At 65.8% G+C, this 54,788-nt stretch carries 50 protein-coding genes, 2 tRNA genes, 1 other RNA gene, 1 pseudogene and 2 riboswitches; of the genes and pseudogenes, 27 read left to right on the top strand and 27 right to left on the bottom strand.

Translation table 11 applies throughout. The features are described from left to right. Positions 1–276, top strand: a 276-nt coding sequence (locus AACH00_RS19270) for an ABC transporter substrate-binding protein (protein WP_341400805.1), incomplete at its 5' end; no start/stop codon positions are given. An 84-nt stretch (positions 277–360) separates the two neighbouring features. Here the strand turns inward: AACH00_RS19270 and AACH00_RS19265 are convergent. The 4 genes from AACH00_RS19265 to gcvT all read right to left on the bottom strand — a co-directional run bounded on the left by AACH00_RS19265 (position 361) and on the right by gcvT (position 6,490). After that, positions 361–1,752: an L-serine ammonia-lyase gene (locus AACH00_RS19265; RefSeq protein ID WP_341400804.1), complete on the bottom strand. Its 1,392-nt coding sequence runs from the start codon at positions 1,750–1,752 to the stop codon at positions 361–363. 122 nt (positions 1,753–1,874) lie between these two features. Next, positions 1,875–4,766, bottom strand: coding sequence for an aminomethyl-transferring glycine dehydrogenase (gene gcvP, locus AACH00_RS19260; RefSeq protein ID WP_341400803.1), 2,892 nt, complete (start codon positions 4,764–4,766; stop codon positions 1,875–1,877). Between the two features lie 120 nt (positions 4,767–4,886). Beyond that, the gene (gene gcvH / locus AACH00_RS19255) at positions 4,887–5,261 is read right to left on the bottom strand and encodes a glycine cleavage system protein GcvH (RefSeq protein ID WP_300472239.1); all 375 of its coding nucleotides are present in this window, start codon (positions 5,259–5,261) and stop codon (positions 4,887–4,889) included. A gap of 74 nt (positions 5,262–5,335) precedes the next feature. Then, positions 5,336–6,490, bottom strand: a complete 1,155-nt coding sequence (gene gcvT, locus AACH00_RS19250) for a glycine cleavage system aminomethyltransferase GcvT (RefSeq protein WP_341400802.1) — start codon at positions 6,488–6,490, stop codon at positions 5,336–5,338. Positions 6,491–6,537: 47 nt separating this feature from the next. After that, a riboswitch (glycine riboswitch) is annotated at positions 6,538–6,650 on the bottom strand. A 16-nt stretch (positions 6,651–6,666) separates the two neighbouring features. Next, positions 6,667–6,758: riboswitch (glycine riboswitch) on the bottom strand. Positions 6,759–6,973: 215 nt separating this feature from the next. Here gcvT and AACH00_RS19245 point away from each other — a divergent pair. Continuing rightward, on the top strand, positions 6,974–7,510 hold the full coding sequence (locus tag AACH00_RS19245; protein WP_341400801.1) for a peptidylprolyl isomerase: 537 nt from the start codon (positions 6,974–6,976) through the stop codon (positions 7,508–7,510). 109 nt (positions 7,511–7,619) lie between these two features. On the opposite strand, the gene ffs is transcribed toward AACH00_RS19245, so the two are convergent. The 3 genes from ffs to AACH00_RS19230 all read right to left on the bottom strand — a co-directional run bounded on the left by ffs (position 7,620) and on the right by AACH00_RS19230 (position 9,940). Then, positions 7,620–7,716: signal recognition particle sRNA small type (gene ffs / locus AACH00_RS19240), an RNA gene on the bottom strand. 26 nt (positions 7,717–7,742) lie between these two features. Next, a complete protein-coding gene (locus AACH00_RS19235) occupies positions 7,743–8,324 on the bottom strand; it encodes a Crp/Fnr family transcriptional regulator (RefSeq protein ID WP_341400800.1) in 582 nt (193 codons plus the stop codon). A gap of 488 nt (positions 8,325–8,812) precedes the next feature. Next, the gene (locus AACH00_RS19230) at positions 8,813–9,940 is read right to left on the bottom strand and encodes an AIR synthase-related protein (protein WP_341400799.1); all 1,128 of its coding nucleotides are present in this window, start codon (positions 9,938–9,940) and stop codon (positions 8,813–8,815) included. A gap of 71 nt (positions 9,941–10,011) precedes the next feature. On the opposite strand from AACH00_RS19230, the gene dnaX reads away from it, so the two are divergent. The 3 genes from dnaX to recR are packed head-to-tail and all read left to right on the top strand — an operon-like array spanning position 10,012 to position 13,109. Further along, positions 10,012–12,141, top strand: a complete 2,130-nt coding sequence (gene dnaX / locus AACH00_RS19225) for a DNA polymerase III subunit gamma/tau (RefSeq protein WP_341400798.1) — start codon at positions 10,012–10,014, stop codon at positions 12,139–12,141. Between the two features lie 42 nt (positions 12,142–12,183). Beyond that, positions 12,184–12,510 carry a YbaB/EbfC family nucleoid-associated protein gene (locus AACH00_RS19220; protein WP_341400797.1) on the top strand — a complete coding sequence of 109 codons (327 nt, stop codon included), beginning with the start codon at positions 12,184–12,186 and terminating at the stop codon, positions 12,508–12,510. An 11-nt stretch (positions 12,511–12,521) separates the two neighbouring features. Then, positions 12,522–13,109 (top strand): recombination mediator RecR, encoded by a 588-nt coding sequence (recR, locus tag AACH00_RS19215; protein ID WP_341400796.1) that lies wholly within the window; start codon positions 12,522–12,524, stop codon positions 13,107–13,109. 72 nt (positions 13,110–13,181) lie between these two features. On the opposite strand, the gene AACH00_RS19210 is transcribed toward recR, so the two are convergent. After that, a complete protein-coding gene (locus AACH00_RS19210; protein ID WP_341400795.1) occupies positions 13,182–14,897 on the bottom strand; it encodes a transglycosylase SLT domain-containing protein in 1,716 nt (571 codons plus the stop codon). Continuing rightward, positions 14,894–15,667 carry a hydroxyacylglutathione hydrolase gene (gloB, locus tag AACH00_RS19205; RefSeq protein ID WP_341400794.1) on the bottom strand — a complete coding sequence of 258 codons (774 nt, stop codon included), beginning with the start codon at positions 15,665–15,667 and terminating at the stop codon, positions 14,894–14,896. The genes AACH00_RS19210 and gloB overlap by 4 nt, the downstream gene beginning before the upstream one ends. 37 nt (positions 15,668–15,704) lie before the next feature. Here gloB and AACH00_RS19200 point away from each other — a divergent pair, with 37 nt between their 5' ends. Together AACH00_RS19200 and rnhA are read left to right on the top strand one after the other, a co-directional pair. Further along, complete coding sequence (locus AACH00_RS19200; RefSeq protein WP_341400793.1) at positions 15,705–16,502, top strand: class I SAM-dependent methyltransferase; 798 nt, start codon at positions 15,705–15,707, stop codon at positions 16,500–16,502. Further along, entirely contained in the window at positions 16,499–16,936 is a 438-nt protein-coding gene (gene rnhA / locus AACH00_RS19195; protein WP_341400792.1) for a ribonuclease HI, read from the top strand. Before AACH00_RS19200 ends, rnhA begins: the two co-directional genes overlap by 4 nt. 15 nt (positions 16,937–16,951) lie before the next feature. On the opposite strand, the gene moaA is transcribed toward rnhA, so the two are convergent. The 5 genes from moaA to AACH00_RS19170 form a co-directional block, all read right to left on the bottom strand. Further along, a complete protein-coding gene (gene moaA, locus AACH00_RS19190) occupies positions 16,952–18,076 on the bottom strand; it encodes a GTP 3',8-cyclase MoaA (protein WP_341400791.1) in 1,125 nt (374 codons plus the stop codon). A gap of 63 nt (positions 18,077–18,139) precedes the next feature. Next, a complete protein-coding gene (locus AACH00_RS19185) occupies positions 18,140–18,628 on the bottom strand; it encodes a C40 family peptidase (RefSeq protein WP_341400790.1) in 489 nt (162 codons plus the stop codon). 226 nt (positions 18,629–18,854) lie between these two features. After that, positions 18,855–20,525, bottom strand: coding sequence for a PhoH family protein (locus AACH00_RS19180; RefSeq protein WP_341400789.1), 1,671 nt, complete (start codon positions 20,523–20,525; stop codon positions 18,855–18,857). A 236-nt stretch (positions 20,526–20,761) separates the two neighbouring features. Further along, on the bottom strand, positions 20,762–21,238 hold the full coding sequence (locus AACH00_RS19175; RefSeq protein ID WP_341400788.1) for a peroxiredoxin: 477 nt from the start codon (positions 21,236–21,238) through the stop codon (positions 20,762–20,764). A 96-nt stretch (positions 21,239–21,334) separates the two neighbouring features. Beyond that, on the bottom strand, positions 21,335–21,739 hold the full coding sequence (locus tag AACH00_RS19170) for an Mth938-like domain-containing protein (RefSeq protein WP_341400787.1): 405 nt from the start codon (positions 21,737–21,739) through the stop codon (positions 21,335–21,337). Between the two features lie 150 nt (positions 21,740–21,889). Here AACH00_RS19170 and AACH00_RS19165 point away from each other — a divergent pair, with 150 nt between their 5' ends. The 11 genes from AACH00_RS19165 (at position 21,890) to nadB (ending at position 35,027) form a co-directional block, all read left to right on the top strand. Then, positions 21,890–23,116 (top strand): pyridoxal phosphate-dependent aminotransferase, encoded by a 1,227-nt coding sequence (locus AACH00_RS19165; RefSeq protein ID WP_341400786.1) that lies wholly within the window; start codon positions 21,890–21,892, stop codon positions 23,114–23,116. Positions 23,117–23,150: 34 nt separating this feature from the next. After that, positions 23,151–24,461, top strand: a complete 1,311-nt coding sequence (locus AACH00_RS19160; RefSeq protein WP_341400809.1) for a homoserine dehydrogenase — start codon at positions 23,151–23,153, stop codon at positions 24,459–24,461. Then, a complete protein-coding gene (gene thrC, locus AACH00_RS19155; RefSeq protein ID WP_341400785.1) occupies positions 24,458–25,870 on the top strand; it encodes a threonine synthase in 1,413 nt (470 codons plus the stop codon). Before AACH00_RS19160 ends, thrC begins: the two co-directional genes overlap by 4 nt. Positions 25,871–25,902: 32 nt before the next feature. After that, a complete protein-coding gene (locus AACH00_RS19150; protein ID WP_341400784.1) occupies positions 25,903–27,192 on the top strand; it encodes a molybdopterin molybdotransferase MoeA in 1,290 nt (429 codons plus the stop codon). Positions 27,193–27,197: 5 nt separating this feature from the next. Further along, complete coding sequence (locus tag AACH00_RS19145; protein WP_341400783.1) at positions 27,198–27,452, top strand: MoaD/ThiS family protein; 255 nt, start codon at positions 27,198–27,200, stop codon at positions 27,450–27,452. Between the two features lie 10 nt (positions 27,453–27,462). Then, complete coding sequence (moaE, locus tag AACH00_RS19140) at positions 27,463–27,948, top strand: molybdopterin synthase catalytic subunit MoaE (RefSeq protein WP_341400782.1); 486 nt, start codon at positions 27,463–27,465, stop codon at positions 27,946–27,948. After that, positions 27,945–28,337, top strand: coding sequence for a CrcB family protein (locus tag AACH00_RS19135; RefSeq protein WP_341400781.1), 393 nt, complete (start codon positions 27,945–27,947; stop codon positions 28,335–28,337). The genes moaE and AACH00_RS19135 overlap by 4 nt, the downstream gene beginning before the upstream one ends. A gap of 60 nt (positions 28,338–28,397) precedes the next feature. Beyond that, entirely contained in the window at positions 28,398–28,880 is a 483-nt protein-coding gene (locus tag AACH00_RS19130) for a flavin reductase family protein (protein ID WP_341400780.1), read from the top strand. A gap of 118 nt (positions 28,881–28,998) precedes the next feature. Next, positions 28,999–31,602 carry an ATP-dependent chaperone ClpB gene (gene clpB, locus AACH00_RS19125; protein WP_341400779.1) on the top strand — a complete coding sequence of 868 codons (2,604 nt, stop codon included), beginning with the start codon at positions 28,999–29,001 and terminating at the stop codon, positions 31,600–31,602. Positions 31,603–31,810: 208 nt separating this feature from the next. Beyond that, positions 31,811–33,325: a hypothetical protein gene (locus AACH00_RS19120; RefSeq protein WP_341400778.1), complete on the top strand. Its 1,515-nt coding sequence runs from the start codon at positions 31,811–31,813 to the stop codon at positions 33,323–33,325. Between the two features lie 79 nt (positions 33,326–33,404). Beyond that, positions 33,405–35,027 carry an L-aspartate oxidase gene (nadB, locus tag AACH00_RS19115; RefSeq protein ID WP_341400777.1) on the top strand — a complete coding sequence of 541 codons (1,623 nt, stop codon included), beginning with the start codon at positions 33,405–33,407 and terminating at the stop codon, positions 35,025–35,027. A gap of 20 nt (positions 35,028–35,047) precedes the next feature. On the opposite strand, the gene AACH00_RS19110 is transcribed toward nadB, so the two are convergent. The 3 genes from AACH00_RS19110 to nadA all read right to left on the bottom strand — a co-directional run bounded on the left by AACH00_RS19110 (position 35,048) and on the right by nadA (position 37,432). Further along, positions 35,048–35,332, bottom strand: coding sequence for a late competence development ComFB family protein (locus AACH00_RS19110; RefSeq protein WP_341400776.1), 285 nt, complete (start codon positions 35,330–35,332; stop codon positions 35,048–35,050). Positions 35,333–35,439: 107 nt separating this feature from the next. After that, positions 35,440–36,312: a carboxylating nicotinate-nucleotide diphosphorylase gene (gene nadC / locus AACH00_RS19105; RefSeq protein ID WP_341400775.1), complete on the bottom strand. Its 873-nt coding sequence runs from the start codon at positions 36,310–36,312 to the stop codon at positions 35,440–35,442. A gap of 7 nt (positions 36,313–36,319) precedes the next feature. Next, positions 36,320–37,432, bottom strand: a complete 1,113-nt coding sequence (gene nadA, locus AACH00_RS19100; protein WP_341400774.1) for a quinolinate synthase NadA — start codon at positions 37,430–37,432, stop codon at positions 36,320–36,322. Between the two features lie 121 nt (positions 37,433–37,553). Here nadA and AACH00_RS19095 point away from each other — a divergent pair, with 121 nt between their 5' ends. From AACH00_RS19095 to AACH00_RS19085, 3 genes are all read left to right on the top strand, one after another. Further along, positions 37,554–38,789, top strand: a complete 1,236-nt coding sequence (locus AACH00_RS19095; protein ID WP_341400773.1) for an MFS transporter — start codon at positions 37,554–37,556, stop codon at positions 38,787–38,789. Positions 38,790–38,837: 48 nt separating this feature from the next. After that, positions 38,838–39,341 (top strand): ribonuclease E activity regulator RraA, encoded by a 504-nt coding sequence (gene rraA, locus AACH00_RS19090; protein ID WP_341400808.1) that lies wholly within the window; start codon positions 38,838–38,840, stop codon positions 39,339–39,341. Between the two features lie 26 nt (positions 39,342–39,367). Further along, positions 39,368–39,444, top strand: a tRNA-Pro gene (locus tag AACH00_RS19085). Between the two features lie 186 nt (positions 39,445–39,630). Here AACH00_RS19085 and AACH00_RS19080 read toward each other — a convergent pair. Beyond that, positions 39,631–39,707, bottom strand: a tRNA-Arg gene (locus AACH00_RS19080). 203 nt (positions 39,708–39,910) lie between these two features. Here AACH00_RS19080 and AACH00_RS19075 point away from each other — a divergent pair. After that, the gene (locus AACH00_RS19075; protein WP_341400772.1) at positions 39,911–40,636 is read left to right on the top strand and encodes a hypothetical protein; all 726 of its coding nucleotides are present in this window, start codon (positions 39,911–39,913) and stop codon (positions 40,634–40,636) included. Between the two features lie 18 nt (positions 40,637–40,654). Here the strand turns inward: AACH00_RS19075 and AACH00_RS19070 are convergent, their stop codons facing one another. The 3 genes from AACH00_RS19070 to AACH00_RS19060 all read right to left on the bottom strand — a co-directional run bounded on the left by AACH00_RS19070 (position 40,655) and on the right by AACH00_RS19060 (position 43,796). Then, positions 40,655–41,878 carry an acyl-CoA dehydrogenase family protein gene (locus AACH00_RS19070; protein ID WP_341400771.1) on the bottom strand — a complete coding sequence of 408 codons (1,224 nt, stop codon included), beginning with the start codon at positions 41,876–41,878 and terminating at the stop codon, positions 40,655–40,657. 93 nt (positions 41,879–41,971) lie between these two features. Continuing rightward, positions 41,972–43,048, bottom strand: coding sequence for a phosphotransferase (locus AACH00_RS19065; RefSeq protein WP_423221966.1), 1,077 nt, complete (start codon positions 43,046–43,048; stop codon positions 41,972–41,974). A 43-nt stretch (positions 43,049–43,091) separates the two neighbouring features. Continuing rightward, on the bottom strand, positions 43,092–43,796 hold the full coding sequence (locus AACH00_RS19060) for a Crp/Fnr family transcriptional regulator (protein ID WP_341400769.1): 705 nt from the start codon (positions 43,794–43,796) through the stop codon (positions 43,092–43,094). A gap of 108 nt (positions 43,797–43,904) precedes the next feature. Here AACH00_RS19060 and AACH00_RS19055 point away from each other — a divergent pair, with 108 nt between their 5' ends. Next, on the top strand, positions 43,905–44,666 hold the full coding sequence (locus AACH00_RS19055) for a class II aldolase/adducin family protein (protein WP_341400807.1): 762 nt from the start codon (positions 43,905–43,907) through the stop codon (positions 44,664–44,666). 33 nt (positions 44,667–44,699) lie between these two features. Here AACH00_RS19055 and AACH00_RS19050 read toward each other — a convergent pair whose 3' ends face one another. Continuing rightward, complete coding sequence (locus tag AACH00_RS19050; protein WP_341400806.1) at positions 44,700–45,479, bottom strand: oxepin-CoA hydrolase, alternative type; 780 nt, start codon at positions 45,477–45,479, stop codon at positions 44,700–44,702. Between the two features lie 311 nt (positions 45,480–45,790). On the opposite strand from AACH00_RS19050, the gene AACH00_RS19045 reads away from it, so the two are divergent. After that, complete coding sequence (locus tag AACH00_RS19045; protein WP_341400768.1) at positions 45,791–47,626, top strand: type IV pilus assembly protein FimV; 1,836 nt, start codon at positions 45,791–45,793, stop codon at positions 47,624–47,626. A 32-nt stretch (positions 47,627–47,658) separates the two neighbouring features. Here the strand turns inward: AACH00_RS19045 and AACH00_RS19040 are convergent, their stop codons facing one another. The 5 genes from AACH00_RS19040 to lptF are packed head-to-tail and all read right to left on the bottom strand — an operon-like array spanning position 47,659 to position 52,357. Next, entirely contained in the window at positions 47,659–48,822 is a 1,164-nt protein-coding gene (locus AACH00_RS19040; protein WP_341400767.1) for a pyridoxal phosphate-dependent aminotransferase, read from the bottom strand. Continuing rightward, positions 48,812–49,756, bottom strand: a complete 945-nt coding sequence (locus AACH00_RS19035) for a CysB family HTH-type transcriptional regulator (protein ID WP_341400766.1) — start codon at positions 49,754–49,756, stop codon at positions 48,812–48,814. Before AACH00_RS19035 ends, AACH00_RS19040 begins: the two co-directional genes overlap by 11 nt. Further along, positions 49,753–50,139, bottom strand: a complete 387-nt coding sequence (locus AACH00_RS19030) for a sirohydrochlorin chelatase (protein ID WP_341400765.1) — start codon at positions 50,137–50,139, stop codon at positions 49,753–49,755. The genes AACH00_RS19035 and AACH00_RS19030 overlap by 4 nt, the downstream gene beginning before the upstream one ends. A gap of 8 nt (positions 50,140–50,147) precedes the next feature. After that, on the bottom strand, positions 50,148–51,260 hold the full coding sequence (gene lptG, locus AACH00_RS19025) for an LPS export ABC transporter permease LptG (protein WP_341400764.1): 1,113 nt from the start codon (positions 51,258–51,260) through the stop codon (positions 50,148–50,150). Beyond that, positions 51,257–52,357, bottom strand: a complete 1,101-nt coding sequence (gene lptF / locus AACH00_RS19020) for an LPS export ABC transporter permease LptF (protein ID WP_341400763.1) — start codon at positions 52,355–52,357, stop codon at positions 51,257–51,259. The genes lptG and lptF overlap by 4 nt, the downstream gene beginning before the upstream one ends. Positions 52,358–52,386: 29 nt before the next feature. On the opposite strand from lptF, the gene AACH00_RS19015 reads away from it, so the two are divergent. The 3 genes and pseudogenes from AACH00_RS19015 to AACH00_RS19005 all read left to right on the top strand — a co-directional run. Further along, entirely contained in the window at positions 52,387–53,847 is a 1,461-nt protein-coding gene (locus AACH00_RS19015) for a leucyl aminopeptidase (protein WP_341400762.1), read from the top strand. Positions 53,848–53,864: 17 nt separating this feature from the next. Then, positions 53,865–54,305: a DNA polymerase III subunit chi gene (locus tag AACH00_RS19010; RefSeq protein ID WP_341400761.1), complete on the top strand. Its 441-nt coding sequence runs from the start codon at positions 53,865–53,867 to the stop codon at positions 54,303–54,305. A gap of 321 nt (positions 54,306–54,626) precedes the next feature. Beyond that, positions 54,627–54,788, top strand: a pseudogene (locus AACH00_RS19005) (branched-chain amino acid ABC transporter substrate-binding protein); the annotation flags it as partial.

Genomic DNA, 54,788 nt, shown 5'->3' with positions numbered 1-54,788 from the left:
GAGAAGTTCAAGACGGACTTCAAGAAGAAGTTCAATGCTGACGTGCAGATCTACGCACCGTACGTGTACGACGCGACGATGGTGCTGGTGGACGCGATGGTGAAGGCCGGCTCGGCTGATCCGGCGAAGTACCTGCCGGTGCTGGCGAAGACGAACGGCTACAAGGGCGTGACCGGCACGATCGCGTTCGACGAAAAGGGTGACGTGAAGAACGGCGCCCTGACCCTGTTCACCTACAAGGGTGGCAACCGCGAGCAGATCGCGGTCGTGCGCTGATCTCGGACTCCAAGGGTTGATTGACAGGGGCTGCCGAAAGGCAGCCCCTTTTTTCATGCCCGGCCGCTCAGGCGCGGCCTGTCGTCAGCATTCGACGATGTTCACCGCCAGGCCACCGCGCGCGGTTTCCTTGTACTTGGTCTTCATGTCGGCGCCGGTTTCGCGCATGGTCTTGATGACCTTGTCCAGGCTCACGTGGTGAACGCCGTCGCCGCGCAGCGCCATCCGGGCCGCGTTTATCGCCTTCACCGACGCGATGGCGTTGCGCTCGATGCACGGAATCTGCACCAGCCCGCCCACCGGGTCGCAGGTCAGCCCGAGGTGGTGCTCCATGCCGATCTCGGCCGCGTTTTCCACCTGTTCCGGCGTGCCGCCTGACACAGCAGCCAGGGCTGCAGCGGCCATCGAGCAGGCCACGCCCACTTCGCCCTGACACCCGACCTCGGCACCCGAGATGCTGGCGTTCTCCTTGTAGAGAATGCCGATGGCCGCAGCGGTGAGCAGGAAGTCGATCACGCCCTGTTCGTTCGCACCGGGGATGAAGCGGTGGTAGTAGTGCAGCACGGCCGGCAAGATGCCTGCCGCACCGTTGGTGGGCGCTGTCACCACACGGCCGCCGGCTGCGTTTTCCTCGTTCACGGCCAGCGCGTACAGATTCACCCAGTCCATCACCTGCAGCGGGTCGCGCAGGGCGGCTTCGGGATTGGCGGTGAGTGACGCATGCAGCGCGGCGGCACGCCGACGCACCTTGAAGCCACCCGGCAAGATGCCTTCGGTCTTGCAGCCACGGCTGACGCAGGCCTGCATCACGTCCCAGATGCGCAGCAGGCCGGAGCGGATGTCTTCCGCCGTGCGCCAGTGCAGCTCGTTGCGCCACATCACCTGCGCAATGCTCAGGCCATGGGCCTGGCATTGCGCCAGCAATTGCGCACCGGTGGTGAAGGGCAAGGGCAGCACGGTGGCGTCTGGGGCGATCACCTTCTGGCGTGAACCGTCGGCTGCCACTTCGTCACTCACCACGAAGCCACCGCCCACCGAGTAATAGATGCGGCTGTCGATCTCCTGCCCCTGCGCGTCGAAGGCCGCCAGCTTCATGCCATTGGCATGGAAGGGCAGGGTTTCGCGGCGCATGAACAGCAGGTCTTCCTTCTCGATGAAGCTCACTGCGTGATGCCCTGCCACCAGCAGCTGATGTTCGGTGCGGATGGCCGCCAGCAGCTCAGGCACCTTCTCCACATCCACCGTGTCGGGCTCATGCCCGGCCAGGCCGAGCAGCACGGCGGTGTCGCTGCCGTGGCCCTTGCCAGTCGCACCGAGTGAGCCATACAGCCAGCAGCGCACACGCGCGGTGCTGGCCAGATGGCCGCTGGCGACCAGGCGGTTGACGAACAGACGCGCAGCCCGCATCGGCCCGACCGTGTGCGAGCTGCTGGGCCCGATGCCGATCTTGAACAGGTCAAACACTGAAACGGCCATGGTGCGAGGTCTCCGGATCGAGGGTGCCCGGCGAAGTGTGTGCCGGTGATGTGAACGGGGCCGCATGCAGCGGCCCCGGGAGTTGGCTGGGCCCCGCAGCTTGTCCGGGGCGTTTCAGCGCGTCAGTCAGCCAGTTCGCTGATGGGCAGGCAGCTGCAGAACAGGTTGCGGTCACCGTAGACGTTGTCGACACGGCCCACCGGCGACCAGTACTTGTTGCGGCGCAGCGCGGGCAGCGGGTAGGCAGCCTGCTCGCGGCTGTAGGCGTGTGCCCAGTCGCTGCTCAGCAGGCTCTCGGCCGTGTGCGGTGCGTTCTTCAGCGGGTTGTCCTCGCGCGGCCACACGCCGTTTTCCACCTGGCGAATCTCTTCGCGGATGGCGATCATCGCGTCGCAGAAGCGGTCGAGTTCTGCCAGCGGCTCGCTTTCGGTCGGCTCGACCATCAGCGTGCCGGCCACCGGGAACGACAGCGTCGGTGCGTGGAAGCCGTAGTCGATCAGGCGCTTGGCCACGTCCTCGGCGCCAATGCCCGATGCCTCCTTCAGCGGACGCAGGTCCAGGATGCATTCGTGGGCCACACCGCCGCCCTTGATGCCGGCCTTGCCGCCGCTGTAGTGGATGTCGTAGTGGTCAGCCAGTCGTGCAGCCACATAGTTGGCGCTGAGGATGGCCACTTCGGTGGCGGCCTTCAGGCCTTCGGCACCCATCATGCGTACGTACATCCAGCTGATCGGCAGCACGGCCGCGTTGCCCAGCGGCGCGGCAGACACGGCACCCACGCCACCGGCGCGCACCTGGCCCGCCGTGGCATGGCCCGGCAGGAAGGGCACGAGGTCTTCGACCACGCAGACCGGACCGACGCCCGGGCCGCCACCGCCGTGAGGGATGCAGAAGGTCTTGTGCAGGTTCAGGTGGCTCACGTCGCCGCCAAACTCACCCGGCGCGGCCACGCCGACCAGCGCGTTCATGTTGGCGCCGTCGACATACACGCGGCCACCGTGCTGGTGCACGAGCGCGCACAGCTCCTTCACCCGTGGCTCGAACACGCCGAAGGTGGACGGGTAGGTGATCATCACCGCCGCCAGTTTGTCGGTGTGTTGTTCGCACTTGGCGCGCAGGTCGTCGAGGTCAACGTTGCCGCCGGCGTCACACTTCACCACCACCACCTGCATGCCCACCATCTGGGCCGAGGCCGGGTTGGTGCCGTGGGCACTTTCCGGGATCAGGCAGATGGTGCGCTGCTCGTCGCCGCGCGACAGGTGCCAGCCGCGGATCGCCAGCAAGCCGGCGTACTCACCCTGCGAGCCGGCATTCGGCTGCAGGCTGATGCCGGCGTAACCGGTGGCCTGGCACAGCCAGGCGGTCAGCTGGTCATTCAGCAACTGGTAACCCGCCAATTGCTCAGCCGGCGCAAACGGGTGCAGGTGGGCAAACTCCGGCCAGGTGATGGGCAGCATCTCGCTGGTGGCGTTCAGCTTCATCGTGCACGAACCCAGCGGGATCATCGTGCGGTCCAGCGCCAGGTCCTTGTCCGACAGCTTGCGGATGTAGCGCAGCATTTCGGTTTCGGAGTGGTGGCTGTTGAACACCGGGTGGCTCAGGAAGCCGCTTTGGCGCTGCAGACCTTCCGGCAGGCGCAGGGCTACGCCAGCTTCCCATTCAGACACTTCCGGCACGGTCTGGCCTTCGGTGCTGAACCACAGCAGCAGGTCGGCTAGGTCGGCGCGGGTGGTGGTTTCGTCGAGCGTCACACCCAGCACTGTGTCAGAGACGCGGCGCAGGTTGGCGCCGCTGGCCACGGCACGGGCGGCGATTTCGTCGGTGCGGGCACCGGTGCGGATGCTCAGCGTGTCGAAGGCGGTCGTGTTCAGGACCTCGTGGCCCAGGCGCGCCAGGCCTTCGGCCAGCACGGCCGTGAAGCTGGCCACGCGACGGGCGATGCGGGTCAGGCCGGTCGGGCCGTGATAGACCGCGTACATGCTGGCCATGACGGCCAGCAGCACCTGCGCCGTGCAGATGTTGGAGGTGGCCTTTTCACGGCGGATGTGCTGCTCGCGGGTTTGCAGCGCCAGGCGGTAAGCAGGGTTGCCGTGGGCGTCCACGCTCACGCCCACCAGACGGCCGGGCAGCGAGCGCTTGAATTCGTCCTTGCAGGCCAGGTAGGCGGCGTGCGGGCCACCGGCGCCCATCGGCACACCGAAGCGCTGGGTGTTGCCCAGCACAATGTCTGCGCCCCATTCACCCGGGGGCGTCAGCAGGGTCAGGGCCAGCAGATCAGCGGCCACGATGACGGCGGCCTGCTTGGCATGCACGGCGTCGGTCAGTGCGCGCAGATCCGGGATGTGGCCGGTGCTGGCCGGGTACTGCGCCAGCACAGCGAAACAGTCGTGCTCAGCGACCAGCTGCTGCAGCTCGCCCACCACCACGCTCAGGCCGAGCGGCTCGGCGCGGGTGCGCACCACTTCGATGGTCTGCGGGTGGCAATCGGCCGACACCAGGATCACCTGGCTCTTGGACTTCACGCTGCGCTTGGCCAGGGTCATGGCTTCGGCTGCGGCGGTGGCCTCGTCGAGCATCGAGGCATTGGCCATCGCCATGCCCGTCAGGTCGGTGACCATGGTCTGGAAGTTCACCAGGGCTTCCATGCGGCCCTGCGAGATCTCGGCCTGGTACGGCGTGTAGGCCGTGTACCAAGCAGGGTTCTCGAGGATGTTGCGCAGGATGACGCCCGGCGTGTGGGTGCCGTGGTAGCCCTGGCCGATGAAGCTCTTGAGCACCTGGTTCTGCTGCGCAATGCCGCGCAATTCAGCCAGCGCCTGCGCTTCGCTGACGGCCGCCGGCAAGCGCATCGCTTCCGGGCGACGGATGCTCTCCGGCACGATGGTGCTGATGAGCGCCTCACGCGATGCAGCGCCGATCACGCTGAGCATGCGGGCTTCATCGTCAGCCCAGGGGCCGATGTGACGGGCGGTGAATTCGCTGGCGTTTTCCAGCGCGGCAAGGGTGTGTGTCATGGCAGTGCGGCGAAAGCGGCAGATGTGTTCAAACGCCCGGTGGCCCGATGCGGCAAGGCATGGCAACAGGGCAGGGGCAACAGGGAGTTTCAGGGGCCGCAGGTGAGTGCGGCCAACCCATCACAGGGTCTTGAGCAGCGCGTCGTACGCGGTGGCGTCCATCAGGCCGTCCAGCTCGGCGGGGTTCGCCAGCTTGACCTTGAAGAACCAGCCAGCGGCCAGCGGGTCGGTGTTGGCCAGCGACGGATCGTCACGCAGCGCGTCGTTCACGGCCACGACTTCACCGTCGACCGGCATGTAGACATCGGCAGCGGCCTTGACCGATTCGACGACGCCGGCGATGTCGCCCTTGGCGTAGGTCTTGCCCACTTCCGGCAGGTCCACGAACACCACATCGCCCAGGGCGTCCTGGGCGTGCACGGTGATGCCCACCACGGCGGCTGCGCTGTCAGCGGCGTTGATCCATTCGTGGTCGGCGGTGTACTTGATCGACATGTCGGGGCTCCTGGAGCTTTTCAGGGTCAGAGGAAAGGAAATGGGAAGGAAATCGGGGCGACGCGCTCAGCCGCTCAGCCGCGGTAATAGCGGTTCGGCGTGAACGGCATGGCGGTGACGGTCATCGGCAGGCGCTTGCCGCGCACTTCGGCGAAGACCTGGGTGCCCACGGCGGCATGATCCACCGGCAGGTAAGCCATGGCAATCGGCGTGTTGACGGTCGGGCCGAGCGTGCCGCTGGTGACGGTGCCCAGGCGGGTGCCGTCGGCCGAGACGATCGCTGCGCCTTCACGCACCGGGGCGCGCTCGGCGCCCACCAGGCCCACGCGCTTGCGGGCAGCACCAGCCGCCAGTTGCGCGTCGATGACGGCTGCACCGGGGTAGCCGCCAGCACGGGCGCCACCGGTGCGGCGCACCTTCTGGATGGCCCAGGTCAGCGCGGCTTCCACTGGCGTCGTGGTGGTGTCGATGTCATGGCCGTACAGGCACAGGCCGGCTTCCAGGCGCAGCGTGTCGCGCGCACCCAGGCCAGCAGGCTTGACTTCCGGCTCGGCGAGCAATGCACGCGCCAAGGCTTCGGCCTGGTCCTGGTGCACGGAGATCTCGAAGCCGTCTTCGCCGGTGTAGCCCGAGCGGGTGACGAAGCAATCGGCACCGGCCAGCGTGAACACGCCGCCGGTCATGAAGGTCAGGCTGGCCACGGCCGGGTTGAGGCGGCTCAAAGCGGTCACGGCCTGCGGCCCTTGCAGGGCCAGCAGCGCGCGCTCAGGCATGGGAATCACCTCGCACAGGTGGCCGATGTGCTGCTTGAGATGGGCAATGTCAGCGTCCTTGCAGCCAGCATTCACCACCACGAACAGGTCACCAAACGCGGCGGCAGCGTCGGCCTGCGGGCGGGTGATCATCAGGTCGTCCAGCAACGTGCCTTGCTCGCTGGTGAACAACGCGTAACGCTGCTTGCCAGCCGGCAGGTCGATCACGTCAACGGGCACCAGCGTTTCCAGCGCAGCGCCGGAGCCAGCGCCCACCAGGCGCAGCTGGCCCATGTGCGACACGTCGAAAAGCGCGGCCGCATCACGACACTGGCGGTGTTCGGCCATCAGACCGGCGGGGTACTGCACCGGCATGGCGTAGCCGGCGAACGGCACCATGCGTGCGCCCAGTTCCAGGTGCAGCGCGTGCAGCGGCGTGTGGTGCAGGGAAGTTTGATCTGGGGCGGCAGCGGACATGTGGAGCTTTCGAGGGCAGTTCTGACTTAACCACGCAATGGTTGAGAAGTGCCCCCGCTGTCCGCTTTACCTGAGAGATTGACAGTGCCGTGGATGACGGACACCGCTTGCCCCTTCGGTGGACAAGCTCGACGGCTTGTCTCTCTCCAGTGAGGAACGTCTTGCTTGTTACGGCAAGCCGCTTGTCAGTCCTTTTGCCTGAGCGTTCGAGGGGTGAACCTCTGCGCCTTCGGCGGCCCCGGATGGAGCTCTCTCCTGACAAGACGGCAGTGTACCCGAGCCGCATCGCCGCCATCGCGCGCCAGCCGCTTCGGGTGCAGAATTTGATGCTTGCCTGGGCTGCTGACGCGCCCGCACAGATCATGAACGGACCCTTGAATGCCTCCACGCCTATTGCTCAACGCCCTTGCGGCGACCATCGTTTTCGCTGTGTGTCCGATGAGTCATGCCGCAAGGGCAGCAACACCCGCTGAGGCAGCACCCGTGCGGGTCAAGCTGACAACCACAGCCGGTGACATCGTGGTGCAACTCGAATCGAGCCGGGCACCGCTGTCGTCGGCGGATTTCCTGCGCTATGTGACGACTGGCCTGTACCAGCAGCAGGCTGGCTTCTACCGCGTCGTGCGGGAGGACAACGACCGAGGCTCACCGCCCATCCAGGTCATCCAGGGCGGTTTGCTGGACGAGAACCGGGAGTTGCCGCCGGTGACGCATGAGCCCACGTCAATGACTGGCTTGAAGCACCTTGACGGCAGCCTGTCGCTGGCGCGCGGCGCGCCGGGCACTGGTGGCGGGGCTGCGTTCTTCATCTGCGTCGGCGATCAACCCGGGCTGGATGCAGGTGCCGCGCGCAACCCAGATCGACAGGGATTCGCCGTGTTCGGCCGTGTCGTGAGCGGGATGGATGTGGTGCGCCGCATTCATGCCAGCGTCACCGACCCGGAGCAGGGCGAGGCGTATGTCCGCGGCCAGATGCTGAAGGAGCCGGTGCGCATCACTCGGGCCGCAGTGGTCGATTGACCCCATCGCTTGCGGCCACGCCAATAAAAAGGCCTCCAGAGCAGAACTCATGGAGGCCGTTGGGTGCCCGGAGAGGGCTCCGGATTGGTTGATCAATCCGGTGAATGAGGTTGACGAGCCTGATCTCGGCACTGGTTGCAACAGTTAGGGCTGCTTGGTTCCCCACCTGACCCAGTTGGCTGCGCTTCCATGCGAGGAGGCCCGTCAGCATTGATTGTAGGCGATGGCAGCGTCATTCCGGCGGGCGGGCATTCAACTCTTTATTTGGCAGCAACAGACGCACGCCGCCGTCGTCGCGCAGTTCCAGCTTGCCCTGCGTAGCCAGCTCCAGCACGACCCGGCTGACCATCTCGCGCGAGGCGCCCACCATGCGTGCCAGCTCATGGCGCGAGACCCGCTCTCGCACGATGCGAGAGCCGATCTGTTCGGGCTCCGACATGTCGTGCAGCGCCCGCATCACACGGCCGGGTACATCTTTCAGGGCGAGCGAATTGATCTGGCGGTGTGCACGGCGCAAACGCTTGACCAGGGTGCGCATCAACATCCACGACAGCACCGGGCGATCAGGCAAGGTGCGTGCAAGCACCGCACCGGGCAATTCCAGCACGTCGCAGTTGGTTTCGCAGCGTACGCTGGCAGAGTGCGGCTGGTTGTCGATCAGGCACATCTCGCCGGCATGGTCGCCGGTGCGCAGCACATCCAGAATGACTTCGCGGCCACGGTTGTCGGTGCGCAGCACGTGGGCCTTGCCTTGCAGCAGGATGTAGAGCGAATGGCCATGCTGGCCCTGTTCAAGAATGTATTCCCCGCGCATGTATCGGCGCTTGAAGCTTTGCGCGGCGAGTTCCTGGGCTTGCTCGATCGGTAGCGCCGCAAGCAGCGGAATGTTGAGTAGCAGGCCTGGGCCCAAAGGCTGAGGCGGTCGGTTGGGTTCTTCGTGCAGGTGATCGGGCAGGGGCATCGGGCAACCAGAGGCATGTGGTGGCAGAAAACTTGCCGTCCTGCTGGCAAGTGCGTGGCGCTGCGCGGGGCAGCCATGCCTTTTCTTTAACGGGTGACCATGCTAGGTCGCTGCAATCGATTGACAAACAGCCGTTCGTCGGGTGCCCCTTGCCGCAACTCATTGCTGCGCAAATGTGTCTCTCCCGTGACACATGAACGCGCAGATTTCCATGAAAAAAGCCACCCTAGGCGTTTGCCCGGGTGGCTTTTGGGTGGGTTTTAAGCTCCGTTGAGCTGCGTTGCGCTCAGTGTGGGCTCAGTGTGGGCTCAATGTGGCTTCAGTGCAGCGTCGGCGCGTACTCAGCGCAGTTGCAGGTCGTCATTGCCGAAGGTGACATTGATCGGCTCGATCACCACCTGCTTCGGGCCTGCTTCGACCACGCCGGCAATCACCGCATCCACGCCCAGCGCCTTCGAGATCTCGACGGTGCGTGCAGCGTCCTCGGCCTTGACGAACAGGGCAAAACCGGCGCCCATGTTCAGCGTGGAGTAGGCCTCGCGGTCGTCGTGGTGGGCGTGCTTCTGGATGAAGCTCAGCACCGGCGGCACGGCCGGCACGGTGTGAATGCGGTAGGTGAGGGTGCTTGGGTGCCGCAGCAGCTTGCGCCAGCCGTGGCCGGTGATGTTGGCGCAGTAGTGCATCGACACGCCAGCCTTGGCCAGCGCTTCGGTGACCGGGCTGTACAACGTGGTCGGGGCCAGCAGGGCCTCGCCGTAATTCAGGCCGGGCGCCACTTCGGTCAGATAGCCTTCCGGCAGACGCTCGAGCAGCTTGCGGGCCAGGCTCAGGCCGTTGGCATGGATGCCGCTGGACGACAGCAGCACGATGACGTCGCCTTCAGCGAGCTCATCGCCGACGCTCAGGCGCGACTTCGGGCTGATGATGCCGGTGCAGGAGGCTGCCAGGTCGATGCGCCCGCTTTCCACAATACCCGCCAGGGCCGGCGTTTCGCCGCCGCCCCAAGCCACGCCGCAGGTGTCGCAGGCTGCTTTCCAGCCCGCCACCAGGGCTTGCGCCCGCTGGGCGTCGCCGAACCAGTCGCTGCCACCGGCAGCCCAGTAGGCCTGCACCACCAGCGGCGTGGCGCCGACGGTGATCAGGTCATTCACGGCCATGGCAATGGTGTCCTGGGCGATGCCGGCGTAGTAGCTCTTGCCCGTCAGGGCGTGCATCTCGTCGGCCACCAGGGCCTTGGAGCCGAGGCATTCAACGATGCTGGCGAGGTAAAACGGGCCCACGTCCACGACGTAGGCGGATTCGCCGCGCGAGGCCTTCACCTCGGTGAAGCCGTGGGCGGTGAGGTGGCCGGCGGTGGCTGCGGCAGCGCGCTGTGCGGCCACCTTCAGCGGATCGATCAGGTCGTAGTTCACGCCGGCCTGTTCATAGCTCAGGGTGGCGCCGGTGGAGTCGTGGGCAGAAGCAGTCATGGGGCGGGATTATCCTTCAGCCACGCGCCTCGGGGGCAATTCCGGCATCTTCAGACCCGTAGAATGACCGCATGAGTTATGTCGTCCTGGCCCGCAAGTACCGGCCTCGCAGCTTCGAAGAGATGGTGGGGCAGGACCACGTCGTGCGGGCCTTGACCCACGCGCTCGAGCAGCAGCGGCTGCACCACGCCTACCTGTTCACTGGCACGCGGGGCATTGGCAAGACCACCGTGTCGCGCATTCTTGCGAAGAGCCTGAATTGCACCGGGCCCGACGGCCAGGGCGGCATCACCGCGCGCCCCTGCGGCGTCTGCAGCGCCTGCCGCGAAATTGATGCCGACCGCTACATCGACTATGTGGAACTGGACGCCGCGTCCAACCGCAGCATCGACGAGATTCGCGAGTTGATCGAGCGGGCGGCCTACAAGCCGTCCGTGGGTCGTTTCAAGGTCTTCATGATCGACGAAGCGCACCAGCTCACGAAGGACGCGTTCAACGCTTTGCTGAAGACGCTGGAAGAACCGCCGGACTACCTGAAGTTCGTGCTGGCCACCACCGACCCGGAAAAGATGCTGCCAACGGTGCTGAGCCGCTGCCTGCAGTTCAACCTGCGTCCGATGGCGCCGCAGACGGTGGCCGAGCACCTGGCCCGCGTACTGGAAGCGGAACAGGTGCAGGCGGATGCTGGCGCGCTGCGTCAGCTCTCGCGGGCAGCACGGGGTTCGATGCGCGATGCGCTGTCGTTGACCGACCAGGCGATCGCCTTTGGCGGCGGCCAGCTGGAAGAGTCGGCCGTGCGCGCCATGCTCGGCGCCGTGGATCGGCGCCATGCCGAGCGGCTGGTGCAATCGCTGTCGGAGCGTGACGGGCGTGCCGTCATCGATGAATGCGAGGCGCTGCGAGCACAAGGCCTGTCAGCCGCCGGTACGCTCGATGAGATGGCGCGTCTGCTTCAGCAGATGGCGGTGGCGCAGGCGGTGGCCAATGGCCTGGACGAGACCGACCCGGACACCGAAGCGGCGCGTCGCCTGCACAGTGCGCTGGCCCCTGATGAAACACAACTGCTTTACAGCATCTGCCTGCAAGGCCGTGCTGAGCTGAGCTTGGCGCCTGATGAATACGCCGGGCTGGTGATGACCTTGCTGCGCTTCATGGCGTTCCCTGCCATGTCGGCTGATGCTGCGCCACCCGTCGGTTCCGGCGGCCGAACGGCGGCAGCGCCCTTGCTGGCCAAGCGGGCTGAGCACCGGTCGGTGGCCGTGCCCACGTCGGCAGCACCGGCCGCACGTCCGCAGGCAGCAGCGCCCGTCACACAGGCCGCCGCTCGACCCGTCTCCAGCGCGTCACCGGCCTCCGTGCCGGTGGCCGCTCCGCGTGCAGCATCGCCCGTGGCCCCGCCTGAGGTGCCAACGGCTGCGCCAAGCGCTGCTGCGCCGAACACCGCGCCAGCCAATCTGCCCGAGGCTGCGCCAACGATCGCGCCAGCAGCTCAGCCTGCGATGTCGCGCCCCGTGGCCGCACCGCCCGTCATGGCCGCTCCTGCGCCAGCCCCCGTGGTGGCCGCGCGCCCGCAGCCTTCCGCGCCGGCTCGTGCTTCGGCACCTGATGACGGCCCGCCGCCCTGGATGGACGAGGCTCCGTTTGAAGCGGATGTGCTGCCGGTTGCCGCCAGCGCTGCGAGCCAGCGCATTGAACGGCCGGTGGAGCCCGAGGCAGAGCCCGAGCACTTCGCGCCTGCCGCGCCCGTTGAACGCCGTGCCGCCGCCGCCGACCGGCTGGCCGCGATCGAAGTGATGCGCACGCCGCTTGGGGACCGCTGGGCGGCGTTGACGACCCAGTTGACTGGCAGCGGCGCCATTGCCGCCCTGGCGCGCGAGCTGGCCATGCAGGCCGAGTTGATCGCCATCGAGGCACAAGGCGGCGCCGAGGTGTGGCAGTTGCGTGTCGAGCGCGAGACGCTGCGCTCCACCGGGCTGGTCGACAAGCTCCAGACGGCCGTTCGTGGCGTGCTGGGCGCGGCCGTGTCGCTGGCGGTCAGCCCTGGCGTGGCCCAGGATTCACCGGCCCGCCGCGACGCGGAATTCGCCGCGCGTCGACAATTCGACGCTGAGCAAACCATTCAGCAAGACCCGCTCGTGCGGGCCATGCTGTCGCAATTCAACACGGCGCGCATCGTCTCCGGCTCCATCAAGCCGGTCTGATGCCCCCGTGGACGTACCTCCAAACACCAAAAGGACAAGCACATGATGAAGGGTCAACTGGCCGGCCTGATGAAGCAGGCCCAAGCCATGCAGGACAACATGAAGAAGGCCCAGGCGGAGCTGGCCAACATCGAGGTGGAAGGCCAATCGGGCGCTGGCCTCGTCAAGGTTGTGATGACCTGCAAGAACGATGTGCGCCGGGTCACCATCGACCCTAGCTTGCTGGCCGACGACAAGGACATGCTGGAAGACCTGGTGGCTGCCGCCGTGAACGACGCGGTGCGTCGGGCCGAGGCCCTGAGCCAGGAAAAGATGAGCAAGATCACCGCTGGCATGCCGCTGCCCCCCGGCATGAAGATGCCGTTCTGAGCACGCCCAAGGTGCCCGACACCTCGCTCGAGACATTGATCGAGGCCTTGCGCAAGCTGCCGGGCGTCGGGGCCAAGTCGGCCCAGCGCATGGCCTTTCACCTGCTGCAGCACGACCGCCCGGGCGCGCTGCAGCTGTCTCGCGCGCTGGACACGGCCGTCACTTCGGTGCGGCATTGCGCGCGGTGCAACACGTTCACCGAAGAGCCCATCTGCGGCATCTGCCTGGACCCGGCCCGCGACGCGCACCAGCTGTGCGTGGTGGAGACGCCTGCAGATCAAGCCACGCTGGAGCGCACCGGCAGCTACCGCGGGCTCTACTACGTGCTGATGGGCCGGATGAGTCCGCTCGACGGCATCGGCGCCCGAGAGGTGGGTGCCTCCAACCTGCTGGACCGTGCGCTCGACGGCGTGGTGTCCGAGGTCATCCTGGCCACCAGCTTCACCGCTGAAGGTGAGGCAACCTCGCACGTGCTGTCCGAGGCCCTCAAGCTGCGCGGCATCCGCGTGACGCGCCTCGCACGGGGTGTGCCGGCGGGCAGCGAGCTGGAGTACGTCGATCTGTCGACCATCGCGCACGCGCTGGTGGATCGGCGCTGATCACGCCGTCGACCGGCTCAGGTGGTCGGCGGCGGCAGGTGCGCCCTCAGACGCACCTGCCGCTTTCAAGCATCAGTGATCTGCCAGGCGGATGGCCGCGCGGTTGCGCGGCGCCGGCGTCTTGGCAGCACCACTGGTGCGCGCAGGTGCCGCCTTGACCGTTGGCTTGGCAATGGCCACCGCAGTGGCCTTGCCCTTGCCGTTCGCAGCCGGCTTTGCCGCAGCGGGCGCAGGTCGGGCCGCAGCCACCTTGGTGGCATTCGGCACAAACACGACGATTGCGCTGCCGGCCTTGAACGTGCCGTTGGGCGCCACCTTGTTCCAGCTGGCCACCTGGGCCGGCGTGGTTCGATAGCGCTTGGCGATCGAGGCGACCGTCTCACCCTTCTTGCCAGCCTTCAGCGTGACCTTCTTCAGCGGAGGAACATCCGGCGCCAGGGCGATGGAGGCATGGTCAGCCACGTGTTCAGAAACGTCAGCGGTGCGGGTAGCGCTGCGCGGCACCAGCAAGGTGGAGCCCGCCTTCACCAGCATCTTCGGCGGAATGCGGTTGACGTCGCGCAGCTGCGCTTCGCTCATGCCAACTTCCTTGGCCGCCTCGGCTGGACGCAGGGTTTTGGGGGCCACCCAGGCCGTCCAGGTGGCCAGCTGTCCGCGGTGGTTGCGCAGCTTTTCAACGAAGCTCGCCGCGTTCTCGTACGGCAGCAGCACCTGCTCGGTGCCGGCCGCCAGGATGACGGGCTTGTTCATCTGCGGGTTCAGCGACTTGAACTCATCGAGCGACACGCCGGCCAGCTTGGCGGCGAGGTCCACGTCGATGTCGCGCTCGATCGGCACGCTCAGGAAATACGGGTGGTTCTTCAGCGCGGGCAGCTCCAGCTTGTACTGGTCCGGCTGCATCACGATGTTCTTCACCGCCTGGAGCTTGGGCACGTACTGCCGGGTCTCGTCGGGCATCTTCAGGCTGGCGTAATCGGTGGGAAGGCCGGCCTTCTGGTTGCGGGTGATGGCGCGCTGCACATTGCCCTGGCCCCAGTTGTAGGCGGCCAGTGCCAGGTGCCAGTCACCAAACATGTCGTGCAGCCGGTCGAGGTAGTCCAGCGCTGCGCGGGTGGACGCCAGCACGTTGCGCCGGTCGTCGCGGAAGACGTTCTGCGTCAGTGAGTAGTCTTTGCCCGTCGATGGAATGAACTGCCACATGCCCGAGGCCTTGGCGGTAGACATGGCCTGCGGGTTGAACGCGCTTTCGATGAAGGGCAGCAACGCCAGCTCGGTAGGCATGTTGCGCTTCTCGATCTCCTGCACCACATGGAACAGGTAGCGGCCGCCGCGCTCGGTCATGCGTTTGACGTAGTCGGGCCGGGTGGCGTAGTACTGCTCGAAGCGCCGCACGTAGTCGTCGTCAAGGTCAGACATCGTGAAGCCACGGCGCACACGCACCCACAGGTCGCGGTTGGCCGTCTTGTCGTCGAGGTTGACGGGTTGGTCCGGGTTCAGAGGGTCGATGGGGGCGGTCACCATCGTCTCGTCCTGCGAGCCGGCCACGGCTTGCGTGGTCGTGGCCAGAACGGGCGGCTGGGCCACGGGAGCTGCTTCTGCCGGAGCCGCAGCGGCATCCAGCAGCAGCTGCGTGCCAGGCGCGCGCGCCACCTGGCGGGCTGCACCGGTGCCAGCGGGCGATGTCGCTTGCATCGGTGGCAGCGGCGTGGAGGCGCAACCCGACAGCAGCGTTGCGGCGGCCAGTGCAAATGCGCCCAGGCGGAAGGTGGAGCGGAGGATGTCGGTCATCGGTAGGAGTTTTTCCATTCGCGCAAGGCGGCAAACACGTCGTCGCCTTGTCGGCTGGCAGCACCGCGCCCAAGCGCAGCGTTGATCAGGGCCGGCTGGTCACAGCGCAGGAACGGGTTGATCTGAAGTTCCAGCCCGAGGCTGGAGGGCAGGGTGGGCAGGCCTTGGGCCCGCACCTGGGTGCACTGCTGAACGTAGCTGGCCAGTGCGGCGTTGTCAGGGTCTACCTCGCTGGCGAAGCGCAGGTTGGACAGTGTGTATTCGTGGGCGCAGCATATCTGCGTGTTGGCAGGCAGCGCAGCCAGCACTTGCAACGAGGCGTTCATCTGCGCGGGCGTGCCTTCGAACACGCGGCCGCAACCACCTGAAAACAGGGTGTCGCCGCAGAACAAGCGGGCTGGCCCGCCAGCGGGCATGGCCATCAGGTAGGCCAGGTGGCCGAGGGTGTGGCCGGGCACTGGCAACACCGAGATGTCATGGCCTGCCCACGTCAACCGTTCGCCACCTGCCACCACGGTGACCGGGGCCGGCAGCTTAGCTTCGGCGGGGGCGAACAAGGGGCCCTGCAGGCGGGGCAGCAGCGACGCAACCCCACCGATGTGATCGGCATGGTGATGCGTCACTAGAATGGCCGTGAGGGCCAGTCCTTGCTGGTCAAGCCAGTGTTGCACCGTCGGCCCATCCCCCGGATCTACCACCAGGGCCTGTTGCCCGTCGTGACATATCCAGATGTAGTTATCGGCGAAGGCGGGCAGGGCGACCAGAGTCATGACAGGTGAAACGTCGATTATAGAGTTCGAGGCTTGGTTGAGGAGCCCGCCGGGCAGGTACCTGCTGGCCTGGGAGCAGGCCTTGCTGGATGCCGCCGTGGCCGATCTGTTCGGCTTTCACGCCCTGCAGCTCGGGCTGCCCGAGCTTGATGGGTTGCGAGCCAACCGCATGCCACAGCGGTGGTGCGCGCGGCTGTCCACGGGCATTGCCACGCAGACAGACTCGCTTGAAGCGGTCGAGGTTCCCCTGGACGTGGCCATGTTGCCAACGCCGGGCGGATTGATCTGCACGCCCGAGTGCCTGCCATTCCCGGATCAATCACTGGACCTGGTGGTGATGCCGCACACCCTGGAGTCTGCAGCCGACCCGCATCAGGCGCTGGCCGAGGTCTGCCGGGTGCTGCGGCCGGAAGGGCGGGTAGTCATCATCGGCCTGAACCCGGCCAGCCTGTGGGGCCTGCGCCAGCATGTGGGCCATTTCCGGCAGCAGGTGCTCGGGGGCGAAGCCCCGCTGTTCCTGCCGAACACCGGCGAGTTCCTCGGCTACTGGCGCCTGCGGGACTGGTTGAAATTGCTCAACTTCGAGATCGGCCCGGGCCAGTTTGGCTGTTATCGTCCGCCCCTTTCTTCACCCCGCTGGCTGGAGCGGATGGCGTGGATGGAGCGCACCGGAGATCGGTGGTGGCCGGTGCTGGGCGCCGTCTACGCCATCAGCGCCGTCAAGCGGGTGCGCGGCATGCGACTGGTGGGCCTGGCCCGCCGGGAAGCGCCGGCACCGCGCGTGGGCAAAGCCGCGGTCGCGAACCGCACGACACGTCAGAACAAGCACACATGAGTCAAGTCACGATCTACACAGACGGCGCCTGCAAGGGCAACCCGGGGCCGGGCGGCTGGGGCGCCTGGATGCGCGCCGGCGAGCACGAAAAAGAGCTGTGGGGCGGTGAGCCGCTGACCACCAACAACCGCATGGAATTGACGGCGGTGATCGAATCGCTGGCGACCCTGAAGCGGCGTTGCGTCGTGGCGGTCTATACCGACAGCGAATATGTCCGCAACGGCATCATGACCTGGATCCACAACTGGAAGAAGCGCGGCTGGCGCACGGCCGACGGCAAGCCGGTGAAGAACGTCGAGCTGTGGCAGCGGCTGGACGGCCTGGTGCAGCAGCATGACGTGGCATGGCACTGGGTCAAGGGCCACGCGGGTGATCCGGGCAACGAGCGCGCCGATGCGCTGGCCAACCGGGGCGTGACCTCCAGCTCCAGCTGAAAGACCGGCGGCGCCTCAGCCGCCGATGTAGTGCATCTCCACCCGCTGGCCGCCTGCGTTTCGCGTGGGGGCCGACTGGCTGCGCAGCTCGGAATACCGGTCCTGTCGCGCGTGCCAGACGCCGCCAATGGCTGAGGCCAGGTCCGTATCGCTCACGCCGTTGCGCAGCAGTGCGCGCAGGTCGTGGCCCTGGTTGGCGAACAGACAAAGGAACAACTTGCCCTCGGTGGACAGCCGCGCGCGGTTGCAATCCTGGCAGAACGCCTGGGTGACGCTGGAGATGAAGCCCACCTCGCCGCGGCCATCGTCATAGCGCCAGCGCTCGGCCGTCTCGCCAGTGGCCGTGGCCTGCATCGGCGACAGCGGCCAGTGCTCACCGATGCGCTTGACCAGCTCAGCCGACGGCAAGACATCGTCCATGCGCCAGCCATTGGTGGCGCCAACATCCATGTACTCGATGAAGCGCAGCACCACTTGGCCGTCGTAGTGGTCGCGGAAGTGGCGCGCCATGGCCACCACTTCATGGTCGTTCGTTCCGCGCTTGACGACCATGTTCACCTTGATCGGGCCGAGGCCTGCGGCCAGGGCGGCATCAATGCCTGTCAGCACCTCCGCAACCGGAAAGCCCACGTCGTTCATGCGCTGGAAGATGTCATCGCTCAGCGCATCCAGGCTGACCGTGACCCGCCGCAAGCCGGCGTCCTTCAAGGCCTGCGCCTTGCGAGCCAGCAAGGAGCCGTTCGTGGTGAGGGTGATGTCGAGTGGCTCGCCGTCCGGCGTGCGCAATTCGGCCAGCATGCCGATCAGGATCTCGAGGTTCTTGCGCAGCAGCGGCTCGCCGCCCGTCAACCGGAGCTTCACGACACCGTGGGCCACGAAGAGCCGGGCCAGGCGGGTGATTTCCTCGAAGCTCAGCAGCGCATCCTGCGGCAGGAACTGGTGGTGCTTGTCGAAGACATCCTTCGGCATGCAGTAGCTGCAGCGAAAGTTGCACCGATCGGTGACCGAGATGCGCAGATCGCGAAGCGGCCGCCCCAGGGTATCTGCCAGCAAGCCGGTAGGCAGTACCGGAACGGCAGGAATGTGCGGCACCGGGTGTGCGGTGCGGCCATCAATCAACGGAATCACTTTGTCGCCCATCAGGCGATTGTGCCGTGCCAGCGATACCCCCGCAGGGCAGGGATCACAGGGGCTTGCCCGAAGTCAGGGCGTGGTGCGGGGCTGCTCGCCCACCACCGGTGCGCGGCGCGCGCCGTTGAAGCGGCGGACCCAGTATTCCTGGCGCATGTCTTCCACGCGTACTTCACTGCCGCTGCGCGGGGAGTGAATGAACTTGCCGTCACCGACATAGATGCCCACGTGCGAGAACGTGCGCTTCATGGTGTTGAAGAAAACCAGATCACCGGGCTTGAGGTCTTCCTGGCGAATCTGCAGCAGGCCGGGCAGTGAGGCCTGCTCGGCTGCGCGGCGGGGCAGCAGCATGCCCACGCTGTTCTCGAAGATGTGGCGGGTGAAGCCGGAGCAATCAAAGCCCTCTTCGGCGCTGCTGCCGCCGCGGCGGTAGCGCACGCCGATGAAGTTCATCGCCGTCAGGACCAGGTCGGAGGCCTTGTCGCGCACCTGCCCAAGCAGCGTCACGTCGCCGTTCGTCGACGCAGCGTCCAGCAGCCCCCGCTCCTGGAGCAGGCGCATGACAGCATCTTGAGGAGGAACATCGGGCGCCGCTTGCGCTGCCTGCCCCAACAGCAAAGCCGCTGTCAGCGCACAGACGCGAGGGGCAGAGGCCAGTAAAACACCAGCGGCCCGGAAGGGGTTGATACCTTGCACGGGCCGCAGGATAGACGCCCCGTTCTGGGGTGTCAACCGGAAATTCCAATAAAAACAAGTACTTGGAAAAGTTCCCTGTACGTGAAAGCCCTTACAGCACCTCGGATGCGAAGTCAGCCAGGCGCGAACGCTCGCCCCGCGCCAGGGTCACATGGCCCGAATGTGGCCAACCCTTGAAACGATCCACCGCGTAGGTCAGGCCCGATGAGCCTTCGGTCAGGTAGGGCGTGTCGATCTGCGCCAGATTGCCCAGGCAGACGATCTTCGTGCCCGGGCCGGCCCGGGTGATCAGCGTCTTCATCTGCTTGGGCGTCAGGTTCTGCGCCTCGTCGATCAGCACGAACTTGTTCAGGAAGGTGCGACCGCGCATGAAGTTCAAGCTCTTGATCTTGATCTTGCTGCGCACGAGGTCATTGGTGGCTGCGCGTCCCCATTCGCCTGCAGAGTTGTCGCTCTTGGCCAGCACTTCGAGGTTGTCGTCGAGCGCGCCCATCCACGGGCTCATCTTCTCTTCCTCGTTGCCCGGCAGGAAGCCGATGTCCTCACCGACCGGCACGGTGACGCGGGTCACGATGATTTCGGTGAACCGGCGGTCTTCCATGACCTGCGACAGGGCGGCGGCGAGCGTCATCAGCGTCTTGCCCGTGCCGGCGGTGCCGGTCAGCGTGATGAAGTCGCACTCCGGGTCCATCAGCAGGTTGAGGGCGAAGTTCTGCTCGCGGTTGCGGGCCGTGACGCCCCAGATCGAGTGCTTGGCGTTCGTGTAGTCACGCAGGGTCTTGAGCACCGCGGTCTTGCCGGTGATTTCCGAGACGCGGGCATACAACGGGGCCTCGCCCGGCACTTCCAGGTAAACGAACTGGTTCACCATCAGCGCAGGAATCAGCGGACCGCTGATACGGTAGTACGTGTGCCCACCCTGGCTCCAGCTCTCCATGGTCTTGCCATGGCGGTCCCAGAAATCGGCCGGCAGCTGCAGCACGCCGGTGTAGAGCAGGTCACCGTCGTCGAGCGTCTTGTCGTTGAAATAGTCTTCAGCGGCCAAGCCCAGTGCACGCGCCTTGATGCGCATGTTGATGTCTTTCGACACCAGCACGACCTGGCGCTGCGGGAACTGCTCGCAGAGCGACTGCACCACGCCCAGAATCTGGTTGTCAGCCTTGCCCTGCGGCAGGCCGGCGGGCAGTTTGGTCTCAAGGAAGGTCGTCTGGAAGAAGAGCTTGCCGAGGGCTTCGCGGTGGCCGGTCTTGCTCAGCGGCAGGCCTTCGGCCGGGTCGAGCTTGCCGTCACCCGCCAGCGCATCGAGCTCGCGGCTGACCTGGCGCACGTTGCGCGACACCTCGCTCATGCCCTTCTTGTGGCCGTCCAGCTCTTCGAGCGTGATCATTGGCAGGTAGATGTCATGCTCATCGAAACGGTAGAGCGACATCGGGTCATGCATCAACACATTGGTGTCGAGCACAAACAGCTTGGCAGGCCCCGTGCTGCGCGGCTTGCGCGGCTTGGGCTGCACGGCAGGGCGCAGTGGGGCGGAGGTGGCGGGCAGGGTGGTCTTGGGTGTTCGGGCGGCAGCCGGCTTCGGGGCCACGGCCGCAACCGGCTCGGGCGGGTCTTTGCGCAATTCCATCACCGGTGCCTGCGGCTCCTGTCGGGCGCTGGTGGCGCGCGACGAAGATCGTGATGCCTTCGGGGCTGCTTGTGCTTCAAAGGCAGCAGCGGGCAGGATGGTGGCGCGTGTGGCTGGCGGCTTGGGCAGGGGCATGAGGGCAGGTCGACCTGGTTGGGTTTCAGCAATAAAAAAGCCGCACAGGGGCCTGTGCGGCTTTTTCTGAGGTGCGCGACATGAAGTTCTCGTGCATGAATTGATTATGCACAGATCAGATGACAGCTCTCGGGGCTGTTGCGGCGCTGCACCAGACATGAAAAAGCCGACTCGATGGTCGGCTTTTTTGCCAAGATGGAAGGCTGTTTGCAGCCTTCTCACCTCCGCGAAAGGTGTCAGGCGGTCAGCTTCAGGTCTTGAACGGCCTTCAGCACTTCCTCGACGTGGCCTGCCACCTTGATGCCGCGCCATTCCGCACGGAGAACACCCTTGGTGTCGATCAGGAAGGTGGAGCGCTCGATGCCCTTGACCTTCTTGCCGTACATGATCTTGTTCTTGACGACGCCGAACATGTGGCAGAGCTTTTCTTCGGTATCAGCGATCAGCTGGAAGGGCAGCTCCAGGTTCTGCTTGAACTTGTCATGCGACGCCATGTTGTCGCGCGACACGCCGAACACCACGGCGCCAGCCGCCACGAACTCGGCGTGCTGGTCGCGGAACTGCATGGCTTCGGTGGTGCAGCCAGGCGTGTTGTCCTTGGGGTAGAAGTACAGCACCACTGCCTTGCCGTGAAAAGCCTGGGGCGTGAACTTCACACCGCCGGTGGCTTGAGCTTCGATGTCCGGGAGGGATTTGTTGAGTGCTGGCGTCATGAGGATCTTGACTTCTGCTGGCGCCTTGGAAAGGCATAGCCAGCGATTATAGATTGTTGTGTGAGGTTGTCCTCGCCCCGAAGGCGGGAGTGACGTTTACGATGCCGGGTTGTCTTGTTCTGCCGGCGCTTGGCCGACCATGAACGCACCCAGCACCTTGCGGCCTTCATTGACCAGCACGTTGTACGTGCGGCAGGCCGCTGCGGTGTCCATGGTTTCAATCCCGATGCGGTGCTCGATCAGCACCCGGTATTGAGCCGGTGACACAAACGACAGCTTGGCCCCTGAGCCGAGAATCACGAGCTCCGGCTTGAAAGCCAGCATCTGCTCGAAATGCTCGGGCCGCAAATCACTCGTCTGCCAAGCCGCCCAGGGCGCAACCGTGCCCACCCAGGGCACGAGCAAGCTCGATTCGAACGGTGTCTGATGAACCCAGATGCGGCTGGCCTCAAGCCGCGAGATGGCATTCACGCCGTCCAGGGTGTCTGGTTGGAACTTCAATCGGTCTCCTTGTACGCCCGATCCGGCCAGATCATTGGGCACCGACGACATTCAGCGGCCCGACCGGACCGCCGCACCTGCCTCGATGACAGGTGGCCTATGGTTAAATTATAGGTTTTTGCGGCGCAACATTCCTTTAGGAGACACCGGTTGAAACCGATCGCCAAGTCCAGCAAGCTCGCCAACGTCGGCTATGACATCCGTGGACCGGTGCTGGACAAGGCACGTCAGATGGAGGAAGAGGGCCACAAGATCATCAAGCTGAACATCGGCAATGTGGCCGCGTTCGGTTTGATGCCGCCGGACGAAATCGTCCAGGACATGATCCGCAATCTGCCTGACGCTGCCGGCTACACCGACTCCAAGGGCCTGTTTGCCCCCCGCAAGGCGGTGGTGCATTACTGCCAGGAAAAGAAGATCGCCGGCGTCACCGTTGACGATGTTTACCTGGGCAATGGCGCCTCCGAGCTGATCGCGATGAGCATGAACGCGCTGCTGGACGGCGGCGACGAAGTGCTGATTCCGTCACCGGATTACCCGCTGTACACCGCCGTGGTGTCGCTGTCGGGTGGCACGCCGGTGCACTACCGCTGTGACGAAGCCAGTGGCTGGATGCCCGACCTTGATGACATGCGCGCGAAGATCACGCCGCGCACCAAGGCGATGGTCCTGATCAACCCGAACAACCCGACCGGCGCGCTCTACCCGCGCGAGGTGCTGGAAGGCATGGTCGAGATCGCGCGGCAGCACCATCTGGTGGTCTTTGCCGACGAGATCTACGACAAGACCCTGTTTGACGGCGAGACCCACACGAGCATTGCCTCACTGGCGGACGACGTCCTGTTCCTGACCTTCAACGGTCTGTCGAAGAACTACCGCAGCTGTGGCTACCGCGCCGGCTGGATGGTGGTCTCCGGCAACAAGAAGCGCGCGAAGGATTACATCGAGGGGCTGAACATGCTGGCCTCGATGCGCCTGTGCGCCAACACGCCCGGCCAGCTGGCCATCCAGACTGCGCTGGGCGGGTATCAAAGCATCAAGGACCTGGTGGCCCCTGGCGGCCGCCTGGCCCGGCAAAGGGATCTGGCCTACGACCTGTTGACCAAGATCCCGGGCGTGAGTGTCGTCAAACCCAAGGCGGCGCTGTACATGTTCCCTCGACTGGATCCGGCGCTCTATCCGATCGCCGATGACCAGCAGTTCGCCTACGAGTTGTTGGCGGAAGAAAAGGTGCTGATCGTGCAGGGCACAGGCTTCAACTGGCCGACCCCTGACCATTTCCGCATCGTTTTCCTGCCGAACACCGACGACCTGGCCGAGGCGATCGGGCGCATTGCCCGCTTCCTCGAGAACTACCGCAAACGTCACGCGGCCTGAACTTTTTGAATTGAATCCTCTCGTGAACAACGCCATCAAACCCATCCAAGTCGGCCTCATGGGCCTGGGCACCGTCGGCAGCGGCGTGTTTCATGTGCTGACCCGCAACCAAACCGAAATCCAGCGCCGCGCCGGTCGTGGCATCGAGCTGGCTCAGGTGTCCCGCCGCAACCTGGCGGCCGCCCGCGAGATCGTCGGTGACGCCGTGCAGATCGTGGCCGATGCCCGCGAGATCGTCGCCAACCCCGACATCGACATCGTCGTCGAGCTGATCGGTGGCACCGGCATTGCCCGCGAGCTGGTGCTCGAGGCCATTGCCGCCGGCAAGCATGTGGTCACCGCGAACAAGGCCTTGCTGGCCGTTCACGGCACGGAAATCTTTGCTGCGGCCAGCGCCAAGGGCGTGGTGGTGGCGTTTGAAGCGGCCGTGGCCGGTGGCATTCCCATCATCAAGGCCCTGCGTGAAGGCCTGACCGCCAACCGCATTGAGTGGATCGCCGGCATCATCAACGGCACGACGAACTTCATCCTGTCCGAGATGCGCGACAAGGGCCTGGACTTCGACGTGGTGTTGAAGGAAGCCCAGCGCCTGGGCTACGCCGAAGCCGACCCGACCTTCGACATCGAAGGCGTGGACGCGGCGCACAAGGCCACCATCATGAGCGCCATCGCGTTTGGTGTGCCGGTGCAGTTCGACAAGGCCCATGTGGAGGGCATCACCCAGCTGTCGGCCATCGACATCCGCTACGCCGAACAACTGGGCTACCGCATCAAGCTGCTGGGCATCACGAAGAAGCGCGACGCCGGCATCGAGCTGCGCGTGCACCCGACGCTGATCCCGTCCAAGCGCCTGATCGCCAATGTGGAAGGTGCGATGAACGCCGTGGTGGTGCAGGGCGATGCCGTGGGCACCACGCTGTATTACGGCAAGGGCGCAGGCTCCGAGCCGACCGCGTCTGCCGTGGTGGCCGACCTGGTTGACATCACCCGTCTGCACACGGCCGACCCCGAGCACCGCGTGCCGCATCTGGCCTTCCGCGCCGATGCGCTGGCGGACACCCCGATCCTGCCGATCGACCAGGTGCAGACGGCGTTCTACCTGCGCCTGCGCGTGGCGGACGAGGCCGGCGTGCTGTCGAGCATCACCACCATCCTGGCCGACAACGACATCTCCATCGATGCCGTGCTGCAGCGCGAAAGCGCCGATGGCGAGAAGCAGACCGACCTGATCATCCTGACGCACGACACCATCGAAGGCCGCATGCGCGCCGCGCTGGCCAAGATGCAAGCCCTGCGCACCGTGCTGGCTCCGATCGTCAGCCTGCGCAAGGAAGAGCTGGCATGAAGTACATCAGCACCCGCGGCGACCGCACCGAACGCGGCTTCTGCGACATCCTGCTGGAAGGTCTGGCGCCGGACGGCGGCTTGTACCTGCCCGTGGCCTACCCGAAGGTGGACGACGCCACGCTGACCCGCTGGCGCGGCCTGAGCTACGCCGAGCTGGCCTTCGAAGTGCTGTCGCTCTACATCGACGACATTCCGGCCGATGACCTGCGCCGCCTGGTCAGCAAGACCTACACCGCCGAGGTGTTCGGCTCGGAAGCCATCGTGCCGGTGCGCAAGCTGGGTGAATCCGGCCTGTGGATCGAAGCCCTGTCCAACGGCCCGACGCTGGCCTTCAAGGACATGGCGATGCAGTTGCTGGGCAACCTGTTCGAGTACGAACTGGGCCGCCGCGGCGAAGAGCTGAACATCCTGGGCGCCACCTCGGGCGACACCGGCAGCGCCGCTGAATACGCGATGCGCGGCAAGCAGGGCGTGCGTGTGTTCATGCTCAGCCCGAACGGCCGCATGAGCCCGTTCCAGCAGGCCCAGATGTTCAGCCTGCAAGACGCGAACATCCACAACATCGCCGTTGAAGGCGTGTTCGATGACGCACAGGACATCGTCAAGGCTGTCTCGAACGACCTGGCGTTCAAGCGCAAGTACAAGATCGGCACGGTCAACTCCATCAACTGGGCGCGCTTGCTGGCCCAGGTGGTTTACTACTTCGCCGGCTACTTCCAGGTCACGTCGAAGAACACCGAGCAGGTGAGCTTCACGGTGCCCTCGGGCAACTTCGGCAACGTGTGCGCCGGCCATGTGGCACGCATGATGGGCTTGCCCGTCAAGCACCTGGTGGTGGCCACGAACGAAAACGACGTGCTCGACGAGTTCTTCCGCACCGGCTCGTACCGGGTGCGCCAGGGCGCCGAAACCCACGAAACCTCCAGCCCGTCGATGGACATCTCGAAGGCCTCGAACTTCGAGCGCTTCGTTTATGACCTGCTGGGCCGTGACGGCGAACGCACCCGCCACCTTTTCCACACCGAGATCAGCCGTGCCGGCGCCTTCACCCTGACGGGTGCGGAGTCGGGCCGCATCGGCAGCTTCGGCTTCCAGAGCGGCCGCAGCACGCACGTCGATCGGCTGAACACCATCCGCAGCACCTATGAGCGCTTCGGCAGCCTGGTGGACACCCACACGGCTGACGGTGTGAAGGTGGCGCTGGAGCGGGTTGAAGCAGGTGTGCCGATGATCGTGCTGGAAACTGCCTTGCCGGCCAAGTTCGCAGAAACGATCCGCGAAGCGGTGGGCGTTGAGCCCGAACGGCCGGCCGGCCTCGGCGACATCGAAAGCCTGCCCAAGCGCTTCACCGTGATGCAGCCCGACACCGATCTGGTGAAGGCCTTCGTTGCGCGCCACTGCGACTGAGCCAGGCCCTGAACGCTGACAAGACCGCTGACATGGCCGCCGACAAGACCACCGACAACACCGCCCGCGCGCCGTTGATGACACTGGACGAAGTGCTGGCCCGCGTGGTCGCGGTCGCCCATGCGGCCCGTATCACCGATGTGGAGGCCCTGAGCACCTTCGGTGCGCTGGGCCGCACCCTGGCAAGCGACATCACCTCGGCGCTGGACGTGCCGCCCGCCGACAACACGTCGATGGACGGTTATGCCATGCGTGCGGCTGACGTACCCCAGCCCGGCGTGGTGCTGCCGGTCAGTCAGCGCATTCCTGCCGGTGTGGTCGGCCAGCCCTTGCTGCCCGGCACGGCCGCGCGCGTCTTCACCGGCGCGCAGGTGCCCGCCGGGGCCGACTGCGTGGTGATGCAGGAGCAGTGCGTCGCCCAGCCATCCAACGATGGCGGTCTGGGTAGCGTGGTGGTGAACACGGTGCCCGCACAAGGCCAATGGGTGCGCCGGCAGGGCGAAGACGTGCGCTTCGGCGCCGTCGTGCTGCGTGCCGGCACCCGCCTGACGCCGCAGGCGCTGGGCTTGGCCGCAGCGGTGGGTGCGGCGCAGGTCAACGTGGTTCGGCGTCCGCGCGTGGCCTTGTTTTCCACCGGTGACGAGCTGGTGATGCCGGGCGAGCCGCTCAAGCCTGGCGCCATCTACAACTCCAACCGCTTCACGCTGCGCGGTTTGCTGGAAGCGGCCGGCTGCGAGGTTCAAGACCTGGGCATCGTGCCGGACCGGCTGGACGCCACTCGCGAGGCCTTGCGCGCCGCGGCCATCGGCAATGACTTGATCCTCACCTCCGGCGGCGTGTCGGTGGGGGAAGAAGACCACCTGCGCCCGGCTGCTGCGGCCGAGGGCCACATTGCCCTGTGGCAGATGGCCGCCAAACCGGGCAAGCCACTCGCCTTTGGCGGTGTGCGGCGCGACACCGATGACAAGGCCGGCGAGGCCTTGTTGATGGGCCTGCCGGGCAACCCGGTGTCGAGCTTCATCACCTTCCTGCTGGCCGTGGCGCCGGTGCTGCGTGCCCTGCAAGGTGGCTCGGGCCAGTGGCCTGTTGCCTTGCCCTTGCGCGCCGCGTTCGACTGGCCCAAGCCCGACAAGATCCGCCGTGAATTCATGCGGGCCCGCCTGAACGCGGAAGGGCAGGTTGAACTTTTCCCCAACCAGAGCTCCGGCGTGCTCACCTCTGCCGTGTGGGCCGATGGCCTGATCGACAACCCGGCGGGCTGCGTCATTCGCCCGGGCGACACGGTCCGTTTCCTGCCCTTGGCCACCCTGATAGGCGCCTGAGCCCCATGCCCACCATCCGACTGAAGTTCTTTGCCTCGCTGCGTGAAGCGCTCGGCCCCACCGGCCAGATCGAGCTGCCGGCCGGCAGCACGGTGGGTCAGGCGCGTGATGCCTTGATCGCCCTCGGTGCCCCGCACAGCGAGGTGCTGGCCCGTGGCCGCGCCGTGCGCGCTGCGCTGAACCAGACGCTGTGCGATGAGCCCGCCGTGCTGAGTGACGGCGATGAACTGGCCTTTTTCCCGCCCGTGACTGGCGGCTGAGCACACACCCATGACCACGCCTCGCGTCGCCATCCAGACCGCTGATTTCGACCTCAGCGCCGAAGTGCTGGCCCTGCGCAACGCCGACCCCGGCGTGGGTGCCGTGGCCAGCTTTGTCGGCACCGTGCGTGACAACAACGACGGCGCTGGCGTCAGCGCGATGGAGCTCGAGCACTATCCGGGCATGACCGAGAAGGCCATCGAGCAGATGATCGATGAAGCCTTCCGGCGCTTCGATTTGCGGGGCGCGCGCGTCATCCACCGCGTGGGGCCGCTGTTGCCGCGTGACCAGATCGTGCTGGTGGTGGTCAGCTCGGCCCACCGCGGCCAGGCGTTTCAGGCCTGCGAGTTCCTGATGGACTATCTGAAGACCCAGGCACCGTTCTGGAAGAAGGAAACCACGCCCAATGGCGCACGCTGGGTTGATGCCCGCGTCAGTGACGATGCTGCCCTGGCCCGCTGGGGCATCCAGGGCTCGAACGCCGCGTCGGCATGAGCTTTGCCGCCAGCACCCCTTGGTTGACGGCCGCCGTGGCTCTCGGCGGCGCCACGGGGTCGGTGCTGCGCTGGCGCGTCGGCCTGTGGCTGAACCCGCTGGCCTTGCCGTTTGCCGCGGGCACGCTGGCCGTGAACTGCGTCGGCGGCTTGCTCATCGGCTTCTCGCTGGTCTGGTTCCAGCGCTGGCCTGATGAGTTGGCGCGTCTGGCACTGGTCACCGGTTTGCTGGGCGGGCTGACCACTTTTTCCGCATACTCCGCTGAATCACTGCAGTTGTTGATTCGCGGCGACTGGCTGCTGGCCGTAGGCCACACCCTTGCGCACGTTGCGGGTGGCCTGGTTTGTGCTGCGCTGGGCTGGGGCCTGGGCCGCTGGCTGCTGGCCTGAATCCATTCACCGCTGGTGGCCTTGTGCGGCCAGCGCCTTCCATTCGAATTCCGACACCTCATGCTCATTGAACCCAAGGCCCTTCGCTCCGCGCTGGGGCGATTCGCCACCGGTGTCACCATCATTACCTGCCGCGATGCTGCCGGCCAGCCGGTGGGCCTGACGGCCAACTCGTTCAATTCGCTGTCGCTCGACCCGCCGCTGGTGATGTGGGCCCTGCGCAATGCCAGCAGCCACCTGATCGACTTCCAGAAAGCCACGCACTTCGCCGTGAACGTGCTGGCCGAGGACCAGATCGGGCTCTCTCGCCGCTTTGCCAGCCCCGTGCCTGACCGCTTCGCCGAAGGCACCTGGACGGACGGGCAGGGCGGTGTGCCTGTGCTGGCCAACTGCACGGCCGTGTTCGAGTGCCACAGTGACCGCCACCATGCCGCCGGTGACCATGTGCTGTTCATCGGCCGGGTGCTGGCCCTGCACCAGGCGGATCTGCCACCCTTGCTGTTCCACGCCGGCAACTACCACCAGCGCGGCGCGGCGCTGTGAAGCCTGATGCCGGTTTGACCCAGCGCAAACCGGCACCATGCTGAGTTGAGCGGCAGAAGATGGGGGCTTGAAAACAGCGCCTGCCGCCTCACGTCAGACGCAACAGGAGGTTTCATCCATGCGTCTCGACAAACTCACCACTGCCTTTCAGCACGCGCTGTCCGAAGCCCAGAGCCTGGCCGTTGCGCGCGACAACCCCTACATCGAGCCCAGCCATGTGCTGGCCGCGATGCTGGCCCAGCCCGACGGCCCCAAGGCCTTGCTGGAGCGTGCCGGCGCCGACACCGCGGCCCTGAAGACCGCCATGGAGACCGCCAACGCTGGCCTGCCGAGCGTGCAGGGCGGTGGCCAGACGCAGGCGGGCCGTGATCTGGTGCAACTGCTGCAGCAGGCGGACAAGGAGGCTGGCCAGCGCGGGGACCAGTTCATCGCCAGCGAGATGTTCCTGCTGGCCCTGGCCGATGCGCGCAACGACATCGGCGGCGTGGTGCGTGGCCACGGCCTGACGCGCAAGTCGCTCGAGACGGCGATCACCGCCGTTCGTGGCGGGCAAAGCGTGGATTCGGCCGAGTCGGAAGGCCAGCGCGAAGCGCTCAAGAAGTACACGCTGGATCTGACAGAGCGCGCCCGCCAGGGCAAGCTCGACCCCGTCATCGGCCGAGACGACGAAATCCGGCGCGCCATCCAGGTGCTGCAGCGCCGCACCAAGAACAACCCGGTGCTGATCGGTGAGCCCGGTGTGGGCAAGACCGCCATCGTCGAAGGCCTGGCCCAGCGCATCGTCAACGGGGAAGTGCCTGACACCCTGAAAGACAAGAAAGTGCTGGTGCTGGACATGGCCGGCTTGTTGGCCGGTGCCAAGTACCGCGGTGAGTTCGAAGAGCGCCTCAAGGCCGTGCTGAAGGAAGTGGCGCTGGACGAAGGCCGCATCATCCTGTTCATCGACGAGCTGCACACCATGGTCGGCGCCGGCAAGGCCGAGGGCGCGATGGACGCCGGCAACATGCTCAAGCCCGCGCTGGCGCGTGGCGAGCTGCATTGCATCGGCGCCACCACGCTGAACGAGTACCGCAAGTACGTGGAGAAGGACGCCGCCCTTGAGCGTCGCTTCCAGAAGGTGCTGGTGGACGAGCCGAGCGTCGAGGCCACCATCGCCATCCTGCGCGGCTTGCAGGAGAAGTACGAGATCCACCACGGCGTGGAGATCACCGACCCGGCCATCGTGGCTGCGGCCGAGCTGAGCCACCGCTACATCACCGACCGCTTCCTGCCCGACAAGGCGATCGACCTGATCGACGAGGCGGCGGCCAAGATCAAGATCGAGATCGACTCCAAGCCCGAGGTGATGGACAAGCTCGACCGCCGGCTGATCCAGCTGAAGATCGAGCGTGAAGCCGTGCGCAAGGAGACCGATGAGGCCTCGCAGAAGCGCATGGGGCTGATCGAGGAAGAGATCGTCAAGCTGCAGCGCGAATACGCTGATCTGGACGACATCTGGCGTGCTGAAAAGGCGTCGGCCCAGGGCTCGGCCCAGGTGAAGGAAGAGATCGACCGGATCAAGTCTCAGATCGAGGACTGGAAGCGCAAGGGTGATTTCAACCGCGTGGCCGAGTTGCAATACGGCAAGTTGCCTGAGCTGGACAAGAAGCTGAAGGACGCCCAGGCCAAGGAATCTGCCAAGGCTGCGGGCGCCAAGAGCGGTACCGGCGGGCCGCAGTTGCTGCGCACGATGGTGGGCGCGGAAGAAATTGCTGAGGTGGTGTCTCGCGCCACCGGCATTCCGGTGTCGAAGCTGATGCAGGGCGAGCGCGACAAGCTGCTGCAGATGGAAGCGCGGCTGCACGAGCGCGTGGTGGGCCAGGACGAGGCCATCAACGCGGTGGCCGATGCGATTCGCCGCAGCCGGGCGGGCTTGTCTGACCCCAACCGCCCGCTGGGCAGCTTCCTCTTCCTCGGCCCGACCGGCGTGGGCAAGACCGAGCTCTGCAAGGCCTTGGCGGGTTTCCTGTTCGACAGCGAAGAGCACATGATCCGCGTCGACATGAGCGAGTTCATGGAGAAGCACTCGGTGAGCCGCCTGATTGGCGCGCCTCCGGGGTACGTTGGCTACGACGAAGGGGGCACGCTGACCGAAGCCGTGCGCCGCAAGCCGTACAGCGTGCTGCTGCTCGACGAGGTCGAGAAGGCCCACCCGGATGTGTTCAATGTGCTGCTGCAGGTGCTGGACGACGGCCGCCTGACCGACGGCCAGGGCCGCACGGTGGACTTCAAGAACACGGTGATCGTGATGACCAGCAACCTGGGCTCGCACCTCATCATGTCGATGGCCGGCCAGGACAGCGAGCTGATCCGCGACGCGGTGTGGGGCGAGGTGAAGCAGCATTTCCGCCCCGAGTTCCTGAACCGCATTGACGAGACCGTGGTCTTCCATGCGCTCGACGAAGCCAACATCCAGGCCATCGCGAAGATTCAGCTGAAGATCCTGGAGTCGCGCCTGAGCAAGATGGACATGGGGCTGGATGTGTCGGCCGAGGCTCTGGCGGAAATCGCCAAGGTCGGGTTCGATCCGATGTTTGGTGCCCGTCCGCTCAAGCGCGCCATCCAGCAGCGCATCGAGAACCCGGTGTCGCGGCTCATCCTGGAAGGGCGTTTCGGGCCGAAGGATGTCATCCCGGTCAATGTGGTCGACGGCGCCTTCAGCTTCGAGCGTGTGGTGCACTGACGACTGGCACCCGTGCCCGGCTTGAGGGCCGGCGTGGCACCGGGGTAAGCTTGTATGTCTGAACGAAACGGCCGGGCCCATGCTCGGCCGTTTTCAATTCCGCAACCGGCTTCCCGCAGCACGCCCCGCGAACGACACGCAGGCCACATCTGCGCAGGCGCCGCGCAACCTTTCGCCCACACCCCCGCCCAAACACGCCGCTCGCTCCATGCTCCTGCCTGACCTGCCGCCCTCGGAGGCCCCCACGCCCACCCCCGTGGTGTTGAATCTCACCATTGAGAACGCGCTCGTGGAGGACGGGGCGCACATGGGCTTGCTTGGCCTGTCGTACCGCCGACGATTCACGCCGGAATGGTCAGGCGGCGTGGCGGTTTACAGCGCCACCACCGGCACCCATGGCGGCTTCTTCGGCTTCGGCTTGCAGGGCGCCTGGCATGCGCCTCTCGAGCGCTGGTTGGGGCCGGAGTGGCACGGTGAAGCTGGCGCTTTCGCCGGCGGCGGTGGCGGCAGCCCGGGCTGGGTGGCGGGCGGGCTGATGCTGCGCAGCCACGCGGAAATCAGCCGTGATGCAAAACCCTTCCGCCTCGGGCTGGGGGTCAGCCGGATCGTGTTCAAGGACGGCCGCGCGCGCAGCACCCACCCCTATCTCAGCGTGCAATGGGACACCGCCAGCTTCATCGGCCCGGCGTTTTCCGACACCGTGGTGCCTGCCGTTGCTGGCATGCGCGCCTTGCCGCAAGAGCTGGCGGCCATCGGTGGTGTTTACCAGCCGCGCAAGTCACCACGCCGCGACGGCACCGGCGGCACCCCGGCCTTGCAGTTCGGCGGGCTGGCCTGGCGCCAGGGCCTGGCCACATCACCCTGGCTCGGCGCGCAGCCCTACGCCAGCTTGATGACCCTGGGCGCGATGGGCGGCGGATATGACGGCTACGCCGAGTTGTCAGGCGGCCTGGGCCTGCGCTGGCAGATGGGCCCGCAGTGGCAACTTCGCGCAGAAGGCCTGATCGGCTCAGCCGGCGCCGGTGCCACGGTCGACACGGGCGGCGGGCTGCTGGCCAAGACCGGCGCCGCCGCTGTCTGGACACCGAGCCCGGGCTGGTCGATGGGCGCCTATGCCGGCCTGCTGAAGACCCGTGGCCTGTTCAGCGCCCGCGAGTTGCGGCTGGAGTTGGGCTGGCAGGGCATCGACTGGCAACCAGTGCCTGGCGACCGTTTGGCGATGACTGATACGTTCAGTCCGTCACACGCGCCACAAGCGGCCGCGGCTGGCGCCTGGTCGCCCTGGGGCGTGTCCACCAGCTGGAAGCATTACAGCGGCACCGTGCGCGAAGTGGGGCCGCCCCAACACGTGCCGGTGCTGGGGCTGAAGCTGGAGCGCGCGCTGACGCCCAACTGGCGCGTGCTGGCTGAGGCCGGCACGGCGGTGGGGGGCATGGCCGGCGGCTACGCCACGGGCCAGCTCGGGGCAGGCTGGATGCAGGCGCGCCAGCCCGGCGCATGGCGCTGGGGCGCAGAGGCCTCACTGGGCGCCGCTGGCGGCGGCAACGTGGATGTCAACGGCGGCCTGTTCGCGCAGGCGCAGCTGCAACTGCGTCGTGAATTTGCGCCCGGCTGGTCGTGGCAGCTGGACGCCGGCCAGCTGCGCACCGTGCGCGGCGGCTTGAAATCACAGATGGTGGGCGTCAGTCTGGTGAGCGAGTTCGGACGACTGCAAGCCCCTTGACCACGCTGCCAGGGGGTGCAGGGCGCCCACCTACAATCGCGGCAGTTTCATGACAGCGCGCGCTGGCGCGAAGGACCCCATGCATCAAGGGCAAGAGAGTGCCGCCGACAACCTGCCGGTCGTGATCGTTGGCGCAGGCTTGGCGGGTTTGACCGTCGCCCTGCACCTGGCCTCCAAGGGCCAACCCGTCACCGTGCTGGCCAAACGCAGCCTGGGCGAGGGCGCCACCGCGTGGGCCCAGGGCGGCATCGTGGGTGTGCTGGGCTCGGACGACAGCGTGGATTCGCATGTGCGCGACACCCAAGACGCAGGCGCTGGCCTGGTCGATGAACAGACCGCGCGCTTCATCGCCGGCAACAGTGCGCAGGCCATCGAATGGCTGATGGCCCAGGGCGTACCGTTTTCACCTGACCCCGACGGCCCGCTCGGCCTGCACCTGACGCGCGAAGGCGGTCACGCCGTGCGCCGCATCGCGCATGCTGCCGATGCCACCGGCAAGGCCATCCACGACTCGCTGCTGGGCCAGGCCCGCGCGCATCCGCTGGTCACGCTGCGTGAACGCTGGATGGCGCTGGACGTCATCACCGACCGCCACCTGAAGCGTCCGGCTGCACACACCAGCTGCCACGGCTTGTACGCGCTCGACATCGACGCGCAGAAGGTGGAAACACTGCCGGCCCGTGCCGTGGTGCTGGCCACCGGTGGCGTGGGCAAGGTGTACCGCTACACCAGCAACCCCGAAACCGCCACGGGCGACGGCATTGCCATGGCCTGGCGCGCCGGCTGCCGGGTGAGCAACATGGAGTTCATCCAGTTCCACCCGACCTGCCTGTACCACCCGCAGGAGCGCACCTTCCTCATCACCGAAGCGCTGCGCGGCGAAGGCGCCGTTTTGCGCTTGCCGGACGGCACCCGATTCATGGCTGACCACGATGAGCGCGGTGAGCTGGCCCCGCGCGACATCGTCGCTCGGGCGATCGACTTCGAGATGAAGAAGCACGGCGTCGACCATGTGTGGCTCGACGCCACGCACCTCGGCGACGAGTTCCTGCGCGAGCACTTCCCGACCATCCATGCGCGCTGCCTGTCACTCGGCATCGACATTGCCAAGTCGATGATCCCGGTGGTGCCGGCGGCCCATTACACCTGTGGCGGCGTGGTCACCGACCTGTCTGGCCGCAGCGACTTGCCCGGCCTGTTTGCCGTGGGCGAAGCCACCTACACCGGTCTGCATGGCGCCAACCGCCTGGCCAGCAACTCGCTGCTCGAATGCGTGGTCATCGGCCGCACCTGCGCCGACGCCATCCTGCAGACCGAAGCCGCGACGCGCCGCAAGTTGCCGGATTGGGACGAGAGCCTGGTCGAGAACGCGGATGAGCAGGTGGTCATCGCCCACAACTGGGACGAGCTGCGTCTGCTGATGTGGAATTACGTGGGCATCGTCCGCACGACCCGGCGCCTCGAGCGCGCGCGTCACCGCATCAAACTGCTCAAGGAAGAGATCGAGGACTACTACGCCAACTTCAAGGTCACCCGTGACCTGCTGGAGTTGCGCAATCTGGTGGTGTGTGCCGAGCTGATCGTGCGATCAGCACTGATGCGGCACGAGAGCCGCGGCCTGCATTTCAGCCGCGACTTCCCGTACACCCTGCCGGTGAGTTTCCCGACCGTGCTGACGCGCAAGGCACGCAGCCACGATTGAGGGTGGGCGGCTGCGGCCGCTCAGCGGCGCGCGCGCATGGCGTTGCGCGCCTGCACGAAGCCCATGGCGAATTCCACCGCCTCGATCACCGAGCGCTCTGACTCGGTCCGCTCGTGTTCGGTCTGGAAAAACGCCAGATCCACATCGTGGCGGATGTAGCGCGGCGGCAGCCGGTTCAACGCGACGCAGGCGATGTCCGCCAGTGTGTCGTCGTTGTCCAGCAGGTGAGGGAAGTGCTGGGCCTGTGCCTGCACTTCGGCAAACACGGCTTTTTCGTACCAGTTGTGGATAGAGGCGATGTCCATGGCACCAGTCTGCCGTGGCTGCGTGGGGTCCATCCGTGAAAAAGCCCGCCGAAGCGGGCCTTGTCGTCAGCGCCGGCCTGGCGCGTGCAGGCCGGCAGCCGAGGTGATCAACCCGCCAGCGTGCCCAGCACGCGCATCGAATAATCGGTGGCGGTGACGTCCTTGGTGAGCTTGCCCACCGAGATGCGGTCAACGCCGGTGGCGGCAATTTCGCGCAGCCCTTCCAGCGTCACGCCGCCCGAGGCTTCCAGCAGCGCGCGGCCGGCGGTCAGGGCCACGGCTTCGCGCATCAGGTCGGTGCTGAAGTTGTCGAGCAGCACGCTGGTGGCGCCATGCGACAGGGCCTCGGTCAGCTGTGCCAGGCTCTCCACCTCGATCTGGATGTCGACCCCGGCCTGCAGCGCGGCAGCGGCCTGCAGCACCGGCCCGATGCCACCTGCCGCAGCGATGTGGTTCTCCTTGATCAGGATGCCGTGCCACAGTGCCATGCGCTGGTTGGCACCGCCGCCCACGCGCACTGCGTACTTCTGGGCCTGACGCAGGCCTGGCAGCGTCTTGCGGGTGTCGAGCACCACGCAGCCGCGCGGGTTGGGCGAGGCGCCTTCGATCGCGTCGGCATGCCGGCGGGTCAGCGTGGCGGTGGCCGACAGCAACTGCAGGAAGTTCAGCGCCGGGCGCTCGGCAGACAGCAGCGCGCGGGCATCGGCATGCAGCTCGCACACCGGGGTACCGGCCGTCATGCGCGCACCCTCGGCGTAGTGCCAGGTGATGCGGGCCTGGCTATCAAGTGCCAGCACGCAGGCATCAAACCAGTCGCGACCACACAGCACGGCGTCTTCGCGCACAGTCACGCGCGCATCCACGCGCCGGCCGGCCGGCACCAGCAGGCCGGTCCAGTCGTTCACGCCAATGTCTTCAAACAATGCCTCGCGCACATTGCGGGCGCGGGCTTCTTCCAGGGTTTCGTTGTGGCTGTACATGGGTGTCTCAGGCGGCGCCGATGCCACGCACCAGGCCTTGCACCTTGGGTGCCAGGGCGGACGGGTTGGCGGCGACAAAATCGAGCATGCGGTCGATGCAGCGCTTGGCTTCCAGGCCCAGGTCGGGCTCGACATGGATTTCGCCGCTGCCGCTCTCCAGGCAGTCGATCACGCCTTGCAGCGCATTCATCGCCATCCACGGGCAGTGCGCGCAGCTCTTGCAGCTGGCGGCGTTGCCGGCGGTGGGCGCTTCGATCAAGGTCTTGCCGGGCGCGAGCTGACGCATGCGGTGCATGATCAGGTTGTCGGTCGCCACGATGTATTCAGTGGCCGTGCCGTTGACCACCGCATTGAGCATCTGCGAGGTCGAGCCCACCACGTCGGCCAGCTTCACCACGGCCTCGGGCGATTCCGGGTGCACCAGCACCATCGCGTGTGGGTGCTCTTCCTTCAACAGCTCCAGCTCGGTGCCCTTGAACTCGTCGTGCACGATGCAGGCGCCGTTCCACAGCAGCATGTCGGCGCCGGTTTCCTGCTGGATGTAGCGGCCGAGGTGGCGGTCAGGGGCCCAGATGATCTTCTGGCCCTGGTCCTTCAGATGCCGCACGATGGCCAGGGCGCAGGAGCTGGTCACCATCCAGTCGGCGCGGGCCTTCACGGCGGCGCTGGTGTTGGCGTACACCACCACCTGGCGGTCGGGGTGGGCGTCGCAGAATGCGGCGAAATCGTCAGGCGGGCAGCCCAGGTCGAGCGAGCAGGTGGCGTCCAGATCGGGCATCAGCACGGTCTTGCCGGGCGACAGGATCTTGGCCGATTCACCCATGAAGCGCACACCGGCCACCACCAGGGTCTGGCTGGCATGGTCGCGGCCGAAGCGGGCCATTTCCAGGGAGTCGGCGACGATGCCGCCGGTTTCAAGGGCCAGGTCCTGCAGGTCGCCGTCCACGTAGTAGTGGGCCACCAGCACGGCGTTGCGCTCCTTCAGCAGCGCGGCGGCGCGGGCTTTCAGGGCCTGGCGCTGGTCGGACGTGAGTGGAGCGGGCACCTTGGCCCAGGCGTGGGCGGTGCAACTGGCGCCGGACGCGTCCTGGCGGGTGTATTCGAAGGTCTGATCGGTCATGGGTGACGAATGTTAGCCGAGGCGCCCATGCACAGCAGCTTGGCGCAATTGCAGGCCGTATGGCGGGGCAGGGCACTGGGCCCGCCGTTACCATCGGTTGATCGTTTTCGTTGCCGCACCCATGTCTGATTCCGCACAGCCACTTCATAGCGACGCCCGCACCATCGGCCTGGTGGGCCTGGCGCACGGCAGCTCGCACTTCTTCCATTTGCTGCTGCCGCCGCTGTTCCCCTTGTTCATTCGGGACTTCGGCTTGAGCTATGCCGAACTGGGTTTGCTGGTCACGATGTTTTTCGTGATCTCGGGCTCGGGGCAGGCGGTGTCGGGCTTCGTGGTTGATCGCATCGGCGCCCGGCCGGTGCTGTTCATGGCGATGACGTGTTTTGCGGCGGGCGCCCTGGCCGCGTCAGTCGCGCAGAGCTGGCACGGCCTGGCGCTGGCCGCAGCTTTGGCAGGCCTGGGCAATGCGCCGTTTCACCCGGCCGACTTCACGATCCTGAACAAGCGGGTCTCGCCGGCCCGCCTGGGGCATGCGTTTTCAGTGCACGGCATCAGCGGCAATCTGGGCTGGGCAGCGGCACCGGTGTTCCTAGGCGGCTTGACGGCAGCAACCGGCTCCTGGCGCATCGCGGCGCTGGCCGCAGGTGGCTGGGCGCTGATCGTGCTGTGCATCTTGTGGTGGCAGCGTGACGCGCTGAATGACCGCGTGGCCGCACCTGTCGCAAAGGCCACAAACGCGACGGCGGCGCGCTCTGAAGCATCCACCTTCGGCTACCTCAAGCTGCCCGCCGTGTGGCTGTGCTTCTCGTTCTTCTTCTGGACGACCTGCGCATTGAGCGCCGTCCAGAGTTTTGCCAGCCCCGCATTGCTGGCGCTCTACGGCATGCCGCTGACCAGCACCGCGCTGCTGGTGACGGGGTTCATGCTGTGCGGCGCCGTGGGCATGGTGGTGGGCGGCTTTCTGGTCGGCAAGACCGAGCGCCTGGAAAAGCTCATTGCACGGTGCCTGCTGGGTTCTGCCGCGGCCCTGGCGCTGGCAGGAACGGGCTGGCTGTCGGGTGAAGCATCGATGGTGGTGGCGGCCTTGGCAGGCTTTGGCACGGGCCTGGCCGGCCCATCGCGCGACATGTTGATCAAGCGTGCGGCTCCGCCCAACGCCACGGGCCGCGTTTATGGCACCGTATATTCAGGCCTGGACATCGGCTTCGCCGTGGCCGCCCCGATCTTTGGCGCCCTGTTGGACCACCAGCATCCTTCGATGGTGTTTCATGGCGCCGCGCTGGCCCTGGTCGCCGGCGTGGTGTCGGCATCGTTCGTTGGGGCGGGCGTGGCCCGACGCCAGCTCGTCGCAGCGTGACCACGCATGGTCGCTGCCCGCAACAACTTTCAAGACACCCCGCGCGCCATGAGCAACGACGCCACTTTCACCTCCACCTGCGACCTGTGCGATCAATACAAGAGCGATGACAGCGGCGCGTTCCGCGTGCTGCCGCCGGTGTACACCGACTACGGCGGCCGCAGCCGCTTCCACGGCCTGGTGAGCACCGTGCGCTGCCTGGAAGACAACTCGCGGGTGAAGGAAGCCGTGAACGAGCCGGGCCTCGGCCGTGTGCTGGTGGTGGACGGCGGCGGCAACCTGCGCCGCTCCTTGGTGGGCGGTTTGCTGGCGGCAGCGGCTGCGCGCAACGGCTGGGCCGGCATCGTGGTGCATGGTGCGGTGCGCGACAAGCTGGAGTTGCAGGCCTGCGATTTGGGGCTCAAAGCCATGGCATTGACGCCCATGCCGACCGACCGCAAAGACCAAGGTCAGCGCGATGTGGCCATCCAATTGGACGGAACTTGGGTGCGCCCGGGCGACTGGTTGGTGGCCGATGAAGATGGAATTGTGATTACTCTCGCCAAAACCTGATTTTCAGGTTATAGTACTAGCTTGTTCGGGGCGTAGCGCAGCCTGGTAGCGCATCTGCTTTGGGAGCAGAGGGTCGTGAGTTCGAATCCCACCGCCCCGACCATTCAATTCAGCAGCCTTGTGCTCTGGTAAAGAACCTAAACAGTTCGCACCAAAGTACCGAGGCTCAAAAGAAAGCCGATGAATCCTTCAAGGACCATCGGCTTTTTCATTGGTGCGCCTGCTTTGCAGGACGTTGCAGGAGTGTCGCTGGCTCAGCGCAGCAGACCTTGCACACCGTACCAGCCACTGGCCTGCCCAGAGGGACTCGAACCCCCGACCTGCTGCTTAGAAGGCAGCTGCTCTATCCAGTTGAGCTATGGGCAGTGAAGGGCGGATTCTAGAGGCTGTGCGCCTGTGCGGTGCTGCCCGCCCGAGCGAACTTGGTGCTGATTGCATCGCCAAGGGTGCAATCACCGTGTTTTGCCGTTGATCGGCCAGCCGCGTCTGCGCGCATCATCGAGGCCTCGTGGTTTCAATCGCGGGCACGGTGTCGTCTGCACGCGCCGTGGCCCACCTCTCGGACAAACATGCTCAAGTCTCTGCGCGAATGGGTGTTCGGCCGGCCTTCGGTGGTCGGCGAGGACCGCCTGCGCGCGTGGGCGGAAGGCCGTGGCTGGGTGTTCAAGCGCAGTGCGAAGCATGACGGCTTCATCATCGAGACACCGGACGGTGCGCCGGGATGGCGCATTGAATGGGGACCGTCTGCCCGCCGCTACATCGGCAGCCATGAACTGAGGCTGCGCGGCGACACGGGCATCGATCCGCAGACCCACGCACTGGTGATGCCGAAGCCCTTGCTGGACGCGCTGGAGCGAGAGATCTACAGCCAATACACCGACAACGTGCAAACGCGGCTGGATGAAGAAACTCCCGAAGAGATGCGCTGGCTGGCGATGTCACCCCGGCTGCTGGGCGGTGCCCTGGGCAGCTTGCGAGGTCGTTTTGCCGTCGTGGGCAATGTGGCGCCCTGGATGACGGCCTGGATAGGTGGCCCGTTGGGCGAGGCCTTCCTGGTGTTTGCCGCCAGCCTGCAGGGTGATCCGACGCCGGTGGCGCCCCTCAGCCCGGACGCAACGAGTGAGCTTTCCACTCAGCCGATCACGCCGATGGCGATGATTGCGCGGCGTAGCGAGCTGATCCTGCGGGTGGCCATGCCCGTGCCGCATCTGCCCACGATGGAGCAGGCGGTGGTGCTGTTCGATCTGGCCCTGCGTGAGGCCAGACGATTTGGCGAGGCGGCGGGCGACGCCTGAGCGCCCCCGCCGCAGGCATCACGCCACCGGCGTGTGCTTGCCGATCTCCAGCTTCGCGATGGCGTCGCGGTGCACTTCGTCCGGGCCGTCCGCGAAACGCAGGGTGCGCGCCAGCGTGTAGTAGTAGGCCAGCGGGAAGTCCTGGCTCATGCCGGCACCGCCGTGCACCTGCATCGCCCAGTCGATCACCTGGCAGGCCATCTGCGGCGCCACCACCTTGATCATGGCGATCTCGGCCTTGGCGGTCTTGTTGCCGGCCACGTCCATCATCCAGGCTGCCTTCAAGGTGAGCAGTCGTGCCATGTCGATGCGGCAGCGTGCTTCGGCAATGCGCTCGCGGGTCACGCCTTGCTGCGCTATCGGACGGCCGAAGGCCACGCGCTGGGTGGCGCGCTTGCACATCAATTCCAGGGCCCGCTCAGCCAGGCCGATCAAGCGCATGCAATGGTGAATGCGGCCCGGGCCAAGGCGGCCTTGGGCGATCTCGAAACCACGGCCTTCGCCCAGCAGGATGTTGCTCGCCGGCACACGCACGTTCTTGAAATCGACTTCCATGTGGCCGTGCGGCGCATCGTCGTAACCCATCACGGTGAGCGGGCGCAGCACAGTCACGCCCGGCGCATCCATCGGCACCAGCACCATGCTTTGCTGCGAATGGCGCGGCGCTTCCGGGTCGGTCTTGCCCATGAAGATCAGCACCTTGCAGCGCGGGTCGCCGGCGCCGCTGGTCCACCACTTGCGGCCGTTGATGACGTAGTCATCGCCGTCACGCTCGATGCGGGCCTCTATGTTGGTCGCGTCGGCCGATGCGACAGCGGGTTCGGTCATCGCGAAGGCCGAGCGGATCTCTCCGGCCAGCAGCGGCTTGAGCCAGCGCTCCTTGTGCTCGGGCTTGCCGTAGCGCACCAGCACTTCCATGTTGCCGGTGTCGGGGGCCGAGCAATTGAAGACCTCGCTGGCCCATGGCACGCGGCCCATGATTTCGGCGAGCGGTGCGTATTCCTGGTTCGTCAGGCCCGCTCCCAGTTCGCTATCGGGCAGAAAGAGGTTCCACAGGCCGGCGGCGCGGGCCTTGGGCTTGAGTTCCTCGATCACCGCCAGCGGCGTCCAGCGCTTGCCGGCCTGGGTATTGGCCTCCAGTTCCTGCCAGTAGCGCCCCTCGTTCGGGTAGACATGCTCGTTCATGAAGGCCGTGACGGCCGCCTGCAGTTCCTGCGTCCGGGGTGAGTAGCCGAAGTCCATGCTGTCTCCTTGGGGTTGTGTGCTTGCGAAGCGCTGGCTGTTGAAGCCGATTCGTGGGGAAGGGCGCCTTGAAAGTGGGCGCTCTGGGTGTGCTCAGGCCCGTTGGGCGAACGACCAGGCCAGGGCCGCGAGCTGCGGCGCGGCAGCGCCCGTGGCTTTGGCCTGCGCGCTGGACGCGGTGCCGTCTTCCACCCGCTTGGCAATGCCTTGCACGATGGCGGCAATGCGGAACAGGTTGTAGGCGAGGTAGAAGTTCCAGTCCGCCATCAGGGCGTCGGGGTCAGCCCGGCCGGTACGCTCGCAGTACAACTGCACATACTCGCGCTCGGACGGAATACCCATCGCTGCATGGTCCAGGCCGGCAATGCCGCGGAAGGTGCCGGGCGGGATGTGCCAAGACATACAGTGGTAGCTGAAGTCAGCCAGCGGATGCCCGATGGTCGACAACTCCCAGTCGAGCACCGCAACAACGCGCGGCTCGGTGGGGTGGAAGATCAGGTTGTCGAGGCGATAGTCGCCATGCACGATCGAGACTTCGGATTCGTCACGCGCGCTGTTCGGAATGTGTGCAGGCAACCAGGCCAGCAGCTGGTCCATGGCCGGGTTCGGCCCGGTCACCGAGGCCAGATACTGCTTGCTCCAGCGGCCGATCTGCCGTTCGAAATAGTTGCCCGGCTTTCCGTAGTCGGCCAGGCCCACAGCCGCCACATCCACCGAATGCAATGCGGCGAGCACGCGGTTCATTTCAGCGTAGATGGCACCGCGCTCGGCATTGGCCAGACCCGGCAGCGACTGCTCCCACAGCACGCGTCCATCAACAAATTCCATGACGTAAAACGCCCGGCCGATCACCGATTCGTCTTCGCACAGCAAGTGCATCTGGGCGACCGGCACGGCCGTGTCGCGCAGCGCCTTCATCACGCGAAATTCGCGGTCAATCGCATGGGCGGCAGCCAGCAGTTTCCCGGCCGGGCCGGGCTTGCTGCGCATCACGTAGGCGCGCTGCGGCGTGACGAGCTTGTAGGTCGGGTTGGATTGCCCGCCTTTGAATTGCTCCACATGCAGCGGGCCGGCGAAACCCGGCAGGTGCGCGTGCAGATAGGCCTCGAGGGCGCTGATGTCGAACTGGTGGCTGGCAGCCACCGGTTTCGTTCCGGTGTTGTGATCCATGGGTGTCATCCTCGGCGCGGCCGGGATGAACCCTGCGCACCATTCAACGTTCGGCAGCTGCCATCAACTTGTCGCGCGACAGCACCACCAGGCGCGTCGGCTCGACCCGCAGCACGCCATCGCGCTCCAGGTCTTTCAATTCCTGGTTCACGCGCTGGCGTGATGCGCCCAGCAACTGCGCCAGATCTTCCTGTGCGAGCTGCAAGCCGATGCGGATTTCCTCGCCCTGCTCGATGCCGTAGCTCTTGGCCAGCAGCAGCAACTGCTTGGCCAGGCGCGCGCCCAGCGGCCGGGTGTTGAGGTCTTCGATCAGGTTGAACATCAGCCGCAGGCGGCGGCAGTTCAGGCGAAGCAAAGCTTCGTACAACTCGGTGTGCTGCTGCAGCAATTCCTTGAAGTCGGGCTTGCGCACGATCAGCAGTGTGGTCGGACCATGAGCCGTGGCATCGTGCGTGCGGGGCAGGCCGTCGAACAGGGCGATGTCGCCGAACCACGTGCCGGGTTCCGCATACGTCAACGCCACTTGTTTGCCAGACAGCGAGACCGAGCTGACACGCACGGCGCCGCGCGCCACGCCTACCCAATCCTCGGCCGGTGTGCCGCGTGCCGCCAGGGGCACGCCGTCCTGCAATCGACGCACCGACGCTCTGGCCAGAATGGCTGAGCGAAGTGTGTGTGAGAGCGAAGAAAACCATGGACCCGCGTCGATGTTGTGGCGTTCTTCGATTGTAAGAATGGGGGTATTCATCATTTGTCCCTGACGCGACAGCCGCGGCACGATTGGCATCGGTATTGTCCATGTTGCCGTTTCCCCTTGGAGCAGACGGCGCACCATCTGTCACCGAGGAGACAACACATGATCCCATTGCCTGATTTGCCCCGGCCCGCCTGCTCAGACGAAGAGTGGCAAACCCGCGTTGAGCTGGCCGCCGCTTACCGGCTGGTGGCCCTGTTTGGATGGGACGATCTGGTGTTCACGCACATCAGCGCCCGGGTGCCGGGTGAGCCCGGCGCTTTCCTGATCAATCCCTACGGTTGGCTGTTCGAGGAGATCACCGCGTCCAGCCTGGTGAAGGTGGATGCACAGGGTCAGAAGCTCACCGACAACCCTTTCCCCATCAATCCGGCAGGGTTCACCATTCACAGCGCCGTGCATGCAGCGCGTGACGATGCGCATTGCGTGCTGCATACCCATACCCTCAACGGTGTCGCGGTGTCAGCACAGCAGGCAGGCGTGTTGCCGCTTTCACAGCAATCGATCTTCGTGCTGTCTAGCCTGGGCTATCACGACTACGAAGGGGTGGCCCTTCGAGACAATGAAAAACCGCGGCTGGTTGAAGACCTGGGCCGCGGCAACTATCTGATGCTGCGCAATCACGGCCTGCTGACGGTGGGCCGCGACGTGCCCGAGGCTTTTCTGAACATGTATCTGTTCGAGAGCGTCTGCGCGATCCAGGTGAGAGCCCAGGCAGGCGGCGCATGCACCCACGTGAACCCCGACATCATCGCGGGTGCACGGCAGCAAGCTGCCCAGGTCACCAAGGGCCTGGGTGCGCAATTGGTGTGGCCCGGCTTGCTGCGGCGGCTTTCGCGCCGCATGCCTGGCTACGACGCGTGAAAGACGGCGGGGCGGCCCGCCTTCACTTGAACCTCATTTGAAAGCAGGTTTGCGCTTGGCCAGAAAAGCGCCGATGCCTTCCCCGCCGTTGTCGTGGAACAGATGGTCGACAAAAGCTTCCCGCTCGTCGTCCATCTGTGTCCGCAATGATTGCGCTGGCGCATCAGATACCAGCTGCTTCACACGTGCCAGCACGTTGGGGGCCATCTGCGCCAGCTGCCCAGCCAGCTTGAGCGCACCTGCATAGGCTTCCCCCTGACCGGTAACCCGGTTCACCAGTCCGAGCTCATGCAGGCGACGCGCGCCCACTGGCTCGGCCAGCCAGAGAGTTTCCAGTGCCAGCGCGCGGGGCAGGCTGCGCGCCAGATGCCAGCTGCCACCACCGTCCGGCGACAAGCCGATCTTGCCGTAGCTCATCACGAAGCGGGCATCCTCCGCGGCCACGATCAGGTCGCACGCCATGGCCAGCGCCATGCCGCCACCTGCAGCAAAACCCTCCACCGCAGCAATCACCGGCAACGGGCAGGCTTTCAGCGACAGGATCCACTGGTTGAACTGCTCGATGGCTTCGGCTTGCGCCTCGGGTGAACGTTCCCGGGCCGTGGCGATGCGGTTCAGGTCACCGCCGGCGCAGAAGGTGGCGCCATCGCCTCGGATGATGACGGCACGTACGGATGGATCGGTCTGGCAGTTTTCAAGAGCCTCAATACCCGCGGCATATACCTGCGGCGACAGGGTGTTCCGCGTTGCCGGGTCACTCAAGGTCAATACCAGCGCGGCACCATCACGCGACGACAACAAACTGGAAGGCATCGGATTCTCCGAGTAGTGAATATCGGTTTCGAAATAGGGGGGAGGGGCCGGAATATTGGCGCGGAACGTACACACGCCGGGCCGATGTCAAGGAACCCAAATCAATCGTGATAGAGTCATCGAGGCCCCCCAATTTGATACAAGTGCCCCCCGGCATGCATAAAAAAGTCCCTGCGTTCATTCTGACCTGTACTTCGCTCGCCGCGTCATTGAGTGTGGGCGCCGCGGGTTTTGGTCGTGTCACCACGTCTGCCGTCATGGGGCAACCGCTGGTGATGCAGGTGCCTATTCACCTGGATACAGGTGAGCGCATGACCGCCGAGTGTGTGACTGCCGAGGTCATCGCAGGCGACAGTCGCCTGCCGCCGAGCCAGGTTCGTGTCCAGGTGCTGGGTGGGCGTACCGAGAGCGACTGGGTCGCGCGCATCTCCACGACCAGCCCGATCGAAGAACCGGTGCTCGAAGTGGCGATCAGCGCGGGCTGCGAGCGTCGGTTCATGCGCCGTTTCACGGCCTTTGCCGATCCTCCGGGGATGAGCACTGGCAGCCCCGCCGTCATGGCTGGCGCAGGCGCCATGAGTCAGCCGGTGGCACCCACGACCCGCGCCGTGGATGACCTGTTTTTGGCGCCCGTGCCCGGCACGGCCCCGAAATCGCTGCGCGGTCCGCGCAAGGCCACCGCTGAGTCCCCCGACAACCTCGCCGCAAGCAAGCCCGCCAAGCCGGTGGCTTCGAAGGCGCCGCGGGCCCAGGCCGCCGCCGCCCAGCGTGATGTGGTGCCCCGCGAAACCCAGGTCGCGCGCCTGCTGCTCGATGTGGGTGGCCCGCGCCTGAAGATGGACATGGAAGATCCGATCATGCAGGTGGCCGATTCGGTCGTCGCAGCTGCATCGGAGGCCGGTGTCGGTTCTGGCAATGACGAATTCGAGCGGCTGCGTCTGCTCGAAAAGTCGCTCACTGAACTTCGCAAGGAATCCCAGGCCAGTCGCGATGCGCAACTGGCCTTGAAGGGCCGTCTGGCAGATGCCGAGGCCCAATCGCGCTTGCTGCCCTGGTTGCTGGCCCTGCTTGCCGTGATGTCGGCATTGGCGGTCTGGCTGGCGCTGCGCCTGCGCAAGAAGGCCCGTCAGCCTGATGCTGCCGCCGGACCGTGGTGGTCGTCGGAGGTGGCCCCGCTCGATGCGACGCTGGGCCCGGTGCCCGTGCCGCCGATTTCAGTGGCAGGCGAACTCACGGACGACGAACCGGCCACGGCCGAGGCTGCTCCGGCTGGCGTCACCCGCCCGGTCAGCAACGGCAACGACGCTGCGTGGGCGTCCGCCAGCGTCGCCGACGACGCCTTCAAGACTGCGCCGTTCCCCGGCCCGCAAAGCGGCTTCAACGGTGCGGCCAGCGGTGTGCTGGACGGCGCCGTGCCGGCCCGTGAAGTTTCAGTCGAGGAACTGCTCGACCTGGAACAGCAGGCCGACTTCTTCATTGCGCTGGGCCAGGAAGACGCCGCCGTCGACCTGTTGATGTCGCACCTGCGCAGCAGCGGTGGCCAGAGCCCCTTGCCCTACACGAAGCTGCTTGAGATCTACCGCCGGCAGGGCGACCGGGGTGCTTACGAGCGCATCCGGGCCCGCTTCAACCGCCGCTTCAATGCCTATGCCCCCGACTGGGATGTGGGCCCCTTGCATGGCCGGTCGCTGGAAGATTACCCCGACGTGTTGGCCCATCTGGAAGCCATCTGGCCGTCGCCGATCGACGCCATGGCCGTGCTGGAAGGCATGCTCTTCCGCAAGGACGAAAGCCAGGACCTGTTCGATCTGCCGGCCTACAAGGACGTGCTGCTGATGTATTCGCTGGCACGCGACCTGTGGCAGCAAGGTGGCTATTCCAGCACCGAGGTGGATCTGTTGCTGCCGCTGGGCGACACGGGCCCGTCGACGTACACCAAGGTTGCTTCAGAGCCCGCTGATCCGTTTGGCAGCTACGATTTGACGGCCTTCCATCTGGATGACATCAGCACGCCGTCGAATGCTCCTGCAGCACCGTCGCCTGCCGCAGCCGGCGCGTCGACCAAGGGCGACGACCTGAGCTCGATGGACCTCGACCTCAACATCGACCTCCATTCCGACCTGAACGGCCCGAACACCAGGCACTGACCGCAACGGTCAGCAGCCTGATCCAAGGCTGCTCAGAGCTTGACCAGCCGCTCCAGTGCCGCCTGCAAGGTGGCGTCCTGTTTGGCGAAGCAGAAGCGGATGGTTGCGCGCTCCGCCGGTGTCGACTGGAATGCCGACATCGGAATGGCCGCCACACCGACGTGCTCGGTCAGCCAGCGGCAGAAAGCTTCATCAGGCATGTCGCTGATGGCGTCATAGCTCACGCACTGGAAGTAGGTGCCCTCGCAAGGCAGCAACTCGAAGCGGCTGCCCGCCAGCCCTGCCCGGAACAGGTCCCGCTTGCGCTGGTAGAACGTCGGCAAGTTGAGGTACGGTTCGGGCTGCTGCAGGTAACTAGCCAAACCGATCTGCATCGGCGTGTTCACCGTGAACACATTGAACTGATGCACCTTGCGGAACTCGGTCATCAAGGCGGCTGGCGCCATGACTTGGCCCACTTTCCAGCCCGTGACATGGAAGGTCTTGCCGAAGCTCGACACCACCACGCTGCGCGCCGCGAGTTCCGGGTGGCCGCTTGCGCTGATGTGCTGGCGGTCGTCGTACACCATGTGTTCGTAGACTTCGTCCGAGATCAGCAGCACGTCGGTCGGGCGCAGCAGGTCGGCCAGCATCTGCCGCTCCTCCGCCGTCCAGACGGTGCCGGTCGGGTTGTGCGGCGTGTTGATGATCATGGCGCGTGTGCGCGGTGACAGCGCAGCGCGCACACGGTCGAAATCCGGGCGGAATGTGGTGCCGTTCAAGGGCACACGCACGGCCCTGGCGCCGGCGAGCTCGATCGCGGGCACATAGCTGTCGTAGCAAGGCTCGAGCACGATGACTTCATCGCCCGGGTGCACCAGTGCCAGGATGGCGGTCAGCAATGCCTGGGTGGCGCCGGCGGTGATGGTGATCTCGGTGACCGGGTCATACCGGTGGCCGTGCAAGGCCAGCGTCTTGGCACTCAGCACCTCGCGCAGCGCAGGTACACCGGTCATCGGCGGGTACTGGTTGTGACCCGCCTTCATGGCGCTGGTCACGGCATCCACCAGGGCCGGGTCACCTTCAAAGTCCGGAAAGCCCTGACCGAGATTGACGGCGCCGTGCTGCTGCGCCAGCGCAGACATCACGGTGAAGATCGTCGTGCCCACATTGGGCAGCCGGCTCACGACGGCCGGGGTCCGAGGTTCAAAGTTCATAGTCTTGGCCGTTGCCGTTCATGGCACGTTCGATCAAGGGGCGGGTCAGCCGCGGCGACAGCAGCTCGGCAAAGTTCAACACGTAGGCGCGCAGATACGCCCCACGGCGAAACGCCACCCGGGCCGTGTTCTGCCCGAACAGGTGCGACACCGGGCGCGCCACCAGACCGCTGCCGGCAGGCTCACCCTGCATCGCCATTTCAGCCACGATGCCGATGCCCAGACCACTCTTGACGTAGGTCTTGATGACGTCGGAATCGATGGCTTCCAGCACGATCAACGGGTTCAGGCGTCGCTGAGCAAAAGCCTGGTCAATGCGCTTGCGGCCAGCGAAGGAAGGGTGATAGGAGATCAACGGCTCAGTGGCCAGCTGCTCCAGCGTCAGGCGCTCCACCTGGGCCAGCGGATGGTCCTGCGGCATCACCACCACGTGCTGCCACTCGTAGCAGGGCAGGGTGATGAGCTCCGGGTGATCGGCCAGCGACTCGGTGGCCAGGCCGATGTCTGCGGTGTCGTCCAGCAGCATCTGCGCCACCTGCTCGGGCGTGCCCTGGTGCAGGCTGACCATCACCTTCGGGAAACGCTTGCGCAGCATCGCCACCGGATCGGGCAGCAGGTAGCGCGCCTGGGTGTGGGTGGTGGCAATGGAAAGCCGGCCTCCGTCCTGCTGCGAAAACTCTTCGCCGATGCGCTTGAGGTTGGCCACCTCGCGCATGATCACCTCGACCGAGCGCAGCACCTGCTGGCCCGGGTCGGTGACGCGCTTCAGGCGCTTGCCGTGGCGCACGAAGATGTCGATGCCCAGCTCCTCTTCAAGCTCGAGGATGGCCTTCGAAATGCCCGGCTGCGAGGTGTGCAGCGCCTTGGCCGTTTCGGTCAGGTTCAGGTTGCGGCGAACGGCCTCTTGAACAAACCGGAACTGGTGCAGATTCATGCGCTGGCCTCCACGCCGGTGGCGAGCAGTTGAAGCGCGACCTGTGCCAGGGCTTCAACCAGCACGTCTGACTCACCGGCTGCACGTTGCAGGTGCCACTGAACGGCCGGGTGCGCTTCGCGCAGTGCGGCCATCATCACGGGCAGGTCCTTGCGCACATGGCCGCCGGCGCCGAGAAACAGCGGCAGCACGTCGACTTCGGTGCAGCCCTGGGCCACCATGCTGGCGCCGGCATCGGCCAGCTCGGGGCTCATGAATTCGAGGAAAGACAGCGTCACCGGACGGCCCGGCATCAGGTCGCGGCAGCGGGCCGCAACCCGCTCGAAGGGGCGGGCCCAGAGAGGATCACGGGCACCGTGAGCAAAGAGAATCAATCCGCGCATGACAGCGTTCACCGGTAACGCACCAGCCAGCCGAAGGCTGCCAGTGACAAGGCCAAATAGATGAGGCTGGGCACCGAGGCGGCCAGCCACGGGGTCCAGTCGCGCAACAGCGTCAGATGACCCACGACGTTGTTGAGCAGCACAAAGCTGATGCCGAGCATGATGCCGCCAAACACCTTCAGGCTGATGCCGCCGGCGCGGGCATGCAGGTAGGCAAAGGGCAGGGCAAGCGCCATCATGACGATGCAGGCAAACGGGTAGATGGCGCGCTTCCAGAACTGCAGCTCATAGCGCTGCGAGGTCTGCTCCTGCAGCGTCAAGTGCTGGCTGTAGCGCCACAACTCCAGCGTAGACATGCTGCCGATGGGCGAGGTGGCGGCGGCCACCACGCCGTCGTCCAGGGTCGTGTTCCAGTTCAGCGATTCCAGGCTGCGGGTGATGACAGGCTGCTGCTCATCCAGCGGCCAGACGGTTTCCCGCGCCTTGCGCAGTTGCCACACGGATTGCTCGCCTTCCCGGCCCGCATGGCCGCTGGCAGCCTCGATGCGGCGCAGCAGGCGGCCATCGTCGTCGTGCTCAAAGATGCGGATGCCGTGCAGATCCCCCTGGCTGTCGGTGCCCTGCACATTGATCGAGAAGACGCGGTCGCCATCAGGCAAGTGGCGGCGCTCCTTCAGCCACGCGCCGGCTTCACCCACCGTGGTCTGGCCGTCGCCACTGGCGCGCATGCGCGCCGCCTGCAACTCACCCAGTGGGGCGATGAACTCCCCCGTCAGGAAGGTCAGGGCGGCCATCAACAGCCCGAGGTTCAGCAACAGCGACAACGCGCGGCCCGGGCCCAGCCCGCCGGTACGCAAGATCGTGAACTCGGATGATTGCGCCAGGCGCGCCATGGCGTAGATCGTGCCGATCAGCACCGAGATCGGGAACAGCTCATAAAAGCGCGAGGGCAACTCCAGCCCCGCTGCCAGCGCGGCACGCCAGAGGCTGTCGCCACGCCGGGTGGCGCCCTCCAGCTCTTCGAGAAAGCCGATGAAAAAGAACAAAGACATGAAGGCAAGTGCCACGAAGAACACGGACCACACCACGTCACGGCGGATCAAGCTGCGAACTGTTTTCATGGGCACACCTTGGCCGGCCGGCGCCAGGCGAAACGCAACACCGCGGCGTGGTCGCGCCACCAGATCAACCCGAGCGCCAGCAGCAAGGCGCCACCGTGCAGGCCGATGAGGGCGCCGCCCATGCTCGTCTTGCCTGCCGCCACCCAAGCCTGGCTGAGGTTGATGAGGTTGTAATAAACGACAAAGGCCAGCAGCGCAAACATGAGGTTCCAGTTGCTGGCCCGGCGTGGGTTGCTGGCCGACAGGCCGATGCCCAGCAGCAGCAGGTTGGTGGCACCCAGCAGGGAGCCCAGCCGCCACACCAGCTCACCTTGGTGCTTCGGCGTCGGGTCACGCAGCAGGTCGATGGTGTTCACGGCCTTGGGCAGCGGCGCCTGGGCGGCCTGGGCCTTGAAGGCGTCCACGGTCAAGCGGAAGCGCTCGAAGCTCATGCGGGTTTCGGTGCCCGTTGCTGAGTTCGCTTCATTGCGGTGCCCGCTGTCGAGCACCAGCACACGCTGGTCGGCGTCGGCTTCCACGCGGCCGGCGCGGGCCGTCGTCACGGCTTCCTGCTTGCCGTTGTTCGACAGCACGAAGACGTTTCGACCAACCCCGGCAGTTTCACCTTCGCGCTCGATGAAGAAGACACGGCTGCCATCGGCGGAGGTTTGAAAGCTGCCCGGCGCCACGCGGCTCAGGTCAGACCGTTGCTCGTAACGCTGGCGCATTTCCAGGGTCTGCTGGTTGCCCCAGGGCCACACCACGCTGACCAGCACTCCGATGAGTGCCAGCACGGGCCAGACGCTGCGCAGCACTGGTCGGATCAAGCGGCTCAAGCCCACGCCGCTCGACATCCAGATCGCCATCTCGCTGTCGCGGTACATGCGGCCCAGCGTGATGACCACGCCGATGAACAGCGACAGGGCCAGCATCGTCGGCAAATGGCCGAGGGCCGTGTAGCCCAGCACCAGCACGACATCCTGCGGCGACACGCGTCCGCTGGCGGCCATGCCGAGGGTGCGGATCAGCATCATGGTCAGCACGATGGTCAGAATGACCACGAGCGTCGCACCGAAACTGCGGCCGAGTTCTTTCCTGACGGTTGAATCGAATAACATCAAAGGCTTACTTTCACTCTATCCGGATTATGAACTTTCAAGCTCTGGCGGCTACCGCTGATGGACTTGGCGCTGTTGCAGCGGACGCACTGATCGTGGTCCTGCCTGCTGACAGCAAGGCAAACACCGGCCACAAGGCCCTGGACACGGCTGTGGCCGCGGCAGTCAAGGCGGGCGACTTCGAGCGCAAGGCCGGACAGTCGCTGTACCTCCATGCACCGGTTGGGGTGAAGAGCCCGCGCGTGCAGCTGGTTGGTGCCAAAGACGGCTCGACCAAGGCGCTGCGTGCAGCCCTGGGCACGGCCCTGGCCGCACTGAAGGGCCGCCCGGTCAAGCACCTGGCCATCGCCCTGGTGGGTGTGCCGGTGACGGCAGCCCATGCAGAAACCGTGGCCCTGGCCCTGGAGCAAGCCACCTACGCCTACACCCTGACGAAGCCGAGCGCCAAGCCCGCCGACGCACCTGCCAAGGTGTCGCTGGTGGTCGACAAGGCCGAGGTGGCTGTTGCCAAGGCTGGTCTGGCGCAAGGCGTGGCCATCGGCCATGGCGTGTCGCTGGCCAAGGAAGCCGGCAACCGCCCGGCCAACTTCGCCACGCCGACCTGGCTGGGCGAGCAAGCCAAGCAGCTCGGCACCGAGTTCGGTCTGACCGTGCAGGTGCTCGACCGCAAGGCGATCGAGAAGCTGGGCATGGGCTCCTTCCTGTCGGTGAGCAACGGCTCTGACGAGCCTCCGCGTTTCATCGTCATGGAATACCGTGGCGCCACCCGCAAGGACGCACCGGTGGTGCTGGTCGGCAAGGGCATCACCTTCGACACCGGTGGCATCTCGCTGAAGCCGGCGGCTGACATGGACGAAATGAAGTTCGACATGTGCGGCGCAGCCAGCGTGCTGGGCACCCTGCGCGCCGTGGCCGAGCTGAAGCCGAAGATCAATGTGATCGGCCTGATCCCGACCTGCGAGAACATGCCCAACGGCCGTGCCACCAAGCCGGGCGATGTGGTCACCAGCATGTCGGGCCAGACCATCGAGGTGCTCAACACCGACGCCGAAGGTCGCCTGATCCTGTGTGATGCACTGACCTACGCCGAGCGCTTCAAGCCCGCGGCCGTGGTCGACATCGCCACGCTGACTGGCGCCTGCGTCGTGGCCCTCGGCCACCACCATGCCGGCCTGTTCGCAGCTGACGAGCAACTGGCCGCCGATCTGCTGGCAGCTGCCGCCACCGCCAACGACCCGGCCTGGCGCATGCCGCTGGACGAAGAGTACGACGAAGGCCTGAAGAGCAACTTCGCCGACATGGCGAACGTGGGCTCGCGCGCCGGTGGTGCCGTCACGGCTGCGAAGTTCCTGCAGCGTTTCGCGGGCAAGTTCCCGTGGGCGCATCTGGACATCGCCGGCGTGTCGCATCGCAGCGGTGCCGCCAAGGGCTCGACTGGTCGCCCGGTTGGCCTGCTGACGCACTTCGTGCTTTCACGCGCCAAGGCTTGATGACAAGGGCAGGGCGCATGGCCGAGATCGTTTTCCTGAGCGGCGTGGACGACAAGCTCGGCTACGCCTGCCGTCTGCTGCGGAAGAAATACCGCGAAGGCGTCAGGATGGCGGTGTACGGCCCTGCGCCCCTCCTTGAGCGTCTCGACAGGCTCTTGTGGGAACAAGAGCCGACAGACTTCGTGCCCCACCTGCGCCTGGCCCCCGGCAGCGCGGTGGCGCCGCACCTGATGCGCACACCCATCTGGTTGCTGGATGCACCACGCCCGGACGTGGCGTGCGAACAGGCACTCAACATGGGCAGCGAGGATCCCGCGATCGTGCAGCTGCACCTGCGCGTGGCAGACATCGTCGGCCTGAACCAGGACGACGTCCAGGCCGGTCGGCGGCGCTGGAAGGCCTACACCGCAGGCGGTCACGTCGTGAAGCACCTGCCGCAGGACAAACCGCCGCACTGAGGCGGACGCTGATGCGGCCTTGATTCCGCATGGCTCACCACTGCGCGCAGCCTTGCTCTGGCATGGCGCTTGCGTTCGCTCATCCCACGTGAGTTGGACGTCCCTCAATGGTCGATCCGGTCATCCGGAATGGTGCGCCATACGTTGTGTGGCCACGATGCCGAGACCAATCTCAAACCCGAGTCGGCTGCACTTCATGCTCGGCAAAACCCCAGCATGTTTGTGGTGCGTCGGAGGTTTTTTTTGGAGTATCGTCACTGCCGTTGAGAGCGTCTCAAACGCTCCTTTCTCAACATTTCCTCAAACTGGAGGTTCTTCCTTATGCAAGTCAAACTGAATGTGATCGTTGCCGCCACCGCGGCCTTGCTGGCTGGTTCGCTGCAAGCGCAAGAGCTGGTCGTCAAGATCGGTCACGTCGGCCCCACCAGCGGCGGCATTGCTCACCTGGGCAAGGACAACGAGAACGGCGCGCGCATGGCGATC

Origin of the sequence: Ideonella margarita (genome assembly GCF_038066635.1) — a bacterium.
In the GTDB taxonomy this organism is placed as follows: domain Bacteria; phylum Pseudomonadota; class Gammaproteobacteria; order Burkholderiales; family Burkholderiaceae_C; genus Ideonella; species Ideonella margarita.
The sequence above is the reverse complement of the archived record's forward strand: the minus strand, read 5'-3'. Positions and strand labels throughout refer to the sequence as shown.

Bases quoted from the DNA above. Each gene is read 5' to 3' on its own strand.
- AACH00_RS19265 (WP_341400804.1), bottom strand. From the start codon at position 1,752: ATGGCCGTTTCAGTGTTTGACCTGTTCAAGATCGGCATCGGGCCCAGC.
- gcvP (WP_341400803.1), bottom strand. From the start codon at position 4,766: ATGACACACACCCTTGCCGCGCTGGAAAACGCCAGCGAATTCACCGCC.
- gcvH (WP_300472239.1), bottom strand. From the start codon at position 5,261: ATGTCGATCAAGTACACCGCCGACCACGAATGGATCAACGCCGCTGAC.
- gcvT (WP_341400802.1), bottom strand. From the start codon at position 6,490: ATGTCCGCTGCCGCCCCAGATCAAACTTCCCTGCACCACACGCCGCTG.
- AACH00_RS19235 (WP_341400800.1), bottom strand. From the start codon at position 8,324: ATGCGCGGGGAATACATTCTTGAACAGGGCCAGCATGGCCATTCGCTC.
- AACH00_RS19230 (WP_341400799.1), bottom strand. From the start codon at position 9,940: ATGACTGCTTCTGCCCACGACTCCACCGGCGCCACCCTGAGCTATGAA.
- dnaX (WP_341400798.1), top strand. From the start codon at position 10,012: ATGAGTTATGTCGTCCTGGCCCGCAAGTACCGGCCTCGCAGCTTCGAA.
- AACH00_RS19220 (WP_341400797.1), top strand. From the start codon at position 12,184: ATGATGAAGGGTCAACTGGCCGGCCTGATGAAGCAGGCCCAAGCCATG.
- AACH00_RS19210 (WP_341400795.1), bottom strand. From the start codon at position 14,897: ATGACCGACATCCTCCGCTCCACCTTCCGCCTGGGCGCATTTGCACTG.
- gloB (WP_341400794.1), bottom strand. From the start codon at position 15,667: ATGACTCTGGTCGCCCTGCCCGCCTTCGCCGATAACTACATCTGGATA.
- rnhA (WP_341400792.1), top strand. From the start codon at position 16,499: ATGAGTCAAGTCACGATCTACACAGACGGCGCCTGCAAGGGCAACCCG.
- moaA (WP_341400791.1), bottom strand. From the start codon at position 18,076: ATGGGCGACAAAGTGATTCCGTTGATTGATGGCCGCACCGCACACCCG.
- AACH00_RS19185 (WP_341400790.1), bottom strand. From the start codon at position 18,628: ATGCGCCTGCTCCAGGAGCGGGGGCTGCTGGACGCTGCGTCGACGAAC.
- AACH00_RS19180 (WP_341400789.1), bottom strand. From the start codon at position 20,525: ATGCCCCTGCCCAAGCCGCCAGCCACACGCGCCACCATCCTGCCCGCT.
- AACH00_RS19175 (WP_341400788.1), bottom strand. From the start codon at position 21,238: ATGACGCCAGCACTCAACAAATCCCTCCCGGACATCGAAGCTCAAGCC.
- thrC (WP_341400785.1), top strand. From the start codon at position 24,458: ATGAAGTACATCAGCACCCGCGGCGACCGCACCGAACGCGGCTTCTGC.
- AACH00_RS19150 (WP_341400784.1), top strand. From the start codon at position 25,903: ATGGCCGCCGACAAGACCACCGACAACACCGCCCGCGCGCCGTTGATG.
- AACH00_RS19145 (WP_341400783.1), top strand. From the start codon at position 27,198: ATGCCCACCATCCGACTGAAGTTCTTTGCCTCGCTGCGTGAAGCGCTC.
- moaE (WP_341400782.1), top strand. From the start codon at position 27,463: ATGACCACGCCTCGCGTCGCCATCCAGACCGCTGATTTCGACCTCAGC.
- AACH00_RS19135 (WP_341400781.1), top strand. From the start codon at position 27,945: ATGAGCTTTGCCGCCAGCACCCCTTGGTTGACGGCCGCCGTGGCTCTC.
- AACH00_RS19130 (WP_341400780.1), top strand. From the start codon at position 28,398: ATGCTCATTGAACCCAAGGCCCTTCGCTCCGCGCTGGGGCGATTCGCC.
- clpB (WP_341400779.1), top strand. From the start codon at position 28,999: ATGCGTCTCGACAAACTCACCACTGCCTTTCAGCACGCGCTGTCCGAA.
- AACH00_RS19120 (WP_341400778.1), top strand. From the start codon at position 31,811: ATGCTCCTGCCTGACCTGCCGCCCTCGGAGGCCCCCACGCCCACCCCC.
- nadB (WP_341400777.1), top strand. From the start codon at position 33,405: ATGCATCAAGGGCAAGAGAGTGCCGCCGACAACCTGCCGGTCGTGATC.
- AACH00_RS19110 (WP_341400776.1), bottom strand. From the start codon at position 35,332: ATGGACATCGCCTCTATCCACAACTGGTACGAAAAAGCCGTGTTTGCC.
- nadC (WP_341400775.1), bottom strand. From the start codon at position 36,312: ATGTACAGCCACAACGAAACCCTGGAAGAAGCCCGCGCCCGCAATGTG.
- nadA (WP_341400774.1), bottom strand. From the start codon at position 37,432: ATGACCGATCAGACCTTCGAATACACCCGCCAGGACGCGTCCGGCGCC.
- AACH00_RS19095 (WP_341400773.1), top strand. From the start codon at position 37,554: ATGTCTGATTCCGCACAGCCACTTCATAGCGACGCCCGCACCATCGGC.
- rraA (WP_341400808.1), top strand. From the start codon at position 38,838: ATGAGCAACGACGCCACTTTCACCTCCACCTGCGACCTGTGCGATCAA.
- AACH00_RS19075 (WP_341400772.1), top strand. From the start codon at position 39,911: ATGCTCAAGTCTCTGCGCGAATGGGTGTTCGGCCGGCCTTCGGTGGTC.
- AACH00_RS19070 (WP_341400771.1), bottom strand. From the start codon at position 41,878: ATGGACTTCGGCTACTCACCCCGGACGCAGGAACTGCAGGCGGCCGTC.
- AACH00_RS19065 (WP_423221966.1), bottom strand. From the start codon at position 43,048: ATGGATCACAACACCGGAACGAAACCGGTGGCTGCCAGCCACCAGTTC.
- AACH00_RS19060 (WP_341400769.1), bottom strand. From the start codon at position 43,796: ATGAATACCCCCATTCTTACAATCGAAGAACGCCACAACATCGACGCG.
- AACH00_RS19055 (WP_341400807.1), top strand. From the start codon at position 43,905: ATGATCCCATTGCCTGATTTGCCCCGGCCCGCCTGCTCAGACGAAGAG.
- AACH00_RS19050 (WP_341400806.1), bottom strand. From the start codon at position 45,479: ATGCCTTCCAGTTTGTTGTCGTCGCGTGATGGTGCCGCGCTGGTATTG.
- AACH00_RS19045 (WP_341400768.1), top strand. From the start codon at position 45,791: ATGACCGCCGAGTGTGTGACTGCCGAGGTCATCGCAGGCGACAGTCGC.
- AACH00_RS19040 (WP_341400767.1), bottom strand. From the start codon at position 48,822: ATGAACTTTGAACCTCGGACCCCGGCCGTCGTGAGCCGGCTGCCCAAT.
- AACH00_RS19035 (WP_341400766.1), bottom strand. From the start codon at position 49,756: ATGAATCTGCACCAGTTCCGGTTTGTTCAAGAGGCCGTTCGCCGCAAC.
- AACH00_RS19030 (WP_341400765.1), bottom strand. From the start codon at position 50,139: ATGCGCGGATTGATTCTCTTTGCTCACGGTGCCCGTGATCCTCTCTGG.
- lptG (WP_341400764.1), bottom strand. From the start codon at position 51,260: ATGAAAACAGTTCGCAGCTTGATCCGCCGTGACGTGGTGTGGTCCGTG.
- lptF (WP_341400763.1), bottom strand. From the start codon at position 52,357: ATGTTATTCGATTCAACCGTCAGGAAAGAACTCGGCCGCAGTTTCGGT.
- AACH00_RS19015 (WP_341400762.1), top strand. From the start codon at position 52,387: ATGAACTTTCAAGCTCTGGCGGCTACCGCTGATGGACTTGGCGCTGTT.
- AACH00_RS19010 (WP_341400761.1), top strand. From the start codon at position 53,865: ATGGCCGAGATCGTTTTCCTGAGCGGCGTGGACGACAAGCTCGGCTAC.